The organism is Streptomyces sp. CB01201, from assembly GCF_002803085.1.
In the GTDB taxonomy this organism is placed as follows: Bacteria; Actinomycetota; Actinomycetes; order Streptomycetales; family Streptomycetaceae; genus Streptomyces; species Streptomyces hundungensis.
In genome coordinates this window covers 320,144-377,586 of sequence record NZ_NNBJ01000004.1, presented here as the reverse complement: position 1 = coordinate 377,586, position 57,443 = coordinate 320,144, and the positions used below count along the sequence as shown (strand labels likewise).

The window sequence follows — 57,443 nt, the reverse complement described above, 5'->3', positions numbered from 1 at the left end:
CGGGCAGGGCGGTCAGAACAGCGTGCCCTCCTCGGGAGCCTCCAGCTCGGTCAGGAGCTCAGGCCCGTTGTTGCGGACGTTGCTGACCGCCGTCGATACGGGGTAGGCCCGCATGAGGCCCCCGGGCGGCGGCGCGAGCAGTCGGCGCAGCTCCTCGGTGTCGACCCGGGCCGGGTCGAGCCACGACGACCAGCGGTCCGGCGTCAGCATCAGCGGCATCCGGGGGTGGATCTCGGCGAGGGAGCCCGGCCCCTCGGCGGGCGCCACGGCCAGCGGGCCCGTCTCGGCCTCGGTGGTGATCACCGAGCAGGTCACCCACCAGGCCGAGGGGTGGTCGTCGGGCAGGGTGCGGTCGCGCCAGAACTCGTACAGACCGGCCATCGCGAAGACCGAGCCGTCCGCCGGGGTCACGAAGTACGGCTGCTTGCGGGGCCGCTTCTTCTTCCCCTCGACCTCCAGCTCGCGCTCCCCGGTGCCGGTGACCCATTCGTAGTAGCCGTCCGCCGGGATGATGCAGCGGCGCGAGGCGAAGGCCTTCTTGAAGGACGGCTTCTCGTGGACCGTCTCGGCCCGCGCGTTGATCATCCGGGCCGCGCCCTCGGGTGACTTCGCCCACGACGGGACGAGTCCCCACTTCAGCTTGCGCAGCTGACGAACCGGACGGGGATCGCCGGTGTCCTTGAGGGGGCGCTCCAGGACGACGTAGACCTCCTTGGTCGGGGCCACGTTGAAGTCGGGCTCCAGGGCCTCGGCCGGATCCGTCCCCCCGGATCCCGACTCCGCACGACCAGGGGGGACCCCCATCTGTATGTCGAAGACCTCCGAGAGGTCCTCGGGACTTCGGCTCGCCGCATACCTGCCGCACATCTGGGGCCTCCCCTCCGGGCCGCGTCCCGTTCGGTCGTGCGGCCGTGTCGCCTGCCCGCGCCGCTGGGCCGGCCCGGACACGTCCCAGGGTGGCAGACCGGGGCCGGGAGCCGACGGCGGGAACCCCTGGCCCCGCACCGTTCGTCCTACTCGCCACACGCCAGCGCAGTGCCCGGTGCCAGACTGCCACGGCGCCCGTCCCCCATGAGGAGCCGTCCCAGACATGTCCGCCCTGCAAGACTTCCAGCTCTTCGGCACCCAGAGCGCCCCGGCCCAGTGGCTGGTGGTCGTGACCGGCACAGCCGCACTCGTCTTCGTCGTCCCGCACGGCCTGTGGCGGCTTTCGCGGAACGCCATCACCATCGCCCACGAGGGCGGCCACGGCCTGGTGGCGCTGGTCACCGGGCGCCGCCTCGACGGGATCCGGCTGCACTCCGACACCAGCGGCCTGACCGTGAGCCGGGGCAAGCCGCACGGCCTCGGCATGATCCTCACGGCCGCCGCCGGGTACACCGCTCCCCCGCTGCTCGGCCTCGGCGGCGCCTGGCTGCTCGCCGCGCACCACGTCACGCTCTTCCTGTGGCTGGCCACCGCGCTGCTCCTGGCCATGCTGGTGATGATCCGCAACGCGTACGGCGTCCTGACCGTGGTGCTCACCGGTGCCGCGTTCCTGCTCGTCTCGTGGCTGACCGGACCGGACGTCCAGTCCGCGTTCGCCTACACGGCGGTGTGGTTCCTGCTGCTCGGCGGCGTGCGTCCGGCCTTCGAGCTCCAGCGCAAGCGCCGCCGGCACAACGACGGGGACTCGGACGCCGACCAGCTCGCCCGGCTCACCCACGTGCCACCGGCGCTCTGGCTCTTCCTCTTCCACGCCGTTTCGGTGTGCTCACTGATCGGCGGCGGCCGCTGGCTGCTCGGCCTCTAGTGCGCGGCCCCACTAAAGTAAGGGCCATGACCGAAACGCCCGTGCACCCCGCCCTCTGGCCCGCCCCCCTCGCGAGCGGAACCGTCGACGCGACGGTCACCGTGCCCGGATCGAAATCGGTCACCAACCGCGGGCTCGTCCTGGCCGCGCTTGCCGCCGAGCCCGGCTGGCTGCGCCGCCCCCTGCGCTCGCGCGACACCCTGCTGATGGCGGAGGCGCTGCGCACCCTGGGCGTCGGCATCGAGGAGGGCGTGGGCCCGGACGGCTCGGGCGAGGCCTGGCGCGTGATCCCGGCCGGTCTGCACGGCCCGGCCACGGTCGACGTCGGCAACGCCGGTACGGTCATGCGCTTCCTGCCCCCGGTCGCCACGCTCGCCGACGGCCCGGTCCGCTTCGACGGCGACCCGCGCTCCTACGAGCGCCCGCTGGGCGGTGTCATCAACGGCCTGCGCGCGCTCGGCGCCCGCATCGACGACGACAACCGCGGCGCACTCCCGATGACCGTGCACGGCGCGGGCGCCCTCGAAGGCGGCCGGGTGGAGATCGACGCCTCCTCCAGCTCCCAGTTCGTCTCGGCCCTGCTGCTGTCCGCGCCCCGCTTCAACCAGGGCGTCGAGGTCCGGCACGTGGGCGCCACGCTGCCCTCCCTGCCGCACATCCGGATGACGGTCGACATGCTGCGCTGTGTGGGCGCCCAGGTCGACGAGCCGGAGACGGGCGGCGAGCCGAACGTGTGGCGGGTCTCGCACTCGGCGCTGCTCGGCCGCGACCTGACCGTCGAGCCGGATCTGTCCAACGCCCAGCCGTTCCTTGCCGCGGCCCTCGTCACCGGCGGCACGGTCGTCATCCCCGACTGGCCGGCCCGCACCACCCAGCCCGGCGACCAGCTGCGCGGGATCTTCACGGAGATGGGCGGCACCTGCCAACTGACCGACCGCGGGCTGGTGTTCAACGGTTCCGGCCGCATCCACGGCATCGACGTGGACCTGAGCGAGGTGGGCGAGCTGACCCCGGGCATCGCGGCCGTCGCGGCACTCGCCGACTCCCCCTCGACGCTGCGCGGCGTGGCCCATCTGCGGCTGCACGAGACGGACCGGCTGGCCGCGCTCACCAAGGAGATCAACGAGCTGGGCGGGGATGTGACGGAGACCGCGGACGGTCTGCACATCCGCCCGCGCCCGCTGCACGGCGGTGTCTTCCACACCTACGACGACCACCGCATGGCCACCGCCGGCGCGATCATCGGCCTCGCCGTCGCGGGCGTCCAGATCGAGAACGTGGCGACCACGGCCAAGACGCTGCCCGACTTCCCCGACATGTGGAGTTCCATGCTGGCGGGGTCCGGAAGCTGAGCGGGACTTAAGATCATGCGCCGCTACGGCAAGAACCCCGACGAGGACGACATCCGCGTCCGCCCCAACCCCAAGGGCAACCGCCCCCGCACCAGCATCCGCCCCAAGCACGAGGACGCGGCCGAGGGCATGGTCCTCACCGTCGACCGGGGACGGCTGACCTGTCTGGTCGGGGACCGCACGGTCCACGCCATGAAGGCCCGCGAGCTGGGCCGCAAGGCGGCGGTGGTGGGCGACCGGGTCGACATCGTGGGCGACCTGTCCGGCAAGAAGGACACGCTCGCGCGGATCGTGCGGATCGGCAAGCGCACCTCGGTCCTGCGGCGCACGGCCGACGACGACGACCCGTACGAGCGCGTGGTGGTCGCCAACGCCGACCAGCTCGCCATCGTCACCGCGCTGGCCGACCCCGAACCACGCCCCCGCCTCATCGACCGCTGCCTGGTCGCCGCGTACGACGGCGGGCTCACCCCGCTCCTGGTCCTGACCAAGTCGGACCTGGCCCCGGCCGACGAACTCCTGGAGATGTACGGGGCGTTGGGCGTCCCGCACGTGGTCACCTCGCGCGAGGAACTGTACGAGGGCGACGCGGCGGACCGGGTGCGCGAGCAACTGCATGGCAAGGTCACCGCGTTCGTCGGCCACTCCGGCGTCGGCAAGACGACTCTGGTCAACGCGCTGGTCCCGGAGGCACAGCGGCGTATCACCGGCCATGTCAACGCGGTCACCGGGCGCGGCCGGCACACCACCACATCGGCGCTGGCGCTGCCGCTGGACAGCGCGGACGGCGGCTGGGTCGTCGACACTCCGGGCGTGCGGTCCTTCGGGCTCCACCACGTCGACCCGTCCCGGGTGATCCTGGCCTTCCCCGACCTCGTACCGGGCACCGAGAACTGCCCGCGCGCGTGCAGCCACGACGAGGCGGAGTGCGCGCTCGACCAGTGGGTGGCGGACGGGCACGCCGATCCGGCGCGGCTGTACTCGTTGCGCCGACTGCTGGCCACGAGGGAGCGACGCGAGGGCGACTGATCCTGTTTACCGGGGCGTGGGCAGGGCCTCCGTTGCATAATCGCACCAAGTGTTGACCATGCAGTCAGCGACGACGATGCGTTGTGGAGGCCCTGGACATGGCTTGGCTGCTGGTCGTGGTGGCGGGAATCCTGGAGACGGGCTTCGCCGTCTGCCTCAAGCTGTCGCACGGTTTCACCCGGCTGTGGCCGACGATCGCCTTCGCCGCGTTCGCGCTCGGCTCGTTCGGTCTGCTCACCTTGTCGCTGCGGAAGCTGGACGTGGGTCCGGCGTACGCGGTGTGGACGGGCATCGGCGCCGCCGGTACCGCGATCTACGGCATGGTCTTCCTCGGTGACGTGGTCTCCACCCTCAAACTGGTGTCCATCTCGCTGGTCATCATCGGCGTGATCGGGCTCCAGATCTCCGGTTCGGCCCACTGACCCCCTGCCGCAAGCGAGTTGAGGGACCGTCAGGTCCAGGATCCGGCTACCCCACCGCGCGGACCGGGAGCCGGGCGAGCACCGCGCGGATGTATCCGGCCTGCCCCTCGCCCCGTACGGGCGGGGCCACCACGCAGGACAGGCCGAGCCGCACCGCCGTCTCGCAGTACCGGCCGAGCTCCACCGGGTCCGCGCCCGGCACCTGCTGCTCCAGGGCGGTGAGCGCCCGGTCCCGTACGGCAGCCACGAGTTCGGCGGGGCCCGGCACCCCGGCGTCGGCGCGGCGCTGCGCGGGTACCGGCGAGACGGCCACGACGGCCCGGCCGGACGGAGCGGGGAGGCGTTCGCTCCAGCAGCCCGTGAGCAGCGCCCGCACCAGCACGCTGGAGCGGGCCGAGCCGAGCGTCCACTCCGCCACCTGAACCATCCGCTCGGCGGGGCCGCCGCACTCGGCGAGCGCCCGGTCGACGCCCCGCAGATAGACATCGGCCTCCCGGCGCACCAGCGCCCGGCCCAGGCCGTCCTTGCTGCCGAACTCGTTGTAGAGGGTCTGCCGCGAGACCCCGGCGGCGGACGCCACGTCCACCATCCTGACTCCCGGCCAGGGCAGTACCGCGAGCGCCGAGAGAGCGGCGTCCAGCAAGGATTCCCGCGCTGTGGGCATGGTCGCCTCCCGAGTCCCCGCGGCCTTGCGGGGGCTCCGCGTTCAGAGTTGACGGGCCCGGCCGGAGTGTCAAGGGGCGCCGGGGGCGGGTGCGGGGGCGTCCCGGAGTGCGGGCGCCGTGGCCCGCACCGCGGACGGTCGCTACGGTGGTGACCATGCCCGACTATCACGACGATCTGCGTCTCGCCCACGTCCTCGCGGACGCCGCCGACGCGGCCACCATGGACCGGTTCAAGGCTCTCGACCTGGTGGTCGAGACCAAGCCGGACATGACACCGGTGAGCGAGGCCGACAAGGCGGCCGAGGAGGTCATCCGGGGGCATCTCCAGCGTGCGCGGCCACGCGACGCGATCCTCGGCGAGGAGTACGGCCTGGAGGGCACGGGCCCGCGGCGGTGGGTGGTCGACCCGATCGACGGCACCAAGAACTACGTCCGCGGCGTGCCGGTGTGGGCGACCCTGATCTCGCTGATGGAGGCGGGCGAGAACGGCTTCCAGCCGGTCGTCGGCGTCGTCTCGGCGCCCGCCCTGAACCGGCGCTGGTGGGCCGCGAAGGGGCACGGCGCCTTCACCGGCCGCAGCCTGACCTCGGCGACCCGCCTGAAGGTCTCCAGCGTCTCCAAGCTGGCCGACGCCTCGTTCTCGTACTCCTCGCTGAGCGGCTGGGAGGAGCGGGGCAAGCTGGACGACTTCCTGGACCTGACCCGGGAGTGCTGGCGGACCCGGGCGTACGGCGACTTCTGGCCGTACATGATGGTCGCGGAGGGTTCGGTGGACTTCTGCGCGGAGCCGGAGCTGTCCATGTGGGACATGGCGGCGAACGTGATCGTGGTGCAGGAGGCCGGCGGCGTCTTCACCGGCCTCGACGGCCGGACGGGCCCGCACAGCGGCAACGCGGCGGCCTCCAACGGCCTGCTCCACGAGGAGCTGCTCGGCTACCTCGGGGACGCCCCGCAGGGCTGACGCATCGTCAGCGAACTTGCCGCGGGCCCGAGTTGAGCCTTGCCGCAGCCTACGGGCAGCAGCCCTGCGGGCCTGCGGGCCGCACCACTGAGGCGCCCGAGGGGCGTGTGTCGTACTTTTACGCGCCCCTCAACTGGCCTCTACCAGCCCCTTGTTGACGGCCGGTCCGGATGCGACTCTAGGAGTCCCCCCACTTGTGAACTTGTGAATTCCTTCCGGAGCGGGCGTGGTTCGCCGTGCCGGAGACGAATCCACCAAGGAGGTGGCTCCCTTCATGCTCGTCCGTGACGCCATGAGCACGATGGTCCTCACCATCGGACCCGCCCACACCCTCCGCCAAGCGGCCCGGCTGATGTCCGCACGCCGGGTCGGCGCGGCCATCGTCCTCGACCCCGACACCAGCGGCCTCGGCATCCTCACCGAGCGCGACATCCTCAACTCCGTCGGCCTGGGACAGAACCCGGACCACGAGACGGCGAGCAAGCACACCACCACCGACGTCGTCTTCGCGGCGCCGTCCTGGACGCTCGTCGAGGCCGCCGACGCGATGGCCCACGGCGGCTTCCGGCACCTGATCGTGCTCGACGACCACGGACCGGTCGGTGTCGTCTCGGTCCGCGACATCATCCGCTGCTGGGCCCCGGCCCGCCGCGAGACCGCGCTGGCCGGCTGAGACAGCTCTCCCGGCCGAGGCGGTGCTGCGCCACCGCACGCCAGAAGGCCGGACCCGCAACGGAGTCCGGCCTTCTGTCCACCTTCGGCAGGCGAGCGCGTATCAGCCGCGGAGGGCCTGGACCGCGGCTTCGAGCCGCTTGCCGAAGTCACCGTCCGCCTGGCGGAAGTTGTTGATCGCGCGCTCGGCGATGTCCTCGCGCGAGACCTTGGCGATGAAGCCCGCCAGGTTGTCGATCAGGCGGGCCTTCTCGTCCTCCGAGTACAGCCGGTAGAGGTTTCCGGCCTGCACGAAGTCGTTGTCCTCGGCGTGCACGGGGGCCGCGATGGTGCCGGTGACCCCGGTGACCTGGCTGCCCTGCCACAGCGGCCGGTCGGTCTGGGAGGGGCCGCCGAAGCTGTTGGGCTCGTAGTTCTTCGCGCCCTTGTGGCGGCCGTCGTACAGGTGGCCGTCACGGGAGTTGGTGCGCGCCTCGGTGGCGTGCGGACGGTTCACCGGCAGGTGGTCGGCGTTGATGCCGACGCGGTAGCGGTGGGCGTCGCCGTACGCGAAGAGGCGGCCCTGGAGCATCTTGTCCGGCGAGGGACCGATGCCGGGCACGAAGTGCGCGGGGCTGAAGACGGACTGCTCGACCTCGGCGAAGATGTTCTCCGGGTTGCGGTTGAGCTCCAGCTTGCCGATCTCGATCGGCGGGTAGTCCTCGTGCGGCCACACCTTGGTGAGGTCGAACGGGTTGAAGCGGTACGTCGCCGCGTCCGCCTCCGGCATGATCTGCACCTGCACGGTCCAGGACGGGAACTCGCCGCGCTCGATGGCCTCGCGCAGATCACGCTGGTGGCTGTCCGGGTCCTCACCGGCGAGCTTGTTGGCCTCGTCCTGGGTGAGGTTCTTGATCCCCTGGTCGGTCTTGAAGTGGTACTTGACCCAGAAGACCTCGCCGGCCTCGTTGTTCCACTGGAACGTGTGCGAGCCGTAGCCGTTCATGTGGCGCAGGGTCGCCGGGATGCCTCGGTCACCGAAGAGCCAGGTCACCTGGTGGGTGCTCTCGGGGCTCAGGCCCCAGAAGTCCCAGACGTTGTCGGCTTCCTGGCTGCCCGTGTAGGGGTCGCGCTTCTGGGTGTGGATGAAGTCGGGGAACTTGATGGCGTCCTTGATGAAGAAGACGGGGGTGTTGTTCCCGACCAGGTCGTAGTTCCCCTCCTCCGTGTAGAACTTCAGCGCGAAGCCGCGGGGGTCGCGCACGGCGTCGGCGGAGCCGAGGTTGCCGGCCACGGTGGAGAACCGCAGGAACGTCTCGGTCTGCTTGCCGACCTCGGAGAGGAAGGCGGCGCGCGTCCACTGGGACACGTCACGGGTGACGGTGAAGGTGCCGTACGCACCGGCGCCACGGGCGTGGACGATGCGCTCCGGGATGCGCTCGCGGTTGAAGTGGGCGAGCTTCTCCAGGAGCGACTGGTCCTGGATCAGGACCGGACCGCCGGCGCCCGCGGTCGCGCTGTTCTGGTTGTCGGCGACCGGCGCTCCGGCCTCCGTCGTAAGCGGTCCCTGTGTCACGTGCGCCTCCTGCGTCATTCCTACGAGTCCTGTCCCTCGGCCTGAGCCGGGTTCGATCCTACAATGGACATTGTCTAAGTCAAGCAAAGGTCCAAACCCACACGGGTTCGGAACTGGCCCCTCTCCCCTGTTAGGCTGATGTCCATGAGTGACCTGTTGGAGCGACTGCGCGGCCGCGGCTGGCGCATGACCGCACAGCGCCGCGTCGTGGCCGAGGTCCTCGACGGCGACCACGTCCACCTGACGGCGGACGAAGTGCATGCCCGAGCCGTGGAACGCCTGCCCGAGATCTCCCGGGCGACGGTGTACAACACTCTGGGCGAGCTGGTGACGCTCGGCGAGATCCTGGAGGTCTCGACGGACCGTCGCGCCAAGCGCTACGACCCGAACGCACACCGCCCGCACCAGCACCTGGTCTGCGCCCAGTGCGGCGCGATCCGCGATGTGCACCCGCAGGGCAACCCGCTGGCCGACCTGCCCGACACCGAGCGCTTCGGCTTCACCATCGCGGCCGTCGAGGTCACCTACCGCGGCACCTGCCCGAACTGCGCGGCGGCCTGACCCCCGGCACCTGATCCCCCCAACGCACAGAAGCCCTCCGGCCGCTGGCCGGAGGGCTTCTTCTCTGCCGCCTCGCATGGACGGCGTACGCACACGACTGAGGCCCGAATCCCCCAAAGGATTCGGGCCTCAGCCTGCAAGTAGCGGGGACAGGATTTGAACCTGCGACCTCTGGGTTATGAGCCCAGCGAGCTACCGAGCTGCTCCACCCCGCGTCGGTGAACACAACCTTACGGGACGCTGTGGACCAGCGCAAATCTGTTCGCCTGGCCCTGGAAACCCCGCCAGGACTAGGCCGTGAGCTCCTGGTGGAGTGCCTCGCGCAGTCGGGCCGCCCGCTCCGCGACCTCCGCCGGACCCAGCTCGACCGCCCTCGCGCACCAGCGCTGCCCCTCGGACAGCTCACCGTGCCGGGCGGCGAGCAGGGCGAGGCGCAGCGCGGCCCGGCCGTGTCCGGCGTGCGCGGCCCGGGTCCACCACAGGGCGGCCTCGCGCTCGCGGCCCTCAAGGGCGAGCAGCAGGCCGAGGTTGAAGGCGCCGTTGCGGCTGCCCGCCTCGGCGGCCTCCCCGTACCAGCGCGCGGCCGCCTCCAGGTCGTTGCGGGCGGCCGCGAGCATGCCGACCCGCACCTGCGCCCGGCGGTGGCCCTGCTGCGCGGCCCGCTCGTACCACTCCTCGCACTCGGTCTTCTCGCCCAGCGGCTCGCCGAGCACCGGCGGTCCGGGCGGGGGCTGGCGGGCATCGAGGAGGCTGGCGAGGCGGAACGCGGCCTCGGGGCTGCCGCCGCCCGCCGCGCAGCGCAGGTGCCGCTCGGCCGCCTGCTCCTCACCGTCCCGCAGGAGCGCGATGCCGACCTGGAGGGCCGCGTCGGTGTGCCCGGCGGCGGCCGCCCGCTCGTACCACTTCAGGGCCGTCCGGTCGTCGTCGCGGCCGGCGAAGAGGATGCCGAGGTTGAAGGCGGCGTCCACGCTGCCGGCCTCGGCGGCCTTGGAGAACCACGGCTCGGCACCGGTCGCGTCACCGGCCTGGAGCAGCAGGATGGCGAGCGCGTTGGCCGCCTCGCGGTGCCCGGAGTAGGCCGCCCTGCGGTACCACTGCTCGGCCTGGGCCGTGCGGTTCTGGGCGGCGCAGAGCAGCCCCAGGTTGTACGCCCCGTTCACATCCCCCGCGCTCATCGCGGCCCGATACCAGCGCTCGGCGGTCTGCTGCTCGCCGCGTGCCGCGTGCAGTGCGCCGAGCGCGTTGGCCGCGTTGCCGTCGCCGTCCTGGGCGGCGCGCAGCCACCACACGGCGGCGCTCTCCTCGTCGCCCGCGTCGCGCAGCAGGAAGCCGAGGGCGCAGGCGGCCTTGGCCTCGCCGTCCTTGGCGGAGGTCAGGTACCAGCGGCCCGCTTCCTTCAGCTCGCCGCGCTTCTCCAGGATCGCGCCGAGGTGCAGGGCGGCCCTGCGGTGGCCGCGCGCGGCGGCCTGCCGGTACCAGGGCTCGGCCTCGCCGGACGCACCCTCCTCCTCCGGCGCCGGTTCGACAGCGATGTCACCGGGGCCCTCCCCGGACGCCTCGCCGCCGGTACGCCCGTCGAGCAGCCGGGCGAGCCGGTAGGCCGCCTCGCGGTGGCCCTGCTCGGCGGCGGCGCGCAGCCAGCGCTCGGCGCCGACGTCGCTGCGGTGCTCCAGGAGGTCGGCGAGCGCGTACGCGCCGAGGGCGTGGCCCTGCTCGGCGGACTGGCGCAGCCAGTACTCGGCGGCGGGCTCGTCGCCCCGCTCGCGGTAGTGGCGGCCGAGTGCGTGGGCGGCTGCCGCGGATCCGGCGACGGCGGCGATGCGCCACCAGCCGGCCGCCTCGTCCGTGTAGCCGCGCTGGTGGAGCAGGACGCCGAGGTTGTTGGCGGCGGCCCGGTCGCCCTCGGCGGTGGCGCCGCGCAGATAGGCCTCGGCGCCGTCGAGGTCACCGCGGCGCAGCAGCAGGGCGCCGAGGACGCTCATCGACTCGGCGTCGCCGCTGTCGGCAGCACGACGGTGCCGCGCCTCGGTCTCGGCGTCAGCGGTGTCAGCATCCTCATCGGAGCGTGTCTGCACAAACCGCCCTGTCTCCAACAGAGTTGCCCTGTCCCCCATAAATACCATCGTCGCACCACCCGCAACCCGCGTACACCTGGTATACCGCAGCCAGTGAGGTCACTTCAGCGTTTTGTCGACATGCCCACAGAGAGACACACCAAACCCCTTTGGCGCCAACTCCCTTGGACAAGAGCGGTTTTCACGCCGAAGGGTTCCAGCCATCGGCGTGCCGGACAGCCGCGGTGATCTTGGCGCGAACGCGACGAGGGCCCGGATCCTTGAAAGGATCCGGGCCCTCGTCAGTGAGTAGCGGGGACAGGATTTGAACCTGCGACCTCTGGGTTATGAGCCCAGCGAGCTACCGAGCTGCTCCACCCCGCGTCGGTGAACCCAACGCTACCACGGTGGAGACGGCCGCCCGACCAGGGCCGATCCGGCCGGCCAGGGCCGGGCGGTCCTGGCCGGGCGGTCCTGGCCGGGCGGTCCCGGCCGGGCAGGGTCAGCTCTTCGGCTTGCTCGCGTTGGCCTCCGCGTCGGCCGCCTTCTTCAGCGCGTCCTGGAGCGCCTTCTGGGCGTCGCCATAGGCCTTCCAGTCGCCCTTGGCGAGCGCCGCCTGGCCGTCGTCGTACGCCTTCTGGGCGTCCGTGATGGCCTGGTTCACCGTGGCGTCGCCGGTGGTCGGCGGCGTGGTGGGGGGTGGGGTGGTCGGCGGTGTGGTCGGCGGCGTCGTCGTGGGCGGCGGGGTGGCCCCGTCGGCGCCGAACACCGCGCTGAGCGCGTCCGCCAGGTTGTCCTTGAAGGCGGTCTTGTCCCCGTACGCGACGCCGACCTTCTTCAGGAGCGGATAGTTGGCGCTGCCACCGCGTGCGTACACCGGCTCGATGTACAGGAAGCCCCCGCCGAGTGGCACGGTCAGCAGGTTCCCGTAGTCGATCTCGGAGTCGGTGCCTCTCAGGTTCCTTACGAACTCGGCGACTTCGGGCAGGCCGTTCAGCTTGCTCTGCACCTGCTGCGGGCCCTGCACGTTGTCGGTGACCTGGAGCAGTCTGATCTTGCCGTAGTCCTTGCTCGCGGCATCGGCGTCGACCGCCATGAACCCGCCCAGGTTGGGCCGGCCGTTGGGCGTGAACGTCGTCGTCAGCGAGAACATCTTCCCCTGCGACTCGGCCCCCGGCATCTTCATGGACAGGTAGTACGGCGGAACCGCGTTGTTGTCCTTGTTGGTCGGGTCGTCCGGGACCTGCCAGGCGTCACTGCCGCTGTAGAACTGCGCGGGGTCGGTGACGTGGTAGCGGGTCAGCAGCTCGCGCTGGACCTTGAACATGTCCTGCGGGTAGCGCAGGTGCGAGAGCAGCTCGCCGGGGATGGCGGACTTGGCCTTCACCGTGCCCGGGAACGCCTTCATCCAGGTCTTGAGGACCGGGTCGTTGTCGTCCCACTGGTACAGCGTGACCGTGCCGTCGTACGCGTCGACGGTCGCCTTCACCGAGTTGCGGATGTAGTTGACCTGGTTCTCCTGGGCCACCACCGCCCGCTGGTTGTTGGTCAGCGAGTCCGTCGTCGTCTCACCGAGCGTGGTGCGCGAGGCGTAGGGATAGCCGTTGGTCGTCGTGTACGCGTCGACGACCCACTGGATGCGCTTGCCCACGACCGCCGGATAGGCGTCCCCGTCGATGGTCAGCCAGGGGGCGACCGCCTCGACGCGCTCCTTCGGGGTGCGGTTGTAGAGGATCTTCGAGCCCTTGCCGATGGCTCCCGAGTACAGGATCTGCGGCTCGTTGAACGTGACGGCGTACGCGGCCCGGTTGAAGGGGTTGGACAGGCTCACGCCGCCCTTGCCCTCGAAGCTCGTGGTGACCTGGCCCTTGCCCTCGCTCTCGTAGTCGAGCTCCTTCTGGGGCCCGCCGACGATCGAGTACTGGTCCGTCTTCTCGCCGTAGTAGATGCGCTGCTGGTAGTCGGAGGCGAGCTGGCCGCTGGTGGGCAGCCCGGACTCGGTGAAGTCGGGCGCGCCGTTGACGTCCACGCTGGTGCCCTTGGCCGCGATCGCGCCGAAGCCGTGGGTGTAGGTGAAGTGGTCGTTGATCCAGTTGCGCTTGTCGATGCCCTTGAGGTTGAGCTCGCGCAGCCCGATGACGGTGTCCTGCTCCTTGCCGTCCTTGTCCTTGTACCGGTCCACGTCCAGGGTCGAGGGGAACTGGTAGTACTTGCGCTCCTGCTGGAGCTGCTGGAAGGCGGGCGAGACGACGTTCGGGTCGATCAGCCGGTAGCTGGCCGCCGAGTCGGCGTCCGAGCGCAGCTTCGGGTTGTCCTTGGCGGCGGTGGTGCCCTTGTACTTCTGCACATCCGTGTTGTCGATGTCGTACGCCTTGCGGGTGGCATCGATGTTCTTCTGGATGTACGGGGCTTCCTTGGCCTGCTCGTTGGGCTCGACCTGGAACTTCTGCACGATCGCCGGGTAGAGCCCGCCGATGAGGATGGCGGAGAGCACCATCAGGCCGAAGCCGATGACGGGCAGCTGCCACGTGCGGCGCCACAGCGTGGCGAAGAACAGCACGGCGCAGATGACCGCGATGCAGAACAGGATGGTCTTGGCCGGCAGATAGGCGTTGGCGTCGACGTACCGCAGGCCCGTCCACTTGTTGGTCGCCTTGAAGTCACTGGACTTGACCGCGAGTCCGTACCGGTCCAGCCAGTACGCCACGGCCTTCAGGATCACGAAGACGCCGAGCAGCACCGAGAGGTGACCGGTGGCCGCGCCCGTGGCACGGGCGCCGGGGCTGGTGATGCGCAGCCCGCCGTACAGGTAGTGCGTGAGGGCGGCGGCGATGAGCGACAGGACGGCGGCGGCGAAGCCGAAGCCGAGCATGAAGCGGTACCAGGGCAGGTCGAAGGCGTAGAACGACACGTCCAGCTTGAACTGGGGGTCCTTCTGTCCGAACGGCACCCCGTTGACCCACATCAGCCAGGTGCGCCACTGACCGGATGCGGAGGCGCCGGCGATGAGCCCGATGAGCGCGGTGACCCCGAGCAGCATCCACTTCTTGTACGGGGCGATGCCCATCCGGTAGCGGTCGAGGCTCTGCTGCTCCAGGGACATCGCGCTGAGCGGCGGCCGGAGCCGGTGCGCCAGCCAGATGTTGAGGCCGACGGCGAAGGCCATCAGGAGTCCGAAGACGAGGAACAGTCCGATCTTCGTCCACAGCTGGGTGGTGAAGACCGACGAGTAGTGGACCGAGCGGTACCAGAGCCAGTCGGTCCAGAACCCCGCGAACATGACGAAGGCCATGGCGAGCACGGCCAGAATGCCCAGTGTCATGAGCAGGGTCCTGGCCCGGCGGGACGGCCGGCCGACTCTGATCCGTGGCCCGGACGGGCCTGAGCCGCGGTCCGGCATCTGGAAAGCCAAGGTGCGCACCTCGAAGTTCGCTGTCGTATGGGCGGGCCCCGCGATCGTAGAGCCCACTCATGCAACTTACTGAGGCTTTACTCAGTTCCCGATCGGGGGGTGAAAGAGGGCAGGATGTTGTCCATGTCCAACGTTTCCCCCTCCGGCCCTCCGATGGCCGCGAGCCCGCTCACCCGCGCGGTGCTCGAAATCGACGAGTACGCATCCCGTCTGGGCTGGGACAAGCCGGCCCGGCTCTTCGCGCTCGTCGACACCGCGAAGCTCCGTGCCCAGGTACCGAACCTGTCCTCCCCCGCCGACGACGCCCAGGTCTCCGGCCTCACCCCCGTCGATCAGGAGGAGATCCCGCGGAACAAGCCGCTGGACAAGTTCCTCGGCACCATCGCCTGGCCCGACACGGTGGCCGGCTGCGCGCTCACGGTGGAGCGCATGATGCTGCCGCCGTCCGCCGAGGCCTCCGTGCCGGAGGGCCTCAGCGACAAGGAGCTGGCCAAGTGGGTGGCCGCCCACCCCGACCGCCAGGAGGTGCGGATGACGGTGGCGGTGCTGCGCGGCGGCGCCCGCGAGTCCGCCATCCGGCTGCGCGAGAAGGACTCCGCCACCGAGGTCCTGACCGGCCCCGACCTGGTTCCCGGCCTCGCCGAGGCGCTGGCCGCGACCTTCGCCTAGCGGCCCCTCGGGGGCGCGGTCGGCGTTACTTGGCCGAGCAGCTCGGCAGGCCGGCCGTGTTCCCCGTGCGGATCTTGTCGAGCGCCTGCCGGGCGTCGTGGATGGTGTCGACCTTGACCAGGGTCAGCCCCGAGGGGATGTCCGAGGCGGCCGCGGCGCAGTTGTCCTTGGGCGTCAGGAAGTAGCGGGCGCCCGCCTGGCGTGCGCCGATCAGCTTCATCTCGATACCGCCGATCGGGCCGACCTTGCCGGCGTCGTCGATCGTTCCGGTGCCGGCCACGAACTTTCCGCCCGTCAGGTCCTCGGGCGTCAGCTTGTCGACGATGCCGAGCGAGAACATGAGGCCCGCGCTGGGGCCGCCGACGTCGGCGAGATTGATGTCGACGCTGAACGGGAACGCGTGGTCGGTCCCGGCCTGGATGCCGACGATGGCCCGGTTGCTGTCGGAGGCCTTCTCCGTGGTGATGGTGAGCTTCTCACCGCCCTCGGGCGCCTTGCCGGCCTTCTTGGCGGCGGCGGTGTCCTTGGCGGGGACGATCGTGAAGACCACGTTCTGGCCGGGCTTGTGCTTGGTGACGAGCGCCGCGACATCGCCGGGCTTGGTCACCGGAGTTCCGTCGACGGCCTTGATCGCGTCCCCGGCGTGCAGCTTGCCCTCGGCGGGGCTGCCCTTGACGACGGAGGAGACGATGACCCAGCTCTTCACCGGGATGTGCAGCTCGTTCAGGGCCGCGACCTTCGCGCTCTCCTGGGACTGGCTGAACTCCTCGGCGTTCTCCTGGTTGGACTGCTCGTCCGTCTTGCCGTCCGGGTAGAGCGTGTCGTGCGGGACGACGACGCTGTCGTGCGCCAGCCAGCCGTACACGGCCTCGACGAGGTTCATCCGGTAGTCCGCCCCGGTGACCCTGACCGTCGTCATGTTGAGGTGACCGGTCGTCGGGTACGTCTGGTGGCCGGAGATCTGGAGCACCGGCTCGCCGCCGGAGTCGCCGAGGGTGTTCACGGTGGGGCCGGGAGACATCTCCGCGTACGGCACTTTGATGAGCACCCCGGCGCAGAGCAGCGCGATCAGCACGAGGGTGGAGGCGAGCATCGTCGCGGTGCGGCGTGGCATGGAACGACAGTACGGGACCGATCTGTGGGCCCACCCCTGGGGCCGGTCCGTACGGGGGCCGTTGGCGAACGCGTACGGGCAAAGACCGCTGTGCGCCGACGGTCGGGAGTCAGAGGGCGTCGGATCCGGAGTGGGATTTGTCCATCGCTTCACGGAACCGGCTGTATCCGGCGAGTTCAGCCACATCGCCGGAGGTGCGATCGCGGGCGGCCCAGCTCGCCCATATCGCCGCGCCGACAGCAGCGAAAAGCGGAATCAGCAGCCAAAGCAGTACAGCCATTCCGACCTCCCGTCCCCAAATGAGCGACCGCAACCGACAGATCAGCAGATTAGCCATCTGCTGGTTCAACGCTTGCGCCAGGGGTGCGGTTACGCAAATCGGGGCGCATGGCACCCGACGGGGTTTCAGATACGGAGGCCGCGTCAGCAGGCCCCGACCCACTCCTCCGTACCGTCCGAGAATCGCTGGTGCTTCCAGATCGGGACCTCGTGCTTGAGGTCGTCGATCAGCTTGCGGCAGGCCTCGAAGGCCTCCGCGCGGTGCGGGCAGGACACCGCGACGACGACCGCGATATCCCCGACCTCCAGATCACCCACACGGTGGACGGCGGCAAGCGCGCGGACCGGATAGTCGGCGACGACCTTCTCGGCCACCCGGCGCATCTCCGCCTCGGCGCTCGGATGGCAGGAGTACCCGAGCCTGTCGACGTCGGTGCCGCCGTCGTGGTTGCGCACGGTGCCGACGAAGAGCGTCGTGCCACCCGCCGCGAAGTCGCCCGAGGCCGCGAAGACCTGGTCGACCGAGAGCGGGGTGTCACGGATCGCGAGAAGGCGGATCGGGTCGTGCGCCGCCTGCTCGCCGGGGTGGTCGGGGTACGTGCGTGCCATGGTTCCATCGTGCCGTACGGGAGTGACATCCCGGAATAGCTCTTTCGACCGGGCGCCGCGACCGTCCGTAGGAGGGTCCTACAGGCCCGGGTACGAGGTCCTCACAGCCCCCGGCGCTTCCGGGCCCGGCGCACCACGGCGGCGGCGCCGAGCAGGGCGACCGTGGCACCCGCGGCCCCGGCGGCGGTGGCGTCCTTGCGGCCGAGCCTGCGGCCCGCGACGGTGTGCCGGCCCGCGACCTCTTCGAGGAGCTCGGCGAGCACCTCCTCATTGGTCCACTGCGGTCGCCAGCCCGCGTCGTGCAGCCGCCCCACACTGACCACCCACGGGTGCATTGTGTACGCCAGATCGCCCGCGGGCGAGGGCGTGAGCCCGATCCGGTGCAGCCGGGCGGCCGCCCCCAGGGCGACCGCCGAGGGCAGCTCCATACGGCGGATGCCGCTGAGTTCCTCGACCTCCTCCTGCTCCAGCCACCCGTCGCAGCCCACCGCGAACTCCCCGTCGACCTTCTCCAGGGCGGCGTACTCCAGGGCGCTGCACAGGTCGTCGACGTGGCAGAACTGCCAGGTCGGACGCGATCCGGCGACGACCAGGAGGCGCGGCGACTCGAAGTAGCGGGTGAGCGCGGTGTCGGTGCCGCCGACCAGGACGGCCGGACGCACCACGGTGACGTTGAGGCCGGGGTGGGCACGCGGGGCCCGCCGTCCCAGCCGCTCGATCTCCAGCAGGTCGCCGACGCCGGTGGCCTCGGCGGTGGCTCGCAGCTCGGCGTCCTCGGAGAGCGGGATGTCGTTGTCGGGGAGCGCCCCGTAGACCATCGCCGAGGTGCAGAGCACCACCCGGTGCACGCCGGCGGCGGCCGCGGCGGTCAGCACGGTCTGGGTGCCGCGCACGTTGTAGGCGGTGCGGGCCGCCGCGTCCGTCTCCAGGTCGAGGTCGAGCGCCAGGTGCACGACGACGTCGGCGCCGCGCAGCTTCTCGGCGATCGCCGGGTCCCGCACGTCCAGGATGTGCCAGGTCGCCTCGGAGACCTCGCCCCGGCGCTCGTCGAGGGCGATGACCTGCTTGACCTCGTCGGATGCGGCGAGCCGGGCGGTCAGCAGGGCGCCGATCCCGGACGCGGCACCGGTCACGGCGACGACGGGACCGCGCGATGTCGGGGTTGAGAGGTTTCGCGCTGCGCGAACCTGCGGATCTGGGGAACTCACCGGGCGTCTCCAGCGGTTGTCTTCAGTACGTACGTTAATGACGCGTACGTACCAGGTGGCGTCCATCCTGCCGCAGCCCGCGAGGCGGCGGAGCACCGAGCCCTTATCCCGCTCGGATGTCTACGCTGGTGGTGTTGTGGGGAAGCCGCCGTCGGCAGCAGCCGGCGGCCTGACGAGCCGAGGAAACCCGTGAGTGACACCCCATTCGGATTCGGCCTTCCGCCGGAGGAGCCGGAAAACGGCGACGGCAAGAAGAAGGACCCTGCCGGAGGTGGTCAGGGTGCCGGCGGCCAGGGCGGCAACCCCTTCGGCTTCCCGGGAGGCTTCCCGGGAGCGGGCGGCGGCGGGGACAACCCGTTCGCCGCGATGTTCGGTTCGATGAACCCGAACGACCTGGGCGCCGCCTTCCAGCAGCTCGGGCAGATGCTCAGCTACGAGGGCGGTCCCGTGAACTGGGACATGGCCAAGCAGATCGCCCGCCAGACGGTCGCCCAGGGCACCGCCGACGGCACCAAGGACGAGAGCGTCGGCCCCGCCGAGCGAGCCGCCGTCCAGGAGGCCGTACGCCTGGCCGACCTGTGGCTCGACGACGCGACATCGCTTCCCTCGGGTTCCACCACCGCGGTGGCCTGGAGCCGCGCGGAGTGGGTCGAGGCCACCCAGCCCGCCTGGAAGGAACTGGTCGACCCGGTCGCCGAGCGGGTCGGCGCGGCCATGGGCGGCGTGCTGCCCGAGGAGATGCAGGCCATGGCGGGCCCGCTGATCGGCATGATGCGCTCCATGGGCGGCGCCATGTTCGGCCAGCAGATCGGGCAGGCCGTGGGCACGCTCGCGGGCGAGGTGGTCGGCTCGACCGACATCGGCCTTCCGCTCGGCCCGGCCGGCAAGGCAGCACTGCTGCCGCTGAACATCGAGGCCTTCGGCAAGGACCTCGGCGTCCCCAAGGACGAGGTCCGGCTCTACCTGGCCCTGCGCGAGGCCGCCCACCAGCGGCTCTTCGCCCATGTGCCGTGGCTGCGCTCGCATCTGTTCGGCGCCGTCGAGGGCTATGCGCGCGGCATCAAGGTCGACACCGCGAAGCTGGAGGACGCGGTCGGCCAGCTCGACGTGTCCAACCCGGAGCAGCTCCAGGAGGCGCTCCAGCAGGGCATGTTCCAGCCGGAGGACACCCCGGAGCAGAAGGCGGCCCTGGCCCGTCTGGAGACGGCCCTGGCACTGGTCGAGGGCTGGGTCGACGCGGTGGTCCACGCGGCCGCCAAGCCCCGGCTCACCTCGGCGGACGCGCTGCGCGAGACGCTGCGCCGACGCCGGGCGACCGGCGGTCCGGCCGAGCAGACCTTCGCCACGCTGATCGGCCTGGAGCTGCGGCCGCGCCGGCTGCGGGACGCCTCGCGCCTGTGGGCCTCGCTCACCGACGCGCGGGGGGTGGACGGCCGGGACGACCTGTGGGAGCACCCGGACAACCTGCCGACGGCCACCGACCTGGACGACCCGGACGGCTTCGTGCACCGCGAGCACCTGGACTTCTCGGAGCTCGACAAGATGCTGGGCGAGGCCGCCGAGCAGAACGGCCCCTCCTTGAGGAAGGAGTCGAAGGAGTCCGCGCAGAAGGACGAGAAGCCGGGCGCGACCGGCGAGACCGACGGCAGCGACGGGACCGGCGACAACGGCGACGGCAAGGGCGAGTCCGACAAGTGAGCCTGCACGACGACGCCGTCCTGGTACTGAAGGCGTACGAGGGCCAGCCCGAGCTGCGCCAGACCTACCTGGACCACCTCTCCGCGCACCCCGACGGCATGTGGAAGGCCTGCGAGGCGGGTCATCTGACGGCGAGCGCGCTCGTCATCGACCCGGAGCGGGAGCGGGTGCTGCTCACGCTGCACAAGAAGCTCAACATGTGGCTCCAGATGGGCGGCCACTGCGAGCCGGGCGACGCCACGGTGGCCGCCGCCGCGCTGCGCGAGGCCGAGGAGGAGTCCGGTGTCGCCGGGCTCGCGCTGCTCGCGGGCGGCCCCGTCCGCCTCGACCGGCACCCCATCCCGGCCCCCTGCCACTGGCACTTGGACGTGCAGTACGCGGCGCTGGCCCCGGCCGGCGCGGTCGAGGCGATCAGCGACGAGTCCCTGGACCTGCGCTGGTTCGGCTACGACGAGGTGGCCCAGGTCGCCGACGAGTCGGTGGTCCGCCTCCTGGAGGCGACCCGGGCACGGCTGTAGCCGACGCCGTACGGGCGGGCCGAACGGCCCGCAGCAGCGGATCGGCCCCCAACCGGCCGACCCGTAACCGGCAATCCAACATCGGCCAACGGCCGTCGGCCGAGTCTCAACCGGCCATGAAGTAAGGGGCGTTCGCCATTGGCGAGCGCCCCTTACCCGTGCCTCTTACGGGCCTCTCACCCGGGCCCCGCAGGGGCAGCCGACTAGCTCCAGGCGTTGCCCTGGTTCTGGGCGTGGGCGCCCTGCTGGCCCATGCCGTACTGGGCACGCACGCCCTGGCCGATCACCGCGTTCTGCGGGGGCAGCACCTCGCTGGGCTGGACGAGGGCGAAGCCCTGCCCGAGGAAGCTCAGCTCCCAGCCCTCGCCGGTGTTGCCACGGCGGCGCCACACTCCGGTGGAGTGCGTCTGCGCCTGCATCTGGACGCGCAGCGAGGTCGACCAGGCCACGATCGCGTCCGCGTCCGCGTTGACGTACTTGTCCGGCGTGACCTGGAGCATCAGCGGCTGGCCCGAGGTCATCAGGACGACCTTGCCGGTGCCGGTGATGTTGAGCTGGTACTTGCCGGTGCCGGAGACCCCGTACTGGCTGTCCACGGCGATGACCTCGTAGTGCAGCGAGGAGTCCATCGCGAGGACGTAGCCGCTGTCCACGGTCAGGCCGTCCCGGTCGACGTCCACCACGTGGACGTGCTGGGCCAGATTGGCGAGGTAGACCGTGCCCTGACCGGAGACGCGCATCAGGTCCAGGCCCTCGCCGGTGCGGGCCTGTGCGTTGCGCTGGCCGCTCGACTGGTACTCGCCGTCGAACTCCATCAGGCCCTGGTAGGCGACCATCGACCCCTTGCGGGCCAGCAGGTCGTCATGGCCGGTGAGCACGGCCCGCAGCAACTGCGGGTTCTGCGCCGTGTACCGCTCCTGGGACTGCTGCTCGGTGTAGCTGAAAAGCGGGCTCTGCATGGTGTCTCTCCCCCTCAGCCCCGGGCCCGCAGGCGGTCCGTGCTGTCCTCACTCGGCTGTACGACGACGATGCCCTGGCCCGAGAAGGCCATCTGGTACGCCTCTCCGCTGCCCCGGCCGATCAGCGAGGACGCCTTGAAACTGCGCTTGCCCTTCACCTTCAGGTTCGGGGACCAGGCGACCAGCGCGTCCGGGTCGACGTACGTCTCGTCCTCGCCGCTGCCGCAGTCGACGACGACCGGCGTGCCGCGCGAGGTCAGGGCGACCCAGCCGGTGCCGGAGATCTTCACGTTGAACAGGCCCTGACCGGCGAACTTGGCGAGCCCCTTGACCCGTTCGACGCCCCATTGCAGGCTCGCGTCGAAGGCGAGCACATTGGTGCCGTTGACGGAGAGCGCGTCGTTGTCGAGGTTGACGATCACGACGTTGGCCCCGTAGTCGGCGAGGTAGAGCAGCCCGTCGCCGGTGCACTTCATGAGCGGCGCGCCTTCGCCGGTGATCCAGTCCCGAGCCATCTGGCGGACGGCGGGCGGGTTGGGTTCGTACTGGATGAAGCCCTCGTAGGCGACCATCGAGCCGACCCGGGCGAACAGGTCCTGGCCGGTGACCATGGCCACCTTGAGCATGGCGCTGCCGTGGTTCTCCATCCGGGCCGCGACGGGGGTGGGGGCATAGCCCGTGAGCTGCTGGTTCATTCTTCGGGCTCCCTCAGACCTCGTACGGCTGGACGACGATGAAGTTGCCGGGGGCGCCCCGGAACTGGAGATTGACGGACTCGCCGCTGTCCCCCGGATAGGCGTTGCGCCGCAGCCTGACCTGGCTGGAGACGATCACCTGGGAGGCGGCGGACCAGGCGACGATCGCGTCGCTGTCGGCGAACGTGGTCGGGGTGACCGGCAGCACCACCGGGGTGCCGTGCGTCATCACGACGACGGTGCCGGTGCCCTGGAACAGCATGGTGAACAGGGCGCCGCCCGGAATGCCGTGCCCCTCGATGCGGCGGACCTCGTACTGGAGTGACTCGTCGAAGGCCAGGACGTGCTCGGCGGAGACACAGATGCCGTCGCCCTGGAGCTCGATGGGGTGCAGATAGGCGCTGTTCTCCGCGAGGAAGACCTGGCCGCGGCCGGTGCAGCGCATCAACTGCATTTCCTGGCCGGTCGCGTTGCCGACGATGCGGCCCGCGAAGCCGGCTCCCTTGTACCCGAAGTCGACCTTGCCCTGGTACATGACCATGCTGCCCTGGCGCGCCAGGACGGGCTGGCCGCCGGCCCCGAGGTCGACCCGGACGAGCTGCTTGTTCTGCGAGGTCCAGCGCTGGCCGGTGGGCAGCTCCTTGTACATCTGGATGGCCGCGTGCAGGCCACCGCCCTGGGGCGCAGCGTTCGGCCGACCGTACGGAGCCTGCTGGCCGTACGGAGCGGGGGCGCCCGGCGGCGGCACCTGGCCCGGGATGTGGCCGGGGCCCTGCCCGAACTGGGGCTGCTGCGGCGGCTGTCCGTACGGGGCCTGCAGCTGCGGCTGGCCATAGGGAGCCTGCTGGGGCCCGCCGTACGGCGCCGGCGCGGGCGGCGGCGGCACGGTGCCCGGCACCAGGTGCATCGGCGCGGCGATGGTCGGCGCCGCGTGGATCTGGGGGCTCGGCGCCGGGGCGGGCGGCGGGGTGGAACCCTGGGGCGGCGGAGCGTAGTGCTGCGGGGCGGGCGCCGGCGGCGGCGCGTTGAAGGCGGGCGCGGGCTGCGGGGCCTGCGGCGGGGCGCCGAACTGCGGCGCGGGCGCGCCGACTTGGGGCGGAGGGGCGAAACCGGGGGCCGCGCCCTGCGGCTCGGGCTGCGGCGGGGCCGCGGGCTCCTCCTCCAGGACCTCGCCGCCGAAGTTCTTCAGGAGCGCTTCGAGTCCTCCGTCGAAGCCCTGGCCGACGGCGGCGAAGCGCCACACGTCCTTCAGGTAGAAGTCGCCGAGCATGACGGCCCGCTCGGTGCTGAACTCCGCGCCCGTGAAGGCGTACCGGACCACTTCCTCACCGCCGGCGACGACCCGGATGTAGCCGGGGCCCACCTGCGACATCTGGCCCGCGCCGTCGAGGGTCGCGGTGAAGGAGAGCTTGTGGATGTTGGCCGGGACGCGGTCCAGGGTGACGCGGAACGACTCGGTGTCACCGGACTGCGCGCCCAGGAGCTGGATCGACTCCTCGGGGGACTTCGGCTGGTTGAAGAAGACGAAGTAACGGTCGTCCGAAAGGCGCTCGTTGGCGTCGAGCCCGAAACAGCTGATGTCGAAGGTCAGCCCGGGACCGCCGATCTGCACGCCTACGTAGAGATCCGTCCCTGCCGTGAGATCACTGACCTTGGCCTTGTGGCCGCGCTGGAATTCCCTGGCCATGCGTACCGACCGTCCCCCATCCCGAGGTGAATGCGTCGCGCCAGGCTAACGGCTGCCTCCGACAAACGGCGAAGCCGCTACACATTCGGTACAGAACCGTCGACCCGCCCCCCGGACCGGCGTTCCTCACTCCTCGCGGGCGCCCGGCAGATGCGGAAGGCGGTCCGCGGAGACCACGCCCTCCAGGTAGCCGCGGGCCCGCTCGGTGCGCGGATAGGCCTCCAGGAGCCGCCAGAACCGGGGACCGTGACCCGGCACCAGAAGATGGGCCAGCTCGTGCAGCAGCACGTAGTCGACGACGTACTCGGGCATCCCCTGCAACCGGTGCGAGAGCCGGATGCTGCCCTCGGCCGGGGTGCACGAGCCCCAGCGGGTGTTCTGGTTGGTCACCCAGCGCACGGAGGCGGGCCGGGCCCGGCCCGCGAAGTACTGCTCCGACAGCCGCTCGGCGCGTTCGGTCAGCTCGGCGTCGCCCAGCATGCGCTTGCTCTCCTGCGCGGCGAGCTTGTCGAGCATCACCGTCACCCAGCGCTGCTCCTCGGCCTCCGACATCCGGGCCGGGATCAGCACGATGGTGCGGTCGCCCTCGCGATAGGCGGAGACCGTCCTGCTGCGCCGTGCACTGCGGCGGACCTCGACCGCACTCGTCGCCGGACCGCGTGGCGGCAGGCCGGAGGGGCTGCGCGGCGGGCTTCCGGCACTCTGCAGTGGGTCGGCGGGCACGCCCCGACGTTACCCGCTGGCAGTGGGGGAAGTCCCGCCTCCGGGACGGTTGAGCCATGATCCATCCGCTGAGGTGCAGCATTCGGATGACTAATACCCCCGGCCTGTGGACAACTTTTCCCACCGCTCGACGCAGCCGTGCATCCTGATCCCACGCCGCACGGGAGCCCGCGATCGGGCAGGTTCCGGGGACGTGCGGGCGGTCACGACGACGGGGGTTCTCGCGATGCATCCGATGCTGAAGCCGGCACTGCGCCGGGCCTGGCGCGACCGGGCGACCGTGCAGTTCGGGATCACACCCGCGCAGGCGGTGGTCGTGTCGCCGGTGGACCCGGCGACGGGCCACTTCCTGGAACTGCTCGACGGCACCCAGGGCCTGCCGATCCTGTACGAGCGGGCGCGCGCCCTGGATCTGCCACCGGCCCAAGTGGACGAGCTGGTGGCCCGGTTGACGGCGGCGGGCGTGGTCGACGACCCGACGGCCGGCGGCCCGGCGGCCGAGGCGCTGCGCGAGCGGGCACGGGCGCTGGAGCGATTGAGGCCGGATCTGGCGTCCCTCTCCCTCGTCCACCCCGAGCCGGGCGACGCGGCGGCCAGGCTCGCGGCCCGCGCGGCCATACGGGTCCAGGTACGGGGCGCCGGGCGGGTCGGCGCGAGCGTCGCGGCGCTGCTCTCGGGCGCCGGGGTGGGCCGGGTCGACGTCCTGGACGGGGGTCTGGCACAGCCGGGGGACGTGGCGCCGGGCGGGTTGCCCGACACGGCGGTGGGCGAGCGGCGCGCGACGGCGGCGGGGCAGCTCGTGCGCCGCGCCGCACCGGGCGGGCCGCCGCGCCGGGCCCGCGCGGCGGAGCAGACCCCGCTGTCCTTGATCGTGGTCGTCCCGCGTGACCCCCTCGATGTGTACGCGCCCAACGCGGTGGACACCGAAGAGTGGATCAAGGGTGGAATTCCCCATCTCCATGCGGGAGTTGTGGAGACGACCGGGGTGGTGGGCCCGCTGGTCCTGCCGGGCGGCACGGGCTGTGCGGGGTGCCTCTCGCTCGGCCGCGCGGAGCGGGACGCGGGCTGGCCGCGGCTGCTCGCACAGTGGCGCTCGGGGCGGCAGCGCACCGCCGTACCGGCCTGTGACCTGGCACTCGCCGCGGCGGTCGCCGGTCTCGCTGCCGCACACGCGCTGGCGTTTCTCGACGGCGATCTTCCGGCGAGCACCGGCACCCGATGGGAGGCCTCGCTCCCCCAGCTCGACTGGCGGTCGGCCCCGGTCACGCCCCACCGTGACTGCTTCTGCGGCGCGGTCGGGAACACTCGGGGGGAGGAGGTCTCCGGGGCCGCCCGGGCACACGACACAATGGCCCGGTAACGCCTGCGAGGGCGCTGCTGTCTGGGATTTGGAGGGGCTCATGTCTGATCTTCCCCGGAAGGCGGTCACCCGGACCGCCAAGCTGGCCGCACTGCCACTTGGCTTCGCCGGTCGGGCGACCTGGGGCCTGGGCAAGCGGATCGGCGGCAAGTCCGCGGAGCTGGTCGCCCGCGAGCTCCAGCAGCGCACCGCCGAGCAGCTCTTCAAGGTCCTGGGCGAGCTGAAAGGAGGGGCGATGAAGTTCGGGCAGGCGCTGTCCGTCTTCGAGTCGGCCCTCCCCGAGGAGGTCGCGGGTCCCTATCGGGCCGCGCTGACCAAACTCCAGGAGGCCGCGCCCCCGATGCCGACCCGTACGGTCCACGGCGTACTGGAGGAGCGGCTCGGCACCGACTGGCGGGAGTTGTTCCTGGAGTTCGACGAGAAGCCGGCGGCCGCCGCGTCGATCGGGCAGGTGCACCGGGCGGTGTGGCACGACGGACGCACGGTGGCCGTCAAGGTGCAGTACCCGGGGGCGGGCGAGGCGCTGCTTTCGGATCTCACCCAGCTGAGCCGGTTCGCCCGGCTGCTCGGCCCGCTGATCCCGGGGATGGACATCAAACCGCTCATCTCCGAGCTGCGCGACCGGGTCTCGGAGGAGCTGGACTACGAGCTGGAGGCGCGGGCCCAGCAGCAGCACGCGGAGGAGTTCGCGGGCGATCCCGATGTGCTGGTGCCCGCTGTGGTGCACCAGTGTGACCAGGTCCTGGTCACGGAGTGGATCGAGGGGATACCGCTCTCGGACGTGATCAGGGACGGCACGCCGGAGCAGCGCGACCGGGCCGGGCAGCTCCTCACCCGCTTCCTGTTCTCGGGCCCGGCCAGGACCGGGCTGCTGCACGCCGATCCGCATCCGGGCAACTTCCGGCTGCTGCCGTCCGAGAAGGACGGCGGCCCCTGGCGGCTCGGCGTGATGGACTTCGGCACGGTGGACCGGCTGCCCGGCGGGCTGCCCGCCACCATCGGTGAATCCCTGCGGATGACGCTGGAGGGCGAGGCCGAGGCGGTGTACGAGCGGCTGCGCGAGGAGGGCTTCGTCAAGGAGTCCATCGAGCTCGACCCGGACGCGGTGCTCGACTATCTGGTGCCGATCATCGAGCCGGCCCAGGCCGAGGAGTTCACGTTCAGCCGGGGCTGGATGCGGGGACAGGCGGCCCGGATCGCCGATCCCCGCTCCCCCGCCCATCAGCTGGGCAAGCAGCTCAATCTGCCGCCGTCGTATCTGCTGATACACCGCGTGACGCTGTCCACCATCGGGGTGCTGTGCCAACTGGACGCGACGGTGCGGATGCGGGCCGAGTTGGAGGAGTGGCTTCCGGGGTTCCTGGCGGACGCGTCGCACGACTCGGCACCGGCCGTGGCCGAGGACGGGGCGCCGGTCGAAGCGGTGGCGGTGGAGGAGGCCTGAGGACGCCCGCCGTCGTGGGGCGTACGGGAGGACGCCCGGAGGCCTACGCCGCGAACTGCCGCCAGGAGCACGGCAGATCAGGCCGCCGAGCGCGCGGGCGGCGTCGGCTCGGGCGCGCGGCTGAGGTCGGCTCGGGCACGCGGGTGGCGTCGGCTCGGGCACGCGGCTGAGGTCGGCTCGGGGAGGGGACGGTGTCGGCTCGGGGGTTGACGCGGGCGCTACCACCAGGCCGCGTCGAGCCTGCCTTCGATGGCTCTGATGTTGGCGCGGGCGCAGTCGTCGCAGTAGTAGCGGCTGGTGCCGTTCTCGACCGAGTAGGTCCACGTAGGCGGTGGGCCGCCGGCCGGAGCAGGGGTCCCGCAGTGGGAGCACACGATGGTTTCGGCCACCGGCCGATTCTGGTCGTCCACCTCGCGACGATACCGCCGTCCCGGGCCCGCCGGGACCACAACGCACCGCGGGGGCAGGTCCGTTCGGACCTGCCCCCGCGTGCTGTCAGTGTTCCGGTGTCGCCTGGCGCGCCGGCCGTCAGTGCATGACGGCCATCGCGAGGGCACGGCGGGCGCGCATCGACGCGCGCTCGGCGCGCCGCTGCATCCGCCGCGCGGCGACCATGCGGAGCGCTTGGCGCTCCACCTCGGCCTCCCGCAGTCGCTGATGCATATGCGCACGGGCCAGGGCTTCTGGCATGAGTTGCATTTCAAGGGTCCTGTTCTGGCGCGACTCGTTCGCGCCGGCAATGGTGAAGTCTGGGGTCGCGGAGCCGGTGGGCTCACTTGCGGACGTCGTCATCGGGGCCTGCTTCTGGGGGTCGTTCGTTCGGGGGCGGTCAATGGTTCCCGGGCGGTTCATGCGGCGACCGGGTTCTTGCGCGGGCGACCACGCGGCCGCTTGCGGGCAACGACCACACCCTGGACGAAGAGCTCGCCGCCCCAGACGCCCCACGGCTCGCGCCGCTCCTTGGCACCGGCGAGGCAGGCGGCCATCAGGGGGCAGGTCTGGCAGAGCGACTTGGCGTACTCGACGTCGGCCGGGGACTCGGCGAAGAAGACCTCCGGGTCGAAGGAACGGCAGGGGACGGGTACGCCGAGGTTCTCGATGGCGTCGTCGAGCGCGGTGAGCGCGGTGAGGGGAGTCAAGGCGGGGTCCTCCGTGAGACCGGGCGGGGGGAGAGTCGGGGCGGGCGGTACGGACGGGGCGTGCGCTTCGAGTTGCACGGTGTTTTCTTCCTCGTCTTGTCGGCTGTGTCGTTCCGGCCGGTCGGCCGGGTTGCGGCTGGTACCGAGGCCCCCTTCACTCCGCCCGTCCCGTTCGGGACAAACAGAAGGGCCGCGGATCCCTGATGGGGTTCCGCGGCCCTGAAGGCGCCTGCCTGATCCGTATCAGGCTGGATCGCTCCAGGGTTCGAGCCCACGGAAGGCCCACATCATGTGGTGCTGGTACTTCTTCGTCTGCTTCTCGGCTCCTGCACCGGCCGCCGCGAAGGCGTGGGCCTTGGCCCGTCCCTTCGCTACTGCTGCTTCCGGTGCCTGAATCGGTCGCTCATTGCGCTCATCACGCACGGGGAGGTTCGACAGGGAGGCCGGGACGACGGCGGACGTGCCGACGAGACCGGAGACGCCGGCGAACAGACCGGTGCCCTGAAGAGAAGAGCCGAGCGTGCAGGTGGCGGTGACCGAGCGGTCCGTCACTTTGGTGCTGATGAAGCTGGGGATGAACTCGATGTAGCTGGCCACTGGTCTCGCCTCCTCTCGGCGTCTCGGGGACTTCGGCCTCGCGGCCTGATCCCATGCGTATTTGGATGAGTACAGCTAAGTACAGCACGGAGACCGGGCTTCGGAGAAGCTCTTGTTTCCGTGGTTAAGAACCTATGGGGATTCCCCTGGCGGGCGCAAACTATTTTCTCGACGATTTTTCATGAACCTGCCTCGTCGACTCCTCCAGGCTCCTCACCTGCGCAGATGGCAAGGACATCGGTGCCGAACCGGTTCAGCTTGCGGGCGCCGACGCCGGAGATCACCGCGAGCTCGGGGCCGCTGGCGGGCACGGCCTCCGCGATCGCCATGAGGGTCTTGTCGGTGAAGACGACGTAGGGCGGCATGCCCAGCTCCCGCGCCTGCTCGGCGCGCCAGTCCCGCAGGCGTTCGTACAGCGCCTCGTCCATGTCCGACGGGCAGTCCTCGCAGCGCATCAGTTTCATCTCGCCGGCCTCCGTGAGCGTCTTGCCGCAGACCCGGCAGAGCACCGGCCCCCGCCGGACGCGCTTGGCCGCGGCGGGCCCGCGCTCGATGCCCCCCGTTCCGCCCACGGCCGCGCGGGCCCGGGAGCCGGAGCCGGGGCGCAGGCCGTTCAGGAAGTGGCTGGGGCGCCGGTGGGCGCGGCCGCCGGGAGAGCGCGAGAGCGACCACGAGAGCCCGAGGTGGACCCGCGCCCGGGTCACGCCGACGTACAGCAGCCGGCGCTCCTCCTCGATCTGCTCGTCCGTCTTGGCGTAGGTGATCGGCAGCATGCCCTCGGTGAGGCCGACCAGGAACACGGCGTCCCACTCCAGGCCCTTGGCCGCGTGCAGCGAAGCGAGGGTGACGCCCTGCACGGTCGGGGCGTGCTGGGCGTCGGCCCGGGCCTGGAGCTCGGCCACCAGGTCGGACAGGGTCGCGCCGGGCTTCGCCTTCGCGTAGTCCTCGGCGAGGCGGACGATCGCGGCCAGCGACTCCCAGCGGTCGCGCACCGCGCCCGAGCCCTTCGGCGGCGCCGCCGTCCAGCCCTTCGTGCCGAGCACGGCCCGCACCTGGGAGGGCAGGTCCTCGGCATCGTCGAGCAGCGCGTCGTTGCGGCCGGCCAGGCGGGCGCCGCTGAGTGCGGTCTTCGCCTCGCGGACCTCGGGGCGCTCGAAGAACCGCTCGGCGCCGCGCATCTGGTACGGCACGTCCAGGTCGGCCAGGGCCTGCTCGTAGATCTCGGACTGGGCGTTGATCCGGTAGAGCACCGCGATCTCGCCGGCCGGGACGCCGGACCGGATGAGATCGCGGATGCGGCGGGCCACGCCCTCGGCCTCGGCCGGCTCGTCGCCGTACTCCGTGTAGACGGGCTCGGGGCCCGTGGGGCGCTGGGAGATCAGCTCCAGGCGGTGCTCGGCGGCGCGCCCGCTGGCCTGGTTGAGCAGACCGTTGGCCAGGTGCACGACCTGGGGGGTGGAGCGGTAGTCCCGGACCAGCTTGACGACCGTCGCGCTGGGGTGGCGGGTGCGGAAGTCCAGCAGGTGGTCGGGGGTCGCGCCGGTGAAGGAGTAGATGGTCTGGCTGGCGTCGCCCACCACGCACAGGGTGTCGCGGTCGCCGAGCCACAGGTCGAGCAGGCGCTGCTGGAGGGGGCTGACGTCCTGGTACTCGTCCACCACGAAGTGCTGGTACTGGCTGCGGACCCGCTGGGCGATGTCCTCCCGGTACTGGAGGACGCCGACCATGAGGAGCAGCACGTCCTCGAAGTCGATGACGACACGGTCCTGCTTGAGCTGCTCGTACGTCCGGTAGATCTGGGCGATCTCGGCCGGGTCGCGCGGCGGCTCGCGGTGCGACTTGGCGACGGCGGCCGGATAGTCGGCCGGCACGGTCTGGGTGACCTTCGCCCACTCGATCTCGCCGGTCACATCGCGCAGCTCGTTGCGGTCCAGGCGCAGGCCGCCGCGGGCCGCCGCCTCCGCGACCAGCTGGACCTTGCGGTCGAGGAGGCGGGGCGGATGCTGGCCGCCGACCGCCATCGGCCAGAAGTGCTGGAGTTGGCTGAGGGCCGCGGCGTGGAAGGTGCGGGCGTGGACGCTGCCGACGCCGAGCTCGCGCAGCCGGCCCCGCATCTCGGCGGCCGCCCGGTTGGTGAAGGTGACGGCCATCACTCCGGCGGGGGGCAGGATTCCCGAGCGCACCCCGTAGGCGATCCGGTGGGTGATCGCGCGGGTCTTGCCGGTGCCCGCGCCGGCCAGCACGCACACCGGACCGTGCAGGGCCGTCGCGACCTCGCGCTGCTCGGGGTCGAGCCCGTCGAGCACCGCGTCGGCCGTGTCGGGGACCGGCGGGAACAGAGTGGAGTGCGTTGCTGATGTCACCCCGCCATGCTGCCAGGTCGCCCGGGACGTCTGCGCCGCGTTGTCCACAGGTGGCGCCCGCGGTCCTACTAATGCCGGCCGATGCCGGGAACCTATCCGGTCGATGCCGGGCACCTATCCGGTCGAGGCCCGGCCCCTGCCCGGTCGCGCGGGGCAGGGCGGGGCCGGACCTCGACCCGGGCGGGCCGCCGTGCCGATTCCGTCACATGCGGGGGCGGCGCGGGAATGGCGGTCGGCTCCCGTACGTTCCCCTGCGTGCGGAACCGCATTTCGGCGGGGCGCGCACGCCAGTCAGCGATACAGAGGAGCGCGAGACACATGCCGGGCACTGTGACGATGTACAGCACCACCTGGTGCGGCTACTGCCAGCGGCTGAAGAAGCAGATGGACCGCGAGGGCATCGCGTACACCGAGGTCAACATCGAGCACGACCCGGCGTCCGCGGAGTTCGTGGAGAAGGCCAACGGCGGCAACCAGACGGTCCCGACGGTGCTCGTAATTTCCCCCGCAGGGACTGAGTCCGTGATGACCAACCCCAGCCTTGCTCAGGTCAAGCAGGCCATGGCCGCCTGACCGCGCGTTCCCCCTATACAGACGGACCCCCGTCGCCCCACACGGGCATGGGGGTCTTCTGCTGTCTGTGGCCCCCATTGACCCCCAGGTCAAACTTCCAAAGTTCCAAAGTTCCTAGGGGGCTGCCGTTCCTCTCTGAGCAGCCGACGCGCCCCCAGCGTTGGAATTCCAACGCTGCTCTGGCCCGGATCTCGCCCATCCACATGTGGAGCGTCAAGCTGTGCCGCTCAGGCTGTAGAGCGCCCATGGCAGCTCGGGCGTAGGTCCCTCCGCCCAATCGTGGCCCCGGCACAGGCCAGCATCAGTCCCCCCGTCAGCAGGGGTCTCTTTATGCGACTACGCGCATAGTCGCGTTCCTGCATAGACGCCCCATCCGCCCCGCTCGTACCGTCATCACGACCGGCCCGCCAGAGGCCGCGTACGAGGGGGTTCACACCATGGCTCGTGAGGAACTGACCCGACTTACCGGCAACGGAAACGGCAACTGCAACAACGACGACTGCCCCAACGTGTACGTCACCGCGTCCGGCTCGTTCGTCGTCCAGGGCGACGTGTCCGACGCGTTCAGCGCACCCGCCGGGGAAGGACTCGTGGAGATCCCCGAAGCGACGTTGAGGGAGGCATTCCGTGCTCTTGGATGGTGACGCCTGGAAGGCACGCATGCAGGGCTTCACGCGCGAAGCGTGGCGGCTTGAGACCCTGCCCGTGTACCGGTCGCCCGGGGAGGACGGCGACATCCGGGACTTCCTTGCCGGGGAACGGCTCGACCCCGACACCTACTCGTCCGCGTACACAGACGGCCTACGGAAGCTCACGGCCGAAGGGAAGTCGAAGGGGCGCGTCCACGTCGTCACACGGCCGCTCACGGACTATCTCCGCTTTGAGTTCATGTACTACGACGTGCACTCAAGGGCCGGGGACGACATCCGAATCTTGGACGTGACCGACCGGCCGAACCCGCTTGAGGGTGCCCCGGACTTCTGGATGTTCGACCGTGCCGAAGTGGTACTCATGCACTACGCCGAAGACGGCACGCAGACCAGCCGGGAACTGTACGACGGCGACCCCGCCCCGTACGTCGAGTACCAGCGCATCGCGCTTTCCGAATCGGTGCCGTTCGCGGCATGGGTCAAGGTCCATGGCTAGGGAGTCCGCGAACGGTGGCCATCGAGCCTGACCAGCTAGACCAGTCTGGCCGCGAGCTAGCGGCCATGCTGAAGCACTTGCGGAAACAAGCCGGACTCTCAGGGGTTCGGCTTGCCGCACGTTGCAACATGTCTCAATCGAAGATCAGCCGCATTGAGGGGAACAAAGCTCGCCCGTCGCTACTCGATGTAGAACAACTCCTGAGGGGCCTTGAAGCGTCCCCTGCTATCGCTGCTGAGGTAATGGCTCTCGCGCGGATAGCTCAAACCGAGTGGCAAGACGGAAGGACGCTCCGCCGGAAGGGGCTGGACAAGAAGCAGGTACAGCTAGCCGGGCTCGAAGCCACTTCCACCATGTTCCGGTACTTCCTGCTGTCCATGATTACCGGGCTTTTGGCGACGCCTGAATACGTCCGTGCGAGCCTCTCCGCCGCACCCCCCGAGCAACAGGCCAAAGCCGTAGCTATGAAGCTGGACCGGCAACGAGTCCTCTTCGACCGGTCCAAGACGTTCACGTTCCTTCTCACGGAACAGGCCGTGCGCTATCCGCTCATCCCCCCGGATGAGCTAGCGATACAGATTGACCGACTGGCCTCTCTGAGCCGTCAGCCGAACATACGGCTAGGAATCATCCCCACAGGCACCCATCTTGGCCCCGGGGCCTTGAACACCTTCACGGTCTACGACGAGACGCTAGCCACCGCAGAACTCGACCTAGGCGCAATCGTGTTCCGCGACAGCCGGGACATTCAGCAACTCGTCCGACGATTCACCGGCTATGAAGAAGCGGCCCTCTTCGGGGACCCCGCAAGGGAGTGCTTGACGGCATGGGCCGAACACTGCCGTCAGTGATCTTTAGTCCAACACGTGCATAAATGTAGGGAGTTGTTGCTAATTGGACGACACTGGTCGGGCATCAAAGACGCTGCCGAAGAGGAGATGCCATGACCACACCTGCCAAGTACCCACAACCGCCTGTGGAACTGGCCGGGGCGGTCGAAGCGTTTTTGTACGACTGCGCCCCCGCAGACGGGTGCGGCGTGTGCACCGCGCTCATCGCTGAACTGGAAGCAGCCAAGAGGACCAAGAAGTGGAGCAAGGCATACGAGGCTGCGGCAGAGGTCCGGAACCACGCCGGGCACGCCACACAGGCGGGGAAGGCGTCGTGAGGATGGACGAGTGGCGCGGCGGCTGGAAGCGGGCCGAGGATGCCCACGCTTCGCTCATGGCAGCGTTCGAGCACGTGGGTGCCACCGAGACTCAGCTAAGACGGCTCCGGCCGTTGGTGAGCGGCCGGGGCACTCCGTGGGTTGATGTAGGCATGATTCCCGCATCGCTCGCTGAGAAGCTGGCGGAAGTGATCCGGGACTCTGAATCGAACCGTGTCCCGTGACGGCAGAGATCTACCGGGCCGACGAGTTAAGCCCTGACGAGACCATGGCCTCCCTGTACCGACTCGCGCTGAGCATTGCCGGGGAGAACGGCTCCATCATCAGCACGGGCGCCCGGGGCCTCGGTCCGTACGCCTTCATGGCGGAGGTCCGGCGTCGTGGCGTGGCCGTCAAGTTCCTCGACCGTCAAGAGCCGTGATCGAGTGGATTGATCCGCGCTATTCGGACGTAGTGGAGTTCTTCAAGAAGGCACACATAGGCGACTACTGGACGTGCCCCTGCATCCCCGAGGCATACCTAGAAGGCCCTCATGGACAGTGAGAGACCGAAGCCCGGCAAGCCCGGCCACTGTCACCCGTGCGGGGAGAGGCAGGAGACGGAGAAGGCCGAGAAGGAAGCCGGTGAAAACCGGCTCCCCCTCGGGGCGCTCCTGGTGTTCCTTGGTAAGGACACATCACGACCGGGCCCAAAAGCCGGTCCGAGGGTCAGTGGGACGGCTTCGGCAGGGGCTTGCCGTACCAGAGCTCGATGAGGCGGGCCGCGATCGAGATGCCGTACGGGGGCAGGACCTCGCCGGATTCGAAGGCGGCGGCCAGGTCCTCGCGGGAGAACCAGCGCGCCTCGTGGATCTCCTCGCCGTCCACGTTGATCTCGGACGAGGTGGCCTTCGCCATGAAGCCGAGCATCAGGCTGGACGGGAACGGCCAGGGCTGGCTCGCCACGTACTCGACCGGGCCGACGGTGACACCGGCCTCCTCGAAGACCTCCCGGCGCACCGACTGCTCGATGGACTCGCCGGGTTCGACGAAGCCCGCAAGCGTCGAGAAGCGGCCCTCGGGCCAGTGCACCTGGCGGCCGAGCAGCGCCCGGTCCTGGTCGTCGGTGACCAGCATGATCACGGCCGGGTCGGTGCGCGGGTAGTGCTCGGCACCGCAGACCGGGCAGCGGCGGATGTGTCCGGCCGCCGCGATCACGGTGCGTTCGCCGCAGCGGGAGCAGAAGCGGTGCAGGCGCTGCCAGTTCTCCAGGGCGACGGCGTGCGTCATGAGGCTCGCGTCGCGGGGCGAGAGCAGCAGCCCCGCCTCGCGCAGTCCGGCGGGCCGGGCCGACTGGTCCATGCGGCCGGGCAGCGCGTCCTTCTGGAGGGCGAAGTAGCTGACGCCGTCCTCGTCCGTGCCCAGGAAGTAGCGGTGGGTCTCGGTGACCGGGGCCTCGAAGGCCGGGGTCATCACGAGCTCGGTGCGTCCGTCCGCCCCGTCCGCGGGCTCGTCGATCAGTACCTGACCGCCGGAGACCACGAAGACCCGGGTCGTCGGATGACTCCAGGCGGCTGCCAGCCAGGCCTCGTCGAGGCGGTGGTGGGCCGCTCGGTCGATGCCGCTCGGCTCGGTCAGACCGATCGGCGTGGCGAGCCCGATCGGCCGGTCCGTGAAGGCTTCACTGCTGGTGGTGCTCACAGGTGCTTCCAACTCCCCCGGGTGGATGGTGTGTTCAGCGATTTCTGTCGGCCGGCGGCCGGGGCCGACGGCTCAGGCTGTGGTGGCGGCGAGGTCGCTCCACAGATGGGCCGTCGTCTCGACGCCCTTGAACAGGAGGCCGAGCTCGACCTTCTCGTTGGGCGCGTGCCAGCCGTCGGAGGGGACCGAGATCCCCAGGAAGAGGACCGGCGCCGCCAGTACGTCCTGGAGGTCGGCGGCGGGTCCTGAGCCGCCCTCGCGGGTGAAGCGGACCTTCGTGCCGAAGGCCTGCCCCATCGCCCGGACCACGGACTTGAGCGCCGGGTGGTCGAGCGGGGTGAGGCACGGCCGGGTGCCGGCGCTCCAGGTGATCTCGTGCCGGATCCCGGCGGGGACCTGCCCGGCGGCCCAGTCGGTGACGATCTTCTCGATGTGCTTCGGGTCCTGGCCCGCGACCAGCCGGAAGGACAGCTTCACCATCGCCGACGACGGCACGATCGTCTTGCCGCCGGGGCCCTGGTAGCCGCCGCCGATGCCGTTGACCTCGGCCGTCGGACGGGCCCAGATCCGCTCCAGGGTGGAGAACCCGGCCTCGCCGTGGGCCGCCCTCGACTTGGCGGTGCGCAGCCACTCGGCCTCGTCGAAGGGCAGCTCGGCGAACAGCTCGCGCTCGGCGTCGGTCAGCTCGACGATGCCGTCGTAGAAGCCGGGGATCCGCACGTGCAGGTCGGCGTCGTGCAGGGCCGCGACCAGGCGGGCGGCGGCCGTCGCCGGGTTGGGCACCGCGCCGCCGAAGGATCCGGAGTGGATGTCCTGGGCGGGCCCGTACAGCTGGATCTCGCACTCGGCGAGGCCGCGCATGCCGGTGCACACGGTCGGGGTGTCCTCGGACCACATGCCGGTGTCCGAGACGATCACGACGTCCGCGGCGAGGCGGTCGGCGTGCTGCTCGACGAGGTCGCGGAAGTGCGGCGAACCGGACTCCTCCTCACCCTCGATGAGGAGCTTGAGGTTGACGGCGGGGGCGGTGCGGCCGGTGGCGGCGAGGTGCGCGCGGACGCCGAGGGTGTGGAAGAACACCTGGCCCTTGTCGTCGGCGGCGCCGCGTCCGTACATCCGCCCGTCCGCGATCACCGGCTCGAACGGCTCGGTGTCCCAGCCGTCCTCGCGGGCCGCGGGCTGGACGTCGTGGTGCCCGTAGACCAGGACGGTGGGCGCGCCCGGCTCGCCCGACGGCCACTCGGCGTAGACGGCGGGCGCGCCCGGGGTGTCCAGGATCTCCGCGACCGGGAAGCCGGTCTCGCGGAGCTTGGCGGCCAGCCAGTCGGCGCTGCGGCGCACGTCGGCGTCGTGGTCGGGCTGGGCCGACACCGACGGGATGCGCAGCCACTCGGCGAGGTCGTCGAGGAAGGCGGCGCGGTGCTGCTCGATGTACGTGCGCACCACGGCGGTGGCGGTCTGGACGGCGCTGTCCGGGGTCTCGCTCATGCCCTTGAGCCTATCCGGCCGGTGGCGGTGGCCGGTCCTCCGGTCCGCCCTGCGGACCGCGCCCCAGCAGGATCGCCTCCAGCTCGGCCCGACCCGGCAGCCGCGCCGGACGGACCGTCTCACCTGTGCGTACGTACACGAACGCGGCCGTCACCGACGCCGGCGGGACGCCCAGCTGCTCGGCCCAGGCGACCCGGTAGACCGCCAGCTGGAGCGGATCGGCGGTGGCCTGACGCCCGGTCTTCCAGTCGACGATCTCGTACCTGGCGAGCGCTCCGTCGCCCTCTTTGTAGACGGCGTCGATCCGGCCCCTGATCACCCGGCCGGCGAGCGTCAGCTGGATGGGCGCCTCGGTGCGGAACGGGGTGCGGTCCGCGTACGGGGTGCGCTCGAAGGCCTCCTTGAGGGCGGCCAGGTCCCGCTCGTCCGCGATGTCGGCCTCGCTGTCGTCGGCGCCGGGCAGCTCGTCGGGGCCGAGCATGGGCAGCGGGAGCTCGTCGAAGCGGGACTCCACCCAGGCGTGGAAGCGGGTGCCCCGGCGGGCGGCCGGCTGCGGGCGGCGTGGCATGGGACGGGCCAGGTCCCGGGCGAACGCGTCGGGGTCGGCTGCCAGGCTCAGCAGCTCGGACGCGGTGAGCGAGGCGGGCACCTCGACCTCGCGGTTGGTGGCGCGGGCCCGGCGCAGCTCGGTGGTGAGCGCCTCCAGGTCGCGGTCCCAGGAGTGCAGGGTGCGGCGGTCCTCGGGGGTCAGGCGCGGGGCGGGGATGGCGACCGGCGCCTCGGCCGGGGTGTGGCCACGGGCGTCGTAGTCGGCGCGGGGTGGCGCGGTGCGGGTGTGCTCCGCGGGCTCCTCGTGCTCGATGTCGTCGCGGTACTCCATGCCGACGAACTGGTCGATCTCGACGAACTGCTCGGTGACATCGCCGTGCTCCATGTCGTCGAAGTGCTCCGTCGCGACGAGCTGCTCGGCAGGCTCGGACGTGGCCGGGCGCTCCGTGGGCAGCAGGTCCCAGTCGTCGGGGGCGAGGGCCTCCGGGTCGCCGAACTCCCCGTCTCCGTAAGGATCTCCGCAAGGCCCTTCCGCGTATTCGTCCTCCTCATGGGGTTCATGGGGCGCGCTCCCACGAGGCGCTTCCTCGGAGGAGGAGGGCGTCACGTCGTCGAAGGGCGCGGTCCTCTCCAGGTGGGCCCGGACCCGTTCGGCGGCGGCCCGGCGGCGGGCCAGGGACTGCGGGTCGAGCGGGAGCGGCCAGGCGTGCGTGGTCGCCGACTCGTGGAGGGCCGGGTTCTCGGCGTCCTCGGCTGGCTGGTCCGCCCATGCCTCGATCTCGCCATGGCCCGCCACGCAGTGCTCGTACAGCGCGTGCAGGAAGTCGGAGGGGCCCCGGGGCCTCTTCTGGCTGGGGCCCCACCAGTGGCCGGAGCCGAGCAGCAGGGTGCGGGGGCGGGTGAACGTGACGTATCCCAGGCGGAGTTCCTCCGTGTGCTGGTGGTCCTTCATCGCCTCCTTGAAGGACTTGAGGCCCTTCGCGTCCCACTCCTCGACGCCGGGCAGCGTCGGGGCGTCACCGCGCAGCGCGTGCGGCAGGACCTTCGCCTGGGCGGTCCAGACCTCCCTCGACCGGGTGGACGGGAACGTGTCCGTGACCAGGCCGGGGACCGCGACGACGTCCCACTCCAGGCCCTTGGACTTGTGCGCGGTGAGGACCTTCACGGTGTTCTCGCCGCCGGGCAGCGCGTTGTCCAGGCCCTTCTCGTACTGCGCGGCGGTGCGCAGGAAGCCGAGGAAGGCGAGCAGCGAGGCCTCCCCGTCGAGGGCCGCGAAGCTCGCCGCTATGTCGAGGAAGCCGGAGAGCGTCTCGCGGCGCCGGGCCGCCAACGCGTGCGGGGACGCGGAGAGTTCGACCTCAAGGCCGGTGACGGTCAGGACGCGGTGCAGTACGTCCATCAGCGGGTCGGCGAGCGAACGGCGCAGGTCGCGCAGCTCGGTGGCGAGGCGGGCGAAGCGGACGCGGGCCTCGGCGGAGAAGGGCAGGCCGTCGTCCTCGGCGCCTTCGAGGAAGGTGTCCAGGGCGTCGGCGAGGGAGATCACCTCGGCCGGGTCGACGCCTTCGACCGCGTCCGCGAGGCGCTGGTCGGGGTCGTCGGAACCGGCTCGGGTGCGACGCACCAGATCGCGGGCGCGGCGGCCGAGCAGCGCCAGGTCACGGGGGCCGATGCGCCAGCGCGGGCCGGTCAGGACGCGCACCAGCGGGGCGTTGGCGCCCGGGTCCTGGAGCACTTCGCAGACCGCCACGAGATCGGCGATCTCCGGCAGGTGCAGCAGGCCGGAGAGGCCGACGACCTCGACCGGGATGTCCCGGGCCACCAACGCGCCCTGGATCTGCGGGAAATCGCCGGCCGTACGGCACAGGACGGCGATCTCGCCGGGCGCCTTGCCGGTGCGCACGAGGTGGGCGATCGAGTCGGCGAGCCACTCGATCTCCTCCTGGTGGGTGTCGAGCAGCGCGATGCGGACGCCGCCGTCGCGCTCGGCGCCGGGGGCCGGGCGCAGCGCCTCGACCCCTTCGTGCATCGAACGCAGCGGCGCGGCAAGGGAGTTGGCGAGGTCGAGGAGGCGGCCGCCGCTGCGGCGGTTCTCGGAGAGCGCGAAACGCGTGGCGGGGCGGCCGTCGGCGTACGGGAAGTGGCGGGGGAAGTCGTCGAGGTTGGCGACCGAGGCGCCGCGCCAGCCGTAGATGGCCTGGCAGGGATCGCCCACGGCGGTCACGGCGTGTCCCGTGCCGCCGCCGAAGAGCGCGGCGAGCAGCCGGCGCTGGGCCACGGAGGTGTCCTGGTACTCGTCCAGGAGCACCACCTTGAACTCCTCGCGCAGGATCCGGCCGACCTCGGGGTGGGTGAGCGCGAGCTCGGCGGACAGCGCGATCTGGTCGCCGAAGTCCAGCAGGTCGCGGCTCTTCTTGGCGGCCCGGTAGCGGCTGGTGAGGTCGAGCAGTTCGAGCCGGGCGGCGGCGGCCTCGGGCACCTTGCGCAACTCGGCGTTGCTGAGCTTGGCCCCTTCCAGGGTCCGCAGCAGCTCGCGGTCGTACGCGGCCAGGCGCTCCGGGCGTACGAGGTGTTCGGCGAGCTCGGCGTCGAGCGCGAGCAGATCGCTGACCAGGGAGGCGAACGACTTGGTCAGCGTCGGGTAGGGCCCCGGGGCCTCGCGGAGCACGCGGGCGGCGAGCTGGTAGCGGGTGGCGTCGGCGAGCAGCCGCGAGGTGGGCTCCAGGCCTATGCGCAGGCCGTGGTCGGTCAGGAGCCGGCCCGCGAAGGCGTGGTACGTGGAGATGCCGGGCTCGCCCTGCTCCGGCTCGGGGGCGTCCGGGTCGGTGATGCCGGCCCGGATCAGCGCGGTGCGCACGCGCTCGGCCAGCTCGCCGGCCGCCTTGTTGGTGAAGGTCAGGCCCAGGACCTGCTCGGGTGCGACCTGGCCGGTGCCCACCAGCCACACGACCCGGGCCGCCATGACGGTCGTCTTGCCCGAGCCGGCTCCGGCCACGATGACCTGCGGGGCGGGCGGCGCGGTGATGCAGGCCGTCTGCTCCGGGGTGAACGGGATGCCGAGGAGCTCTTTGAGCTGCTCGGGGTCGCTGAGGTGGGTGGGCACGTCAGGAAGGGTAGTGGGGGGTGCTGACAATGGGGGTGGTTGTGCAGGTGGGGGCGCCTGCGGCGGGCTGTGCCCCTCCCCGCCCCTTCCCGAAACCCTCCGGGGGTGGGGGGAAGGGAAGGGTGTTTCCCGGGGGTTCCGCCCCCGGACCCCGGCGGGGGCTTCGCCCCCTGCACCCCCTTCGGGGCTCCACCCCGGACCCCGGTCGCGCCTTGAGGGCGCTCGTCCTCAAACGCCGGACAGGCTGAAGTGCCCCGTGCGGGCCAGCACCGAGGCTTTTAGGGGCGCGGGGAACTGCGCGAGAAGCGACCACGGCCCGCGGACGGAAGCGGGGCGCGGGGAGGCCGCACGGCGCTACTCCACCACCTGCCGCCCCTCCGGCTGGGCCGTGCACGATGCCCGGAACGTGCAGTGCGTGCAGTGCGTTCCCGGGGTCGGGGTGAAGTGTTCGTCCAGGACCTTGCCCGCTGCCGTGGCCAGGAGGTCGCCCACCCATGCGCCCTCAAGGGGCGGCTGGGACTGGACCTTGGGGTAGGCGTCGCCGCCCTCGCGCTTGGGGGCGGCCTGGCGCAGGTGGACCAGTTCGGCGCCGCCCGAGTCGGGGCGGTGGCCGTCGAAGGCCTCGTCCAGGGCGCCCTCCCTGACCGCCAGCTGGTAGACGGCCAGCTGGGGGTGGGCGGCGACCTCGGCGGCGGTGGGCGGCTGCTTGCCGGTCTTGAAGTCGACCACGTACGCGCGGCCCTCGACGTCCTTCTCGACACGGTCCATGGAACCCCGGATGCGGACCTCGTACTCCCCCGCCTCCAGGGTCACGTCGAAGCCGTGCTCCGTGGCGACCGGGGTGCGGCCCGCGCGGTCCAGGGTGTGCCACTGGAGGAAGCGCTCCAGGGCGGCGCGCGCGTTCTGCTTCTCCTGGACGGACTTCCAGGGCGCGTCGAAGGCGAGCGCGTCCCACACCGAGTCGAGGCGTTCCATCAGGACGGCCAGGTCGGCGGGCGTACGGCCGGAGGCGACCTCGTCCGCGAGTACGTGGACGACGTTGCCGAAGCCCTGGGCGGCCGTGGCGGGCGCGTCCGCCTTCACTTCGCGGCCCAGGAACCATTGCAGCGCACAGGTGTTGGCGAGCTGGTCCAGGGCGCTGCCGGACAGGGCGAGGGGCAGCTCGCGGTCGCGCAGCGGGACCTGGGAGCGGGTCGGCTCGTGCAGGCCCCACCAGCGGTCCGGGTGCGCGGCCGGGACCAGTGGCTGGCCCTCGTCGTCGGTGAGCGCGGCAAGGCGGCCCAGGCGTTCGGCGGCGGCCTCGCGCAGCGCGTCGGAGGCCGCCGGGTCGACGGTGGTGGCGCGCAGCTCGGCGACGAGCGCCGCCACCGCGAGCGGCCGGCGCGGGCGGCCCGTGGTGTCACGGGGTTCGACGCCTAGCTCGGTGAGGAAGCGCGACGGCTGGTCGCCGTCGTCGGCCGGAGCCTTGACCGCGGTCACCACCAGGCGGTCGCGGGCCCGGGTGGCCGCGACGTAGAAGAGGCGTCGTTCCTCGGCGAGGAGCGCGCCCGGGGTGAGCGGTTCGGCCAGGCCGTCGCGTCCGATCCGGTCGGCTTCGAGGAGCGAGCCGCGGCGGCGCAGGTCGGGCCAGAGCCCTTCCTGCACCCCGGCGACCACGACCAGGCTCCACTCCAGGCCCTTGGAGCGGTGCGCGGTCATGACGCGTACGGCATCGGGACGGACGGCCCGGCGGGTCAGGGTGTCGGCCGCTATGTCCTGCGCGTCCACCTCTTCGAGGAAGTTGAGCGCGCCCCGGCCGCCGGTGCGCTCCTCGGCACGGGCCGCGGTGTCGAACAGGGCGCACACCGCGTCGAGGTCACGGTCGGCGGCCCGGCCGCCCGCGCCGCCGCGCAGCGCCGCGCGTTCCAGGCGCCCCGGCCAGGGCGTGCCGTTCCAGAGTTCCCACAGCGCCTCGGCCGCGGTGCCGCCGCCCGCCAGGAGTTCGCGTGTCTTGCGCAGCAGAGCACCGAGACGCTGGGCGCCGCGCGCATAGGAGGGGGCGTGTGCGACGAGCCGTTCGGGTTCGGCGAGGGCGCGGGCGAGCAGCACGTCCGAGGGCGCCGGGAGCCGGGTGCCCGCGGCCCGCTCCTCGTCGCGCAGGGCCCGGCCCAGGCGCCGCAGGTCGGCGGTGTCCATGCCGCCGAGCGGCGAGGTGAGCAGGGTGTGCGCGGTCTCGGGGTCGAGCCAGGAGGGCGCCGCGGCGGACGGGTTCGCCGGGCCCCTTCGGGGGTGCACGAGGCTGACCGGGGTGGGAGCGTCCGGGGCCGAGGCGTCCGGGGCTGCCTCATGCGAGGGGACGGCCTCGGCCCCGGCGGCCTCCGCCGAGGGGGCGGCCTCGGTCCCGGCCGCCTCCGCCAAGGGGACGGCCTCGGCCCCGGCCGCCTCCGCCGAGGGGGCGGCCTCCTTCACGGCGGCCTCCGCCACCACACGCAGTGCCGCGAGCAGCGGTCCGGCCGCGGGCTCGTCGCGCAGCGGGGTGTCCGCACCGGAGGTGTCCACGGGGATGCCCGCCGTCGTCAGGGCGCGGCGCAGCGCGGGGATCGCGCGGGTGCCCGCGCGGACCAGGACCGCCATCTCCTGCCAGGGGACGCCCTCTTCGAGGTGGGCGCGGCGCAGCAGGTCGGCGATGTTGTCCAGCTCGGTGGAGACCGTGGGGTAGGTGTACGTCTCGACCCGGCCGCCGGTGCGGGTGGGCCGCAGCGCGCGGTGTGCGCGGACCTGCTCGGCGGGTAGCCGCGGCAGCGGCATGCGGCGGGTCAGGAGCCGGGTCGCGTCCAGGAGCGCGGTGCCGGAGCGGCGCGAGGTGGTGAGCACCTCGACGGGCGCGGGGCGGCCGTCACCGCGGGGGAAGGCGTCGGGGAAGTCGAGGATGCCGTTGATGTCGGCGCCGCGGAAGGTGTAGATCGACTGGTCCGGGTCGCCGAACGCGACCAGCGTCCGACCGCCGCCCGCAAGGGCCCGCAGCAGCCGGACCTGGGCGGGGTCGGTGTCCTGGTACTCGTCGACGAACACCGCGTCGTAGGAGGGCAGCGCGATGCGCTCGGCGAGCAGCACCGCGCGGTGCACGAGTTCCGCGTAGTCCAGGACGCCCTGGAGGTCGAGCACGTCGAGGTACTCGGCGAGGAACGCGGAGGCCGCCTTCCAGTCCGGGCGCCCCGCGCGCTCGGCGAAGCGGGCGAGCGCGGCCGGGCCGAGGCCGAGTTCACGGCTGCGGGCGAGCACCGCGCGCACCTCGTCGGCGAAGCCGCGCGTGGTGAGACAGGCCCGCAGTTCGTCCGGCCAGCCCACATGGGCGAGCCCGGTGCGCTGGAGGTCGATCTGGCCGGCCAGCAGATCGCGTACGGCGACGTCCTGTTCGGGGCCCGAGAGGAGCCGCAGCGGCTCGCGGAACAGCTCGGCGTCCTGGTGCGCGCGCACCAGGGCGTAGCAGTACGAGTGGAACGTGGTGGCCTGCGGGCTCTTGGCGCCGGCGCCGAGCCGCAGCGCCATCCGGTCGCGGAGTTCGACCGCGGCCTTGCGGCTGAAGGTGAGCACCAGGACGCGCTCGGGGTCCGTGCCGGCCGCCACCCGCGCCGCGACCGCCTCGACCAGGGTGGTGGTCTTGCCGGTGCCGGGCCCCGCGAGCACGAGAAGCGGACCCGAGCCGTGGTCAACCACCCTGCGCTGGGGTGCGTCAAGGAGAGGGGGCTCCACCGGATCCGGCAGGGTACGCACCAGCCGGTACGCGCCGGGGGCCGCCCGGCGTACCTGGTGGTACGCCGTACGCCCGGTGGAGGAGGAGTTCACGTGGATCGCCGGTCCTGGTGGGTGTGCTGGTCGTGATGGTGCTTACGGGGCCCGCGCGGTCGGCGCGGACCCTCGACGGTACGCCGAACCGTGCCCGGAACGCAGCGAGTCATCCGTACGGTCCTCAGGCCGCCCCCGGCGTGGCCGGATGGCGGAAGCTGTCAGGTATGAGCCGCCCCGCCGCCGAGTCCGCCCGCCGCGCCGGAGCCGTCCCAGCGCGCCCGCCGCATGTCGAGCCGCGGCAGATGGCCTTCGGCGGACCGGCCCGCCTCGCGCAGCGGGGTGGTCTCGTCCCGGTAGTGCTCCAGGGCGCGCAGCTCGTGGCCGGGCAGCAGCGCGCCGTCCGCACGCACCACGCGCCACCACGGGACCGCGCTGCCGTACAGCGCCATGACGCGGCCGACCTGGCGCGGGCCGCCCTCGCCGAGCCACTCCGCCACGTCCCCGTACGTCATCACCCGGCCGGGCGGGATCCGCTCGGCGACATCGAGGACCCGCTCCGCGTACTCGGGAAGCTCGGGCGGTGCCTCGTCCGCCCGATCCCGCTGCTCCTGGCTCATCCGCTCCATACTGCCGCACGCCACCGACAGTCGCCCCGGCTCCGTCCCCTTGCGGGTGTGATGCGGTCGCGGAGCGGCGAAAGGGCGCAACTCACACCGCGCACGCCCCGGCAATGCACCCTGATGCCCCCCTCGGATCTCTGGACATGCCACCATCATGCGGGCGGTGAGCGGTGATACGAGACAGAGACAAGACGGACGAGCCAGCGAAGGAGCGGGGCGTGCAGCCACCCGAGGCGGCGGCAAGCAGCACCCCGGGAACGGGGCGGGAGCCCGCCTCGTCCGAGGCCCCCGGGCCGGCGGACGGGACCGGGGCACCGGGCGCGCCGGCCGGCCACGGAACGGGCTCCGAAAGCACCGGGAAGGGCCCCGGGAGCGACGGCGGGCCGGCGGCCTCCGAACCGCCCGGCCCCGCCGAACCCCCCGGCCCCTCCGAGCCGCCCGAGGGCCCCGCCGGGTCAGGGCCGACGGAGTGCGGCACGGGCGGCGGCGCCACCCTGTGCGACGACACCTCCGGCTCCATCGAACGCGTCTCCGTGGACGAACCGCTGCTGCCCGCACGCGTGCACCGTCCCTCGGACCTGCTCCGGCTGCTCACCGGTGTGCTCGCGATCGCCGTCGTCCTCGCCATCGCCGCGTTCGCCCACGGCACCACGTCCGGTCTGGAAGACGACATCACCAAGGGCACCACCGGCACCCCGGACGTGCTGATCCGGCTCGCCGGCCTCGCCTCCAGCATCGCCGTGCTCGTGCTGCCCGTCGCCTTCGCCATCGAGCGGCTCATCAAACGCGACGGCCTGCGGATCGCCGACGGTGTGCTCGCCGCGGTGCTCGCGCACGGCGTCGCCCTCGCGACCGACCTCTGGGTCGCCAAGTCCGCGCCCGGCTCGATCACCGAGGCGCTGACCCGGCAGACGACGGCCGGCGGCCTCACCGACCCCGTGCACGGCTATCTCGCCCCGGTCATCGCCTATATGACGGCGGTCGGCATGGCCCGCAGGCCGCGGTGGCGGGTGGCGCTGTGGGCGGTGCTGCTGCTCAACTCCTTCGCGGTGCTCGTCGGCGCGCAGACCACCCCGTTCTCGATCATCGTCACGATCCTGATCGGCTGGACGGTCGCGTACGGCACGCTCTACGCGGTCGGCTCCCCCAATGTGCGGCCCACCGGCCAGACCCTGCTCGCGGGCCTCAGGCACGTCGGCTTCGACCCCGTGACCGCGCTGCGCGCGGAGGACGTACCGGACTCCCTCGACCAGGGCGAGCGGGGCCGGCGCTATCTGGTGACCCTGCGGGACGCCCCGCCCCTCGACGTCACGGTCGTCGACCGCGAGCAGCAGGCGCAGGGCTTCTTCTACCGGGTCTGGCGCCGCCTCACCCTGCGCTCCATCACCACCCGCCGCTCCATCCAGTCCCTCAGACAGGCCCTGGAGCAGGAGGCTCTTCTCGCGTACGCGGCGATCGCGGCCGGGGCGAACGCGCCCAAGCTGATCGCCACCTCCGAGCTGGGCCCGGACGCCGTGATGCTGGTCTACGAGCACACCGGCGGCCGCTCCCTCGACTCCCTGGACGACAAGGAGATCACCGATGATCTCCTGCGCGAGACCTGGCGTCAGGTGGAGGCGCTCCAGTCCCGCCGGATCGCCCACCGCAGGCTGGCCGGGGACGCGATCCTGGTGGACCGGGCGGGCCGGGTGATCGTGACCGATCTGCGCGGCGGCGAGATCGCGGCCGGCGACATCGTGCTGCGGATGGACATCGCCCAGCTGCTCACCACGCTCGGCCTGCGGGTCGGCGCCGAGCGCTCGGTGGCCTCCGCCCTGGACGTACTCGGCCCGGACGCGGTCGCCGACAGCCTTCCGCTGCTCCAGCCCATCGCGCTGCCGCGTTCCACCCGTGCCACGCTGCGCAGGCTCGGCCGCGAGCAGGCGCAGCGCGAACGCGAGGCGGTCCTGGAGGCGTCGGACGCGGCCAGGGAGGCGAAAGCCGCGGAGGCCGCAGCCGCGAAGGCCGCGGCGGCGCACCCCGAGGCCGTGGCCGCGCCGGACGACCGCAAGGCGGTCAAGGCGGAGAAGAAGGCCGAGAAGGTCGCCATCGACGAGGCGCTCGACGAGGCGCACGAGGACGATCTGCTCACCCAGATCCGCCACCAGGTGCTGCTGATCCGGCCGCAGGCTCCGGTGGAGCCGGTCCGTCTTGAGCGCATCAAGATGAAGACGCTGATCAGCTTTGTGGCGGGAGCGTTCGCCGCGTACTTCCTGCTGGTGCAGCTCACCAACATCAAGTTCGGCGATCTGGTCGCCAACGCGCAGTGGGGCTGGGTGGCGGCGGCCGTGCTGTTCTCGGCGCTGTCCTACCCCGCCGCCGCGGCCAGTCTGCTCGGCTTCGTCCCGGAGCGGGTGCCGTTCTGGCGGGCCGTGGTGGCGCAGGTCGCGGGCTCCTTCGTGAAGCTGGTGGCGCCGGCCGCGGTCGGCGGCGTCGCCCTCAACACGCGCTTCCTCCAGCGCGCGGGGGTACGGCCGGGGCTCGCGGTGGCGAGCGTGGGCGCGTCGCAGCTCTTCGGGCTCGCCTCGCACATCTCGCTGCTGCTGATCTTCGGGTACGTGACCGGAACCGAGCAGACCTCGGAACTCTCCCCGTCCCGCACGGTGATCGCGGGTCTGCTCACGGCGGCCGTCCTGATCCTGGTCGTGACCGCGGTCCCGTTCCTGCGGAAGTTCGTGGTCAGCCGGGTCCGCTCGCTGTTCGCGGGAGTGGTGCCGCGCATGCTGGACGTGCTCCAGCGGCCGCAGAAGCTCGTCACCGGGATCGGCGGGATGCTGCTCCTGACCGGTGTGTTCGTGATGTGCCTCGACGCGTCGATCCGGGCCTTCGGTACGGGGAGCGAGCACACGCTGAGCTACGCGAGCGTGGCGGTCGTCTTCCTGACGGCCAACGCGCTCGGTTCGGCGGCGCCGACGCCGGGTGGTGTCGGCGCGGTCGAGCTGGCGCTGTCCACGGCTCTGACGATCGCCGGCATGACCGCCGAGACCGCCACCTCCGCGGTGCTCCTGTACCGCCTGCTCACCTTCTGGCTGCCGGTACTGCCGGGGTGGCTGTGCTTCAACTACCTCACGCGCAAGGGCCAGTTGTAGGCCCCCATCCCGACTCCGGCCCACACCGGCCCGCACCCGCACCCCGACGACCCGCACGCCGCCCCTAGAACACCCCCACCACCACACCCAGCAGCACCAGCGAGCAGAGGACCTCCACCGCTCCCACCACGCCCACCTTCAGGCCCCGGCCGGGCAGCAGGGACGCGCGCAGCAGGTAGAGCGTGAAGGGGGCCGCCAGCCAGGGGTTCAGCAGGGACGCGGCCACCAGCGCCGCGGCGTGGTAGGCCACCGAACCGCGGCGGTACGCGGCCGAGTTGCGCTCCCTGATCATCGTCTTCACGTACGGCACCGTCCCGCCGAAGTACAGCAGGCAGGCCAGCGCCGGGGCCACCCCCGCACCCCACGAGCCGCCCCCGAGCCGGAGCGCGACCAGCAGCATGCCGCACGCCGGGATCACCGCCGCCACCCCGTTCAGCAGGGACCGTTCCCGATTGGCGTACGCGTAAAGGGAGTTGACGGCGACGAAAGGGGCCGCGCAGGCCGCCGCCAGGAGCAGCCAGGGGTGCGATACGGAGAGGGCGAGGCCGACCGCCGCCCCGGCCGAGCCGAAGACCAGCGCCGGGCGGACATGGCGGCGCGGCGCCTTCGGGTTGCGCGAGATCCGGGTCAGCCGCAGCCACTGCTGGGCGTGGTACACCGCCAGGTAGCCGAGGAGCCAGGCCGCGAGCAGGGGCAGGTGCACCCAGCGCGGATGGCCCAGAAACGTGCCGGCGAGAAACGGGACGGCGAGCATCGCCCACGCCCCGTGCTGGTTCGGCAGCCACCGGCTCCGGCTCACGCGCTCACCCCGTTCGCCCCGTTCGCCATCCTCACGGCGGGCCACCTTTCCCTTCGCCCAAAATGCCCAAAAGTACTGGAGGCCCCGCGCATCCGGCGCCGCAATCAGTTTCCCAGGCCGTCCCCGGGACATTTGCGGAATTAGGTCACCGCCCACTGGGACCAAAGTCCCCGGATTCCAAGAAACGGCGGGCGTAGGCTCATTGGTGGCCGTCCGGAGGCGTCCGCATTTCCCGACAACCCGTCCGGAAAGGCTCGCCACATTCTTTTTCCGGGCCGGAGGAGTTTCCGTTGCAACAGAAGCCGCAACAGAAGGAACCGCGCGACCGCGGCGTTGCCGACGCACTCGTGCGGGCCGGCAGCTTCTTCACCCGCGCCGAGGTCTCCGACGACCTGCGCACCGTGCACCGCACCGGCGGCCGCGAGGCCGAGTCCTTCTACCGGGACCGGTGGAGCCACGACAAGGTCGTGTACTCGACGCACGGCGTGAACTGCACCGGTTCCTGCCGCTGGAAGGTGTACGTCAAGGACGGCATCATCACCTGGGAGACCCAGGCCACCGACTACCCCTCCGTCGGCCCCGACCGCCCCGAGTACGAGCCGCGCGGCTGCCCCCGCGGCGCCTCCTTCTCCTGGTACAGCTACTCCCCCACCCGCGTCCGGTACCCGCACGTACGGGGCGCGCTCCTCACGATGTACCGCGAGGCCAGGGCCCGCCTGGGCGACCCGGTGCTGGCCTGGGCCGACATCCAGGGCGATCCCGAGCGGCGCCGCCGGTACCAGAAGGCACGCGGCAAGGGCGGCCTGGTGCGGGCGAGTTGGGAGGAGGCCGTCGAGATCGTCGCGGCCGCCCACGTCCACACCATCAAGGAGCACGGCCCCGACCGGGTCGCCGGCTTCTCCCCCATCCCCGCGATGTCGATGGCCTCGCACGCGGCCGGCGCCCGCTTCCACTCCCTCATCGGCGCGCCGATGCTCTCCTTCTACGACTGGTACGCGGACCTGCCCGTCGCCTCCCCGCAGGTCTTCGGCGACCAGACGGACGTGCCGGAGTCGGGCGACTGGTGGGACGCGGCCTATCTGATGATGTGGGGCTCCAACGTCCCCGTCACGCGCACCCCCGACGCCCACTGGATGACCGAGGCGCGCTACCGCGGCCAGAAGGTCGTCACCGTTTCCCCGGATTTCGCGGACAACACCAAGTTCGCCGACGAGTGGATGCATCCGCACCCCGGAACGGACGGTGCGCTCGCCCTCGCCATGGGCCATGTCATTCTCAAGGAATTCTTCGTCGAGCGGGATACCCCGTTCTTCACGGATTACGTGCGGAAGTACACCGACCTTCCCTTCCTGGTATCCCTGAAGGAGACCGAGGAAGGGCTGGTGCCGCACAAGTTCGTGACCGCCGCCGATCTCGGCGAGGACTCCGAGAACGCACAGTGGAAGACCGTGCTCATCGACGACACCACGGGCCGACCCGTCGTCCCGAGCGGCACGTTGGGCCACCGCTGGGGCTCGACGCCCGAGTGGAACCTGGACCTCGGCGACACCGTGCCCCGGCTCACCCTGCTGGGTGAGGGCGAGACCGCCGAGGTCGTGCTGCCCCGCTTCGAGGAGACCGCCGAGAACGCCGAGGGCGTCGTACGCCGCGGTGTCCCGGTCCGGCGCATCGGCGGCCGCGCCGTCACCACCGTGTACGACCTGATGCTGGCCCAGTACGGGGTCGGCCGCGAGGGCCTGCCCGGCGCGTGGCCCGCCTCGTACGAGGACGCGGACGCCCCGGGCACGCCCGGCTGGCAGGAGACCCTCACCTCCGTCCCGGCGGCCCAAGTTACGCGTGTGGCACGGGAGTTCGCGGACACCGCGGAGAAGTCCGAGGGCCGCTGCATGATCCTGATGGGCGCCGGCACCAACCACTGGTTCCACTCCGAGACCATCTACCGGGCCTTCCTCGCGCTGCTCACCCTCACCGGCTGCCAGGGCCGCAACGGCGGCGGCTGGGGCCACTACGTCGGACAGGAGAAGTGCCGTCCGGTCACCGGCTGGGCCACGCTCGCGAGCGCCTCCGACTGGGCCCGGCCGCCCCGGCACATGATCGGCGCGGGCTGGTTCTATCTGCACACCGACCAGTGGCGCTACGACACCCTGCCCGCCGAGGCGCTGGCCTCGCCGCTCGGTGACGGCCGCTTCGAGGGCATGACCGGCGCCGACTGCCTGGCCGCCTCGGCCCGCATGGGCTGGATGCCGTCGTACCCGACCTTCGACCGCAACCCCCTGGAACTCGGCGAGGCCGAGGACCCCGTCCAGCACGTGGTGGACGAACTCAAGGCGGGGCGGCTCGGGTTCGCCGGCGAGGACCCGGACGCGCCGCACAACTGGCCGCGGGTCCTGAACGTATGGCGGGCCAATCTGCTCGGCTCGTCCTCCAAGGGCAACGAGTACTTCCTCAAGCACCTGCTCGGCACCCACTCCAACCTGCCGGACGACGGCCCCCGTTGTGCCCCGCGCGATGTCACCTGGCACCAGGAGGACGTCGAGGGCAAGCTCGACCTGCTGCTCGCCATGGACTTCCGGATGACGTCCACGACGCTGCTCAGCGATGTCGTGCTGCCGGCCGCCACCTGGTACGAGAAGCACGACCTGTCCTCGACCGACATGCATCCGTTCCTGCACGCCTTCACCCCGGCCGTGGACCCGCCGTGGCAGGCCCGCTCGGACTACGACGCCTTCCACGCGATAGCCGACCGCTTCGGCGAGCTGGCCAGGGAGCACCTCGGGGTGCGCAGGGACGTCGTCGCCACCGCCCTCCAGCACGACACCCCGGGCGGCGAGATGGCCCAGCCCGGCGGAGTGGCGCTCGACTGGTCGAAGGGCGAGTGCGAGCCGGTGCCGGGGCGCACGATGTACAACCTGACCGTCGTCGAGCGGGACTACGGCGCGGTCGGCGAGAAGTTCGCCGCGCTCGGCCCGCTCGTCGACAAGCTCGGCGTCACCACCAAGGCGATCACCTTCGACGTGGCCGAGGAGATCACGTATCTGGGTGAGAAGAACGGCCTGGTGCGCAAGGGAGTCGCCGAGGGGCGGCCGCGCCTGGACACCGCCCAGCACGCCTGCGAGGCGATCCTGTCGCTGTCCGGCACCTCCAACGGGCGCCTGGCTACCCAGGGGTTCGAGACCCTGGAGAAGAAGACCGGGCAGCACATGGCCCATCTGGCCGCCGAGGCCGAGGGCAAGCGCATCACGTTCGCGGACACGCAGGCGCGGCCGGTCCCGGTGATCACCTCGCCGGAGTGGTCGGGCAGCGAGTCCGGCGGCCGGCGCTACACCGCGTTCACCGTCAACACCGAGCACCTCAAGCCCTGGCACACCCTCACGGGCCGCCAGCACTTCTTCCTGGACCACGACTGGATCCACGAGGTCGGCGAGGCGCTGCCCGTCTACAAGCCGCCGCTGGACATGCACCGCCTGTACGGGGAGCCCGAGTTGGGCTCCACCGACGGCAAGCAGGTCGCCGTCCGCTATCTCACCCCGCACAACAAGTGGGCCATCCACAGCCAGTACCAGGACAACCTCTACATGATGACGCTCGGCCGGGGCGGCCAGACGGTCTGGATGTCCCCGCAGGACGCCGACGCGATCGGCGTGCGCGACAACGACTGGATCGAGGCGGTCAACCGCAACGGCGTGGTCACCGCCCGCGCGATCGTCTCGCACAAGATGCCCGCCGGCACCGTCTACATGAACCACGCCCAGGAGCGCACGGTCGGCGTGCCGAAGACGGAGAAGACCGGCAGGCGCGGCGGCATCCACAACTCGCTGACCCGGATCATGCTCAAGCCCACCCATCTCGTGGGCGGCTACGCCCAGTTGACATGGGCGTTCAACTACCTCGGCCCGACCGGCAACCAGCGCGACGAGGTCACCGTCATCCGCCGCCGCGACCAGAACGTGGAGTACTGATCTCATGCCCCGTCGCGAAGCGACCATCGGACGCGTCATGGCCCAGATCGCGATGGTCATGAACCTCGACAAGTGCATCGGCTGCCACACCTGCTCGGTCACCTGCAAGCAGGCGTGGACCAACCGGCAGGGCACCGAGTACGTCTGGTTCAACAACGTCGAGACCCTCCCCGGCCAGGGCTACCCGCGCCGCTGGGAGGACCAGGAGAAGTGGAAGGGCGGCTGGGAGCGCACCCGCTCCGGCAAGCTGCGCCTGCGCGCGGGCGGCCGGCTCAAGCGCCTGGGCCAGGTCTTCGCCAACCCCGAACTCCCCGGGATCGACGACTACTACCAGCCCTGGACGTACGAGTACAAGAACCTGATCGACGCCCCGGCGGGCAACGACCTGCCCGTCGCACGGCCCGTGTCCAGCCTGACCGGTGAGCCCGTCGACAAGATCGAGTGGGGCCCGAACTGGGACGACAACCTGGGCGGCGCGCCCGAGAACGCCCCGCTCGACCCGATCGTCGAGAAGATCCGCGACGAGGTCGGCGAGAAGATCCGCTTCGAGTTCGAGCAGAGCTTCATGTTCTACCTGCCGCGGATCTGCGAGCACTGCCTCAACCCCGCGTGCGTGTCCTCGTGCCCGTCGGGCGCGATGTACAAGCGCGAGGAGGACGGCATCGTCCTGGTCGACCAGGACCAGTGCCGCGGCTGGCGGATGTGCGTGACGGGCTGCCCCTACAAGAAGGTCTACTTCAACCACGCCACCGGCAAGGCCGAGAAGTGCACCTTCTGCTTCCCGCGCCTCGAAGTGGGCCTGCCGACGGTCTGCTCGGAGACCTGTGTCGGGCGGATGCGCTATCTCGGCGTGATGCTGTACGACGCCGACAAGGTGGCCGAGGCGGCCGCGGTCGAGGACGAACACGACCTGTATCCGAGCCAGTTGGAGTGCTTCCTCGACCCGAACGACCCGGCGGTCGTCGCCGCGGCCAAGGCGTCGGGCATCACCCACGAGTGGATCGAGGCGGCCCGCCGCTCCCCCGTGTACGACCTGATCGCCACCTACCAGGTCGCCCTGCCGCTGCATCCGGAGTACCGCACGATGCCGATGGTCTGGTACGTGCCGCCGCTGTCGCCGGTCGTCGAGGCGGTCGCCGCGAGCGGCCACGACGGCGAGGACGCCGGGAACCTGTTCGGCGCGATCGACGCCATGCGGATCCCGGTGGAGTATCTGGCCGAACTCCTGACCGCGGGCGACACCTACCCCGTGGAGGCGGTGCTGCGCCGGATGGCCGCGATGCGCGCCTATATGCGGCGGGTCAACCTCGGCGAGGAGCGCGAGGAGTCCATCGCGAGCGCCGTGGGCCTGACCGGCGCCGAGATGGAGGACTTGTTCCGGCTGCTCGCGATCGCCAAGTACGAGGACCGCTACGTGGTGCCGAGCGCGGCCCGCGCCGACGCCGAGGCCCTAGCCGACTCCCATCCACTCGACGAGACGTGCCCGGTCGGCGACGCAGGCCGAGCCGAACCGGGTGGCGAAGTCGCCCCGGGACGCGTCCTGTTGAACCTCTCCCCCACCCGGAGGAGCGCATGATCCCCGAGAGTTCGGCCGTCCTGCGGCTGGTCGCGGCCCGCTGCCTGCGTTACCCGGACGACGTCTTCTACGCCCAACTCCCTTTGCTGCGCGAGGCGTTGCGGCAGAGCCCCGGGGCCGCCGCCGAGCGGCTCCAGGCCTTCGTGGACATCGCGGCGGCCACCGAGCCGCTCGACCTGGCCGCGCACTACACCTCCACCTTCGACACCCGTAACCGGCGCTGTCTGTATCTGACGTGGTGGACCGACGGCGACACCCGCCGCCGGGGCCTCTCGATGGTCCGCATGAAGCGGATCTACCGGGACCACGGCCTGGAGTTCAGTCACGAGGAACTGCCCGACTTCCTGCCCGCCGCCCTCGAATTCGCCGGGCGCCACGAGGAGTCCGGCACCCGGCTGCTCCAGGAGCACCGCGCGGGCCTCGAACTGCTGCGGCTCGCCCTGACCGAGACCGGCACCCCCTACGCCGACGTCCTCGAAGCGGTCTGCGCGACGCTGCCGGGCGCCTCGCCCAGGACGAAGGCCGAGGCGAAGGCGCTGGCCAAGGCCGGCCCGCCGCAGGAGACCGTGGGCCTTGAGCCGTTCGGACCCGGCGTCGAACTCCCCTGGCCCGGCTTCCCCGAGAGGAAGGCATCCTGATGGATCTGCTCCTGTGGGGCGTACTGCCCTATGTGTCGGTCGCCCTGCTGATCGCGGGCACCTTCTGGCGGGCCCGCTACGACCGCTTCGGCTGGACCACCCACTCCAGCCAGGTCCACGAGTCACGGCTGCTGCGGATCGGCTCGCCGCTGTTCCACTTCGGGATGCTCTTCGTGGTGCTCGGCCATGTGGTCGGCCTGGTGATCCCGCAGAGCTGGACGGACGCGGTCGGCGTCAGCGACCACACCTACCACCTGCTCGCCGTGTCGACGGGCGCGGTCGCGGGCGTCGCGGCGGCGGCCGGCATCGGCATCCTGGTCTTCCGCCGCTTCAAGGTCCCCGCGGTGCGCCGGGCGACCCTGCGCAGCGACCACCTGATGTACACGTTCCTGCTCGGCGCGATGGTGCTCGGCCTCACCGCCACCATCCTCAACTCGACCGGAGCGACCGGGGATTACAACTACCGCGAGGGCATCTCGATCTGGTTCCGCTCGCTGTTCACCTTCCAGCCGGACTACCACCTGATGGGCGCGGCCCCGCTCGCCTTCCAGCTGCACATCCTGTTCGGCTTCACGCTGTTCGCGCTGATCCCGTACTCGCGCCTGGTGCACATGTTCAGCGCGCCGGTGCAGTACCTGTTCCGCCCCTACGTCGTCTACCGGCGCCGCGACCCGAAGCTGACGGCCGGCCGCGCGGACCGGCGCGGCTGGGAGAAGGTGCGATGAGCGGGCGCACCCTCGTCCGCAAGCCCCGGCACGCGGTGACGGAGCGGCCCTTCATCGTCATCTGGGAGGCCACCCGGGCCTGTCCGCTCGCCTGTCTGCACTGCCGCGCCGAGGCGCAGCCGGACCGCGACCCGGGCGAGCTGGACGGGGTGGACGCCCGGCGGCTGATGGACCAGATCGCCGCGTTCGGGAAGCCGAGCCCGCTGTTCGTCATCACCGGCGGCGACCCGTTCCAGCGCGCCGACCTCAACGACCTGGTGGCGTACGGGACTTCGCTCGGCCTTCGGGTCGCGGTCTCGCCGTCCGGCACCCCCACCCTGTCCCGCGCGAACCTGACGGCGGTACGCGACGCGGGCGCGGTGGCGCTCTCCCTCTCGCTCGACGGGTCGACGGCCGAGCGGCACGACGCCTTCCGGGGCGTCGACGGCGTCTTCGACTGGACCCTGGACGGCTGGCGCACGGCCCGCGAGCTCGGCCTCAAGGTGCAGATCAACACCACGGTCACCCGCGCCGCCCTGTCCGACCTCGCGGACATCGCGGCGCTCGTGCGGCGCGAGGGAGCGATGCTGTGGTCCGGGTTCATCCTGGTGCCCACCGGGCGCGGCGCGAGCCTCGACGCCCTGACCCCGGACGAGATCGAGGACGTACTGCACTTCCTGTACGACTGCGGCTCGATGATCGCCACGAAGACGACCGAGGGCCACCACTTCCGCCGCGTCGCCCTCCAGCGCGCGATCCTGGCCCGGCACGGCGAACATCCGGAGCTCGGCCCGCTGCACCGTGAACTCACGCGCAGGGCAAGGGAGTTGGGCTTCTTCGAGGGCGAGGGGCGGCCGGTGCGGCGGCCCCCGATGGACGTCTCGTCGGGCCGGGGCTTCGTCTTCGTCTCGCACACCGGCGAGGTCCACCCCAGCGGCTTCCTGCCCGTCTCCGCGGGCAATGTGAAACACCATCCGCTGGCCGACATCTACCGCGGCTCCGCCCTGTTCG

Annotated in this window: 48 protein-coding genes and 2 tRNA genes (1 of these 50 cut by a window edge); 24 read left to right on the top strand and 26 right to left on the bottom strand. The window is 71.4% G+C overall.

What is annotated here, in order from left to right:
• Nucleotides 1-12: 12 nt before the first annotated feature.
• Entirely contained in the window at nt 13-867 is an 855-nt protein-coding gene (locus CG740_RS11875; RefSeq protein ID WP_100575006.1) for an SOS response-associated peptidase, read from the bottom strand.
• Between the two features lie 223 nt (nt 868-1,090).
• Between CG740_RS11875 and CG740_RS11870 the strand changes: the two genes are divergently transcribed.
• The 4 genes from CG740_RS11870 (at nt 1,091) to CG740_RS11855 (ending at nt 4,595) form a co-directional block, all read left to right on the top strand.
• Entirely contained in the window at nt 1,091-1,792 is a 702-nt protein-coding gene (locus CG740_RS11870; RefSeq protein WP_100575005.1) for a M50 family metallopeptidase, read from the top strand.
• Nucleotides 1,793-1,818: 26 nt separating this feature from the next.
• A complete protein-coding gene (gene aroA / locus CG740_RS11865) occupies nt 1,819-3,144 on the top strand; it encodes a 3-phosphoshikimate 1-carboxyvinyltransferase (protein ID WP_100575004.1) in 1,326 nt (441 codons plus the stop codon).
• A gap of 15 nt (nt 3,145-3,159) precedes the next feature.
• On the top strand, nt 3,160-4,173 hold the full coding sequence (gene rsgA / locus CG740_RS11860) for a ribosome small subunit-dependent GTPase A (protein ID WP_100575003.1): 1,014 nt from the start codon (nt 3,160-3,162) through the stop codon (nt 4,171-4,173).
• A gap of 98 nt (nt 4,174-4,271) precedes the next feature.
• Nucleotides 4,272-4,595 (top strand): DMT family transporter, encoded by a 324-nt coding sequence (locus CG740_RS11855; protein ID WP_100575099.1) that lies wholly within the window; start codon nt 4,272-4,274, stop codon nt 4,593-4,595.
• A 46-nt stretch (nt 4,596-4,641) separates the two neighbouring features.
• On the opposite strand, the gene CG740_RS11850 is transcribed toward CG740_RS11855, so the two are convergent.
• Nucleotides 4,642-5,259, bottom strand: a complete 618-nt coding sequence (locus CG740_RS11850) for a TetR/AcrR family transcriptional regulator (protein WP_100575002.1) — start codon at nt 5,257-5,259, stop codon at nt 4,642-4,644.
• 155 nt (nt 5,260-5,414) lie between these two features.
• On the opposite strand from CG740_RS11850, the gene hisN reads away from it, so the two are divergent.
• Nucleotides 5,415-6,221: a histidinol-phosphatase gene (hisN, locus tag CG740_RS11845; protein ID WP_100575098.1), complete on the top strand. Its 807-nt coding sequence runs from the start codon at nt 5,415-5,417 to the stop codon at nt 6,219-6,221.
• Between the two features lie 274 nt (nt 6,222-6,495).
• Nucleotides 6,496-6,894 carry a CBS domain-containing protein gene (locus CG740_RS11840; RefSeq protein ID WP_100575001.1) on the top strand — a complete coding sequence of 133 codons (399 nt, stop codon included), beginning with the start codon at nt 6,496-6,498 and terminating at the stop codon, nt 6,892-6,894.
• A 102-nt stretch (nt 6,895-6,996) separates the two neighbouring features.
• Here CG740_RS11840 and CG740_RS11835 read toward each other — a convergent pair whose 3' ends face one another.
• Nucleotides 6,997-8,466 carry a catalase gene (locus tag CG740_RS11835; protein WP_100575000.1) on the bottom strand — a complete coding sequence of 490 codons (1,470 nt, stop codon included), beginning with the start codon at nt 8,464-8,466 and terminating at the stop codon, nt 6,997-6,999.
• A gap of 126 nt (nt 8,467-8,592) precedes the next feature.
• Here CG740_RS11835 and CG740_RS11830 point away from each other — a divergent pair, with 126 nt between their 5' ends.
• On the top strand, nt 8,593-9,009 hold the full coding sequence (locus tag CG740_RS11830; protein ID WP_053729883.1) for a Fur family transcriptional regulator: 417 nt from the start codon (nt 8,593-8,595) through the stop codon (nt 9,007-9,009).
• A 141-nt stretch (nt 9,010-9,150) separates the two neighbouring features.
• On the opposite strand, the gene CG740_RS11825 is transcribed toward CG740_RS11830, so the two are convergent.
• The 4 genes from CG740_RS11825 to CG740_RS11810 form a co-directional block, all read right to left on the bottom strand.
• Nucleotides 9,151-9,224 (bottom strand) — tRNA-Met (locus CG740_RS11825).
• 75 nt (nt 9,225-9,299) lie between these two features.
• Nucleotides 9,300-11,132, bottom strand: a complete 1,833-nt coding sequence (locus CG740_RS11820; protein ID WP_100574999.1) for a tetratricopeptide repeat protein — start codon at nt 11,130-11,132, stop codon at nt 9,300-9,302.
• 241 nt (nt 11,133-11,373) lie between these two features.
• A tRNA-Met gene (locus CG740_RS11815) sits at nt 11,374-11,447 on the bottom strand.
• A gap of 118 nt (nt 11,448-11,565) precedes the next feature.
• Nucleotides 11,566-14,463, bottom strand: a complete 2,898-nt coding sequence (locus CG740_RS11810) for a UPF0182 family membrane protein (protein WP_100575097.1) — start codon at nt 14,461-14,463, stop codon at nt 11,566-11,568.
• A gap of 135 nt (nt 14,464-14,598) precedes the next feature.
• On the opposite strand from CG740_RS11810, the gene CG740_RS11805 reads away from it, so the two are divergent.
• The gene (locus CG740_RS11805) at nt 14,599-15,144 is read left to right on the top strand and encodes a PPA1309 family protein (protein ID WP_100574998.1); all 546 of its coding nucleotides are present in this window, start codon (nt 14,599-14,601) and stop codon (nt 15,142-15,144) included.
• Nucleotides 15,145-15,169: 25 nt separating this feature from the next.
• On the opposite strand, the gene CG740_RS11800 is transcribed toward CG740_RS11805, so the two are convergent.
• The 4 genes from CG740_RS11800 to CG740_RS11785 form a co-directional block, all read right to left on the bottom strand.
• Nucleotides 15,170-16,258, bottom strand: coding sequence for a YlbL family protein (locus tag CG740_RS11800; protein ID WP_100574997.1), 1,089 nt, complete (start codon nt 16,256-16,258; stop codon nt 15,170-15,172).
• Between the two features lie 109 nt (nt 16,259-16,367).
• Nucleotides 16,368-16,538 carry a hypothetical protein gene (locus CG740_RS40310; RefSeq protein ID WP_199846412.1) on the bottom strand — a complete coding sequence of 57 codons (171 nt, stop codon included), beginning with the start codon at nt 16,536-16,538 and terminating at the stop codon, nt 16,368-16,370.
• A gap of 143 nt (nt 16,539-16,681) precedes the next feature.
• Nucleotides 16,682-17,146 (bottom strand): molybdenum cofactor biosynthesis protein MoaE, encoded by a 465-nt coding sequence (locus tag CG740_RS11790; RefSeq protein WP_100574995.1) that lies wholly within the window; start codon nt 17,144-17,146, stop codon nt 16,682-16,684.
• A 101-nt stretch (nt 17,147-17,247) separates the two neighbouring features.
• On the bottom strand, nt 17,248-18,354 hold the full coding sequence (locus CG740_RS11785; protein ID WP_100574994.1) for an SDR family oxidoreductase: 1,107 nt from the start codon (nt 18,352-18,354) through the stop codon (nt 17,248-17,250).
• 189 nt (nt 18,355-18,543) lie between these two features.
• Here CG740_RS11785 and CG740_RS11780 point away from each other — a divergent pair, with 189 nt between their 5' ends.
• Nucleotides 18,544-20,052 carry a zinc-dependent metalloprotease gene (locus tag CG740_RS11780; protein WP_100574993.1) on the top strand — a complete coding sequence of 503 codons (1,509 nt, stop codon included), beginning with the start codon at nt 18,544-18,546 and terminating at the stop codon, nt 20,050-20,052.
• Complete coding sequence (locus CG740_RS11775; protein ID WP_100574992.1) at nt 20,049-20,570, top strand: NUDIX hydrolase; 522 nt, start codon at nt 20,049-20,051, stop codon at nt 20,568-20,570. The genes CG740_RS11780 and CG740_RS11775 overlap by 4 nt, the downstream gene beginning before the upstream one ends.
• A 203-nt stretch (nt 20,571-20,773) precedes the next feature.
• Here CG740_RS11775 and CG740_RS11770 read toward each other — a convergent pair whose 3' ends face one another.
• The 4 genes from CG740_RS11770 to CG740_RS11755 form a co-directional block, all read right to left on the bottom strand.
• Nucleotides 20,774-21,529: an AIM24 family protein gene (locus tag CG740_RS11770; protein ID WP_100574991.1), complete on the bottom strand. Its 756-nt coding sequence runs from the start codon at nt 21,527-21,529 to the stop codon at nt 20,774-20,776.
• Nucleotides 21,530-21,543: 14 nt separating this feature from the next.
• Nucleotides 21,544-22,224 carry an AIM24 family protein gene (locus CG740_RS11765; RefSeq protein ID WP_100574990.1) on the bottom strand — a complete coding sequence of 227 codons (681 nt, stop codon included), beginning with the start codon at nt 22,222-22,224 and terminating at the stop codon, nt 21,544-21,546.
• A 13-nt stretch (nt 22,225-22,237) separates the two neighbouring features.
• Entirely contained in the window at nt 22,238-23,911 is a 1,674-nt protein-coding gene (locus CG740_RS11760; protein ID WP_100574989.1) for a TerD family protein, read from the bottom strand.
• Between the two features lie 126 nt (nt 23,912-24,037).
• Nucleotides 24,038-24,634, bottom strand: coding sequence for a M48 metallopeptidase family protein (locus tag CG740_RS11755; protein ID WP_100574988.1), 597 nt, complete (start codon nt 24,632-24,634; stop codon nt 24,038-24,040).
• A gap of 226 nt (nt 24,635-24,860) precedes the next feature.
• Between CG740_RS11755 and CG740_RS11750 the strand changes: the two genes are divergently transcribed.
• Nucleotides 24,861-25,994, top strand: coding sequence for a ThiF family adenylyltransferase (locus CG740_RS11750; RefSeq protein ID WP_100575096.1), 1,134 nt, complete (start codon nt 24,861-24,863; stop codon nt 25,992-25,994).
• Nucleotides 25,995-26,034: 40 nt separating this feature from the next.
• Nucleotides 26,035-27,438: an ABC1 kinase family protein gene (locus tag CG740_RS11745; protein WP_100574987.1), complete on the top strand. Its 1,404-nt coding sequence runs from the start codon at nt 26,035-26,037 to the stop codon at nt 27,436-27,438.
• A 218-nt stretch (nt 27,439-27,656) separates the two neighbouring features.
• Here CG740_RS11745 and CG740_RS11740 read toward each other — a convergent pair whose 3' ends face one another.
• The 5 genes from CG740_RS11740 to CG740_RS11720 all read right to left on the bottom strand — a co-directional run bounded on the left by CG740_RS11740 (nt 27,657) and on the right by CG740_RS11720 (nt 31,537).
• Nucleotides 27,657-27,848, bottom strand: coding sequence for a hypothetical protein (locus CG740_RS11740; RefSeq protein ID WP_100574986.1), 192 nt, complete (start codon nt 27,846-27,848; stop codon nt 27,657-27,659).
• A gap of 118 nt (nt 27,849-27,966) precedes the next feature.
• A complete protein-coding gene (locus tag CG740_RS11735) occupies nt 27,967-28,290 on the bottom strand; it encodes a hypothetical protein (protein WP_100574985.1) in 324 nt (107 codons plus the stop codon).
• Complete coding sequence (locus CG740_RS11730) at nt 28,287-28,655, bottom strand: WhiB family transcriptional regulator (RefSeq protein ID WP_053729898.1); 369 nt, start codon at nt 28,653-28,655, stop codon at nt 28,287-28,289. The genes CG740_RS11735 and CG740_RS11730 overlap by 4 nt, the downstream gene beginning before the upstream one ends.
• Before the next feature lie 165 nt (nt 28,656-28,820).
• The gene (locus tag CG740_RS11725) at nt 28,821-29,153 is read right to left on the bottom strand and encodes a hypothetical protein (protein WP_100575095.1); all 333 of its coding nucleotides are present in this window, start codon (nt 29,151-29,153) and stop codon (nt 28,821-28,823) included.
• A gap of 200 nt (nt 29,154-29,353) precedes the next feature.
• Nucleotides 29,354-31,537, bottom strand: a complete 2,184-nt coding sequence (locus CG740_RS11720; RefSeq protein WP_100575094.1) for an ATP-dependent DNA helicase UvrD2 — start codon at nt 31,535-31,537, stop codon at nt 29,354-29,356.
• 318 nt (nt 31,538-31,855) lie between these two features.
• Between CG740_RS11720 and CG740_RS11715 the strand changes: the two genes are divergently transcribed.
• From CG740_RS11715 to CG740_RS11685, 6 genes are all read left to right on the top strand, one after another.
• Nucleotides 31,856-32,110, top strand: a complete 255-nt coding sequence (locus CG740_RS11715; protein ID WP_100574984.1) for a mycoredoxin — start codon at nt 31,856-31,858, stop codon at nt 32,108-32,110.
• Between the two features lie 437 nt (nt 32,111-32,547).
• Nucleotides 32,548-32,754: a hypothetical protein gene (locus tag CG740_RS11710; protein WP_100574983.1), complete on the top strand. Its 207-nt coding sequence runs from the start codon at nt 32,548-32,550 to the stop codon at nt 32,752-32,754.
• Nucleotides 32,738-33,256 (top strand): DUF6879 family protein, encoded by a 519-nt coding sequence (locus tag CG740_RS11705; RefSeq protein WP_100574982.1) that lies wholly within the window; start codon nt 32,738-32,740, stop codon nt 33,254-33,256. Before CG740_RS11710 ends, CG740_RS11705 begins: the two co-directional genes overlap by 17 nt.
• A gap of 14 nt (nt 33,257-33,270) precedes the next feature.
• A complete protein-coding gene (locus CG740_RS11700) occupies nt 33,271-34,107 on the top strand; it encodes a helix-turn-helix domain-containing protein (protein WP_100574981.1) in 837 nt (278 codons plus the stop codon).
• 92 nt (nt 34,108-34,199) lie between these two features.
• Nucleotides 34,200-34,424 carry a hypothetical protein gene (locus CG740_RS11695; RefSeq protein WP_100574980.1) on the top strand — a complete coding sequence of 75 codons (225 nt, stop codon included), beginning with the start codon at nt 34,200-34,202 and terminating at the stop codon, nt 34,422-34,424.
• Between the two features lie 220 nt (nt 34,425-34,644).
• The gene (locus CG740_RS11685; RefSeq protein ID WP_100574978.1) at nt 34,645-34,845 is read left to right on the top strand and encodes a hypothetical protein; all 201 of its coding nucleotides are present in this window, start codon (nt 34,645-34,647) and stop codon (nt 34,843-34,845) included.
• A gap of 286 nt (nt 34,846-35,131) precedes the next feature.
• Here the strand turns inward: CG740_RS11685 and nudC are convergent, their stop codons facing one another.
• The 5 genes from nudC to CG740_RS11660 all read right to left on the bottom strand — a co-directional run bounded on the left by nudC (nt 35,132) and on the right by CG740_RS11660 (nt 45,625).
• Complete coding sequence (nudC, locus tag CG740_RS11680; RefSeq protein WP_234376199.1) at nt 35,132-36,103, bottom strand: NAD(+) diphosphatase; 972 nt, start codon at nt 36,101-36,103, stop codon at nt 35,132-35,134.
• A 72-nt stretch (nt 36,104-36,175) separates the two neighbouring features.
• Complete coding sequence (locus CG740_RS11675) at nt 36,176-37,591, bottom strand: dipeptidase (RefSeq protein WP_100574977.1); 1,416 nt, start codon at nt 37,589-37,591, stop codon at nt 36,176-36,178.
• 10 nt (nt 37,592-37,601) lie between these two features.
• A complete protein-coding gene (locus CG740_RS11670) occupies nt 37,602-41,240 on the bottom strand; it encodes an ATP-dependent helicase (RefSeq protein ID WP_199846411.1) in 3,639 nt (1,212 codons plus the stop codon).
• Between the two features lie 354 nt (nt 41,241-41,594).
• Nucleotides 41,595-45,065, bottom strand: coding sequence for an ATP-dependent helicase (locus CG740_RS11665; protein ID WP_100574975.1), 3,471 nt, complete (start codon nt 45,063-45,065; stop codon nt 41,595-41,597).
• A 161-nt stretch (nt 45,066-45,226) separates the two neighbouring features.
• Entirely contained in the window at nt 45,227-45,625 is a 399-nt protein-coding gene (locus CG740_RS11660; protein WP_275901278.1) for an MGMT family protein, read from the bottom strand.
• A 221-nt stretch (nt 45,626-45,846) separates the two neighbouring features.
• Here CG740_RS11660 and CG740_RS11655 point away from each other — a divergent pair, with 221 nt between their 5' ends.
• Nucleotides 45,847-48,756 carry a lysylphosphatidylglycerol synthase transmembrane domain-containing protein gene (locus CG740_RS11655; protein ID WP_442802819.1) on the top strand — a complete coding sequence of 970 codons (2,910 nt, stop codon included), beginning with the start codon at nt 45,847-45,849 and terminating at the stop codon, nt 48,754-48,756.
• Nucleotides 48,757-48,820: 64 nt separating this feature from the next.
• On the opposite strand, the gene CG740_RS11650 is transcribed toward CG740_RS11655, so the two are convergent.
• Nucleotides 48,821-49,555: a YwiC-like family protein gene (locus CG740_RS11650; protein WP_234376198.1), complete on the bottom strand. Its 735-nt coding sequence runs from the start codon at nt 49,553-49,555 to the stop codon at nt 48,821-48,823.
• A gap of 290 nt (nt 49,556-49,845) precedes the next feature.
• Here CG740_RS11650 and CG740_RS11645 point away from each other — a divergent pair, with 290 nt between their 5' ends.
• The 5 genes in view from CG740_RS11645 to CG740_RS11625 are tightly spaced (at most 4 nt apart) and all read left to right on the top strand, a layout consistent with a single transcriptional unit that may run on beyond the window.
• Complete coding sequence (locus CG740_RS11645) at nt 49,846-53,514, top strand: nitrate reductase subunit alpha (protein ID WP_100574971.1); 3,669 nt, start codon at nt 49,846-49,848, stop codon at nt 53,512-53,514.
• A 4-nt stretch (nt 53,515-53,518) separates the two neighbouring features.
• The gene (gene narH / locus CG740_RS11640; protein WP_100574970.1) at nt 53,519-55,090 is read left to right on the top strand and encodes a nitrate reductase subunit beta; all 1,572 of its coding nucleotides are present in this window, start codon (nt 53,519-53,521) and stop codon (nt 55,088-55,090) included.
• The gene (narJ, locus tag CG740_RS11635) at nt 55,087-55,728 is read left to right on the top strand and encodes a nitrate reductase molybdenum cofactor assembly chaperone (protein ID WP_100574969.1); all 642 of its coding nucleotides are present in this window, start codon (nt 55,087-55,089) and stop codon (nt 55,726-55,728) included. The genes narH and narJ overlap by 4 nt, the downstream gene beginning before the upstream one ends.
• The gene (gene narI / locus CG740_RS11630) at nt 55,728-56,453 is read left to right on the top strand and encodes a respiratory nitrate reductase subunit gamma (RefSeq protein ID WP_100574968.1); all 726 of its coding nucleotides are present in this window, start codon (nt 55,728-55,730) and stop codon (nt 56,451-56,453) included. The genes narJ and narI overlap by 1 nt, the downstream gene beginning before the upstream one ends.
• On the top strand, nt 56,450-57,443 hold the 5' portion of the coding sequence (locus tag CG740_RS11625; protein ID WP_100574967.1) for a TIGR04053 family radical SAM/SPASM domain-containing protein. Its footprint extends 185 nt past the window's final position; 994 of the gene's 1,179 nt are visible here — the first part of the coding sequence; its start codon is at nt 56,450-56,452; its stop codon lies off the right edge, out of view. The genes narI and CG740_RS11625 overlap by 4 nt, the downstream gene beginning before the upstream one ends.

Excerpts from the sequence above, each read along its gene's own strand:
- CG740_RS11875 (WP_100575006.1), bottom strand. The coding sequence starts at position 867 with ATGTGCGGCAGGTATGCGGCGAGCCGAAGTCCCGAGGACCTCTCGGAG.
- CG740_RS11760 (WP_100574989.1), bottom strand. The coding sequence starts at position 23,911 with ATGGCCAGGGAATTCCAGCGCGGCCACAAGGCCAAGGTCAGTGATCTC.
- CG740_RS11715 (WP_100574984.1), top strand. The coding sequence starts at position 31,856 with ATGCCGGGCACTGTGACGATGTACAGCACCACCTGGTGCGGCTACTGC.
- CG740_RS11805 (WP_100574998.1), top strand. The coding sequence starts at position 14,599 with ATGTCCAACGTTTCCCCCTCCGGCCCTCCGATGGCCGCGAGCCCGCTC.
- CG740_RS11840 (WP_100575001.1), top strand. The coding sequence starts at position 6,496 with ATGCTCGTCCGTGACGCCATGAGCACGATGGTCCTCACCATCGGACCC.
- CG740_RS11855 (WP_100575099.1), top strand. The coding sequence starts at position 4,272 with ATGGCTTGGCTGCTGGTCGTGGTGGCGGGAATCCTGGAGACGGGCTTC.
- CG740_RS11800 (WP_100574997.1), bottom strand. The coding sequence starts at position 16,258 with ATGCCACGCCGCACCGCGACGATGCTCGCCTCCACCCTCGTGCTGATC.
- CG740_RS11810 (WP_100575097.1), bottom strand. The coding sequence starts at position 14,463 with ATGCCGGACCGCGGCTCAGGCCCGTCCGGGCCACGGATCAGAGTCGGC.
- narI (WP_100574968.1), top strand. The coding sequence starts at position 55,728 with ATGGATCTGCTCCTGTGGGGCGTACTGCCCTATGTGTCGGTCGCCCTG.
- CG740_RS11835 (WP_100575000.1), bottom strand. The coding sequence starts at position 8,466 with ATGACGCAGGAGGCGCACGTGACACAGGGACCGCTTACGACGGAGGCC.
- hisN (WP_100575098.1), top strand. The coding sequence starts at position 5,415 with ATGCCCGACTATCACGACGATCTGCGTCTCGCCCACGTCCTCGCGGAC.
- CG740_RS11710 (WP_100574983.1), top strand. The coding sequence starts at position 32,548 with ATGGCTCGTGAGGAACTGACCCGACTTACCGGCAACGGAAACGGCAAC.
- narH (WP_100574970.1), top strand. The coding sequence starts at position 53,519 with ATGCCCCGTCGCGAAGCGACCATCGGACGCGTCATGGCCCAGATCGCG.
- CG740_RS11790 (WP_100574995.1), bottom strand. The coding sequence starts at position 17,146 with ATGGCACGCACGTACCCCGACCACCCCGGCGAGCAGGCGGCGCACGAC.
- CG740_RS11770 (WP_100574991.1), bottom strand. The coding sequence starts at position 21,529 with ATGCAGAGCCCGCTTTTCAGCTACACCGAGCAGCAGTCCCAGGAGCGG.
- CG740_RS11735 (WP_100574985.1), bottom strand. The coding sequence starts at position 28,290 with ATGAACCGCCCGGGAACCATTGACCGCCCCCGAACGAACGACCCCCAG.
- CG740_RS11765 (WP_100574990.1), bottom strand. The coding sequence starts at position 22,224 with ATGAACCAGCAGCTCACGGGCTATGCCCCCACCCCCGTCGCGGCCCGG.
- CG740_RS11660 (WP_275901278.1), bottom strand. The coding sequence starts at position 45,625 with ATGAGCCAGGAGCAGCGGGATCGGGCGGACGAGGCACCGCCCGAGCTT.
- CG740_RS40310 (WP_199846412.1), bottom strand. The coding sequence starts at position 16,538 with ATGGCTGTACTGCTTTGGCTGCTGATTCCGCTTTTCGCTGCTGTCGGC.
- CG740_RS11820 (WP_100574999.1), bottom strand. The coding sequence starts at position 11,132 with ATGGTATTTATGGGGGACAGGGCAACTCTGTTGGAGACAGGGCGGTTT.
- CG740_RS11750 (WP_100575096.1), top strand. The coding sequence starts at position 24,861 with ATGCATCCGATGCTGAAGCCGGCACTGCGCCGGGCCTGGCGCGACCGG.
- CG740_RS11850 (WP_100575002.1), bottom strand. The coding sequence starts at position 5,259 with ATGCCCACAGCGCGGGAATCCTTGCTGGACGCCGCTCTCTCGGCGCTC.
- CG740_RS11695 (WP_100574980.1), top strand. The coding sequence starts at position 34,200 with ATGACCACACCTGCCAAGTACCCACAACCGCCTGTGGAACTGGCCGGG.
- CG740_RS11870 (WP_100575005.1), top strand. The coding sequence starts at position 1,091 with ATGTCCGCCCTGCAAGACTTCCAGCTCTTCGGCACCCAGAGCGCCCCG.
- rsgA (WP_100575003.1), top strand. The coding sequence starts at position 3,160 with ATGCGCCGCTACGGCAAGAACCCCGACGAGGACGACATCCGCGTCCGC.
- CG740_RS11830 (WP_053729883.1), top strand. The coding sequence starts at position 8,593 with ATGAGTGACCTGTTGGAGCGACTGCGCGGCCGCGGCTGGCGCATGACC.
- CG740_RS11675 (WP_100574977.1), bottom strand. The coding sequence starts at position 37,591 with ATGAGCGAGACCCCGGACAGCGCCGTCCAGACCGCCACCGCCGTGGTG.
- narJ (WP_100574969.1), top strand. The coding sequence starts at position 55,087 with ATGATCCCCGAGAGTTCGGCCGTCCTGCGGCTGGTCGCGGCCCGCTGC.
- CG740_RS11745 (WP_100574987.1), top strand. The coding sequence starts at position 26,035 with ATGTCTGATCTTCCCCGGAAGGCGGTCACCCGGACCGCCAAGCTGGCC.
- aroA (WP_100575004.1), top strand. The coding sequence starts at position 1,819 with ATGACCGAAACGCCCGTGCACCCCGCCCTCTGGCCCGCCCCCCTCGCG.